Here is a 54504-nt window from a genome sequence, read left to right on the forward strand (position 1 = left end):
ATTTGCGCATCCGTAAGCCAGAAGAGATCAGACATGTTCACCGCTCGTTTTTGAACCGTGAATCACGCCGCAAAACGGAAATCAATGGGTCCTGACCCTAAGCCGACATTAGCGCCCCCCTCCGACTGGGCAATGTGCTCAGAAAAAGCACGCGCCCAACAAAGGCGATCCGACCAATCCTTGAAGCCACGGCATTGATCCCCATCTTAACCCGCGACCGTGCGCCCTCTGGTACTTTCTGCACAAGCAGCGTAAAAAGGGTGCTGCGCGAAATATTTGGAGCCTCGCATCGATGAAAGAGCATCGTGGCCGTCTGACCAAGGACGGTATCCGTATCTATGAACAGGGTGACTTTGCCGGCATGCAGGCGGCAGGGGCTTTGGCTGCGCGGATATTGGATGATATTGCCGATCATGTGTTCGTCGGCCAGACCACTGGCGCGATTGACGGGCTCATAACGCAGATGGTCGAGGATGCAGGCGCAACTTCGGCCACGATTGGATATAAGGGCTATCAGCATGCCAGCTGTATCAGCGTCAATCATGTGGTCTGCCACGGCATTCCCGGCGACAAAAAGCTGAAGGATGGCGATATCCTGAATATCGACGTGACCGTTATTGTCGACGGCTGGTTCGGGGATACCTCGCGCATGTATGTAGCGGGAAAGCTGCCGCGCAAAGCCGAACGGTTGATCCAGATCACTCATGATGCCCTGTTCAAGGGCATCGAGATGGTCAAACCCGGCAACACGTTCGGCGATATCGGCCACGCGATTCAATCATTTGTCGAGGCACACCGGATGAGCGTAGTCCGCGATTTTTGCGGCCACGGGCTGGGCCGGGTCTTCCATGCACCGCCAAACGTTCTGCACTATGGCCGTCCGGGCACTGGTGCGGTTCTGGAAGAGGGCATGTTCTTTACCATCGAACCGATGGTCAATCTGGGCCGCCCCGAGACCAAGACGCTGGCCGATGACTGGACCGCCGTGACGCGCGACAAATCACTGTCGGCACAGTTTGAACACTCGGTCGGTGTAACGGCAGATGGGGTCGAGATCTTTACCCTGTCGCCAGGCGGTAAGTACCACCCGACTTATTCTTCCTGATCCGCGGCCTGTTCCCATAGCAGCTTTAGCAGCAAGGTTTCCGGCCCCCATGGCGTGACCGCATCATGGATGAAAACCGGCGCGCGCAGAGGTGTGCGCTGGGGATCGGTTGCGGTGTCAGCCTCTTGCGGAAGTGACCAATTCGACGGGGTCAGTGCACGGTCCATGCCCCGCAGGGTAACATGACAGGGTCAAATCCCCAAAAGCGCCGGGACCTGCGTCATGTCAGAGAAGACTTCGCCCCCCGCAGCGGCCAGTTTTTCACCGCCACCATGCGGCGCATAGGCCAAACAGCGCATATGTGCCCTGCTTGCTGCGGTCAGGCCGCTGAGGCTGTCCTCGATCACCACGGGCTTTACGGCGTTGAAACGCTCAGCCGCTGTCAGAAACAATGTCGGGTCCGGCTTGGCCGTTCCCAGGACATGGGCCGAAAAGGCGACATCGCGAAACCGATCCCATAACCCGTTCTGACCCAAAGTGATCTGCATCTTGTCCGGGCTGCCGTTCGAGGCGACACAGAAAGGCAACCCGTTTGCTTCGAGAACCGCCAACAGGTCCGCCACGCCGGGCATCAGCTGAACGCCAAGGCGGAGCCGGTCATAGGTTTCCGCATAGACCTCATCAACCCAGCCTGTGGGCAGCTCCGCGCCCAGCGCCCTTGCCTTGTCCCGCACCCCGGTCATGGTGCCCCCAACGAACAGCTTCATACTGTCTTCGATTGTCAGGTTCAGGCCATAACGGGCAAGATTGTCGACCAGTACCTGATTGGACAGCGGCTCACTGTCGACCAGGACTCCGTCGCAATCGAAGATCACCAGATCATGCATCCGGATCGCCATTCCACATCAGGGTGATATGCGTATCGCCATATTTGCGGCTGTTTTGCAGGACGAATCCTTCGGGCGGCTGCATGGGCGCGTTTTCCTCCCAGACCACAAGGGCGCCTTGTGCGAACCAGTCCTCTGACAGGGCAGCAATCGCCTTTTGCCCAAGGGATTTACCATAGGGCGGGTCCAGAAAGATCAGGTCATAAGGCGCTGCAGGATTGGCCCCCAACCGCGTGGCGTCGCGACGGATCAGCTCGGTACAGTCAGAACTACGGGTCAGGTCGATATTCTTGCGGATCAGGCCCTGTGACACGCGGCCATCATCGACAAAGCTCACATGTGCCGCACCGCGCGACAAGGCCTCAAGCCCCAGCGCACCGGTGCCTGCGAACAGGTCCAACACGCGCAGTCCGTCAAAATCAATCTGATGGGCCAGTACGTTGAACAGGCTTTCGCGCACCCGGTCTGTGGTCGGGCGCAGATGCGCGCCGGCGTCCCCCTTGCCGACCGAGGCCAAAGCTCGGCCTCGGAAGGCTCCGGCGATGATCCTCACGCTCTGAGCAGCGGTTTCAGGTCCGCATCCGGGTCGGCCACAATAGCAGGATCAGCTGTTTTTCCGCTTTCAATCAGACGCTTACCAACCATATAGGCACGCGGATCGTTCATCGCGTCGACCGCGATCAGCTGATCGCCCTTATAGTACCAGAAGGACACGGTCTGCCCGTCACCATTGCGGGTCACCACCCGGTCATACCCGGTGTTCAGGCCCGCGATCTGCAGTTTGACGTCATACTGATCCGACCAGAACCACGGGGTCGCAGTATAATCCTTTGCCGCGCCCAACATGTTCTGGGCAACAATCTCGGCCTGATCAATCGCGTTTGGCACGCTTTCCAGACGGATACGCCCGCCAGCATGCGGGAATGAGGCGCAATCGCCCGCCGCCCAGATCGACGGATCAGAGGTGCGCCCATGCGCATCGGTCTTGATGCCATTGTCCAGCTCAAGCCCGGCCATCTCGGCCAGTTGGGTTGCAGGAGCGATGCCAACGCCGACAACAACGAAATCGACCGCCAGTTCTGTTCCATCGGTCAGCACCGCGCCAGTGACCTTGCCGTTTTCACCCAGCAAACGGTCCAACCCGACGCCTTCGCGGATATCGGCGCCATATTCGGAATGCAGCGTTCTGAAATAGTCACTGGTTTCAGGGGCGGCGACCCGTTGCAGAATGCGGTCGGCCATTTCAACCAGGGTCACCTTGACCCCGCGCTTGGCGCAAACGGCTGCGGCCTCAAGCCCGATGTATCCCCCACCCACGATCAAAGCGCGCGCACCTTCAGAGACGAAGGGTTCCATTTCGTCCACATGGGCCAGATCGCGCACCACATGCACGCCGTCCAGATCGCCGCCAATAGCAGCGGGAAGGCGGCGCGGGTCCGATCCGGTGGTCAGGGCCAGCTCATCATAGGCAACAACCTGATCGCCCAGCGTTACTGTCTTGGCCTGCGGGTCGATGTCGGTCACGCGCTGACCAAGGCGCAGGGTGATATTGTTATCGGTATAGAAGTTTTCGGGGCGCAGGAACAGGCGCTCTAGCCCCATCTCACCCAGAAGATAGGCCTTGGACAAAGGTGGTCTCTGATAGGGCAAATGCGGCTCCACGCCGATCAGAGTAATCTCGCCGTCGAACCCATCTTTGCGCAGCCGGGCGACAAGCGAAGCACCTGCCTGGCCGGCGCCAATCACGACAATATGGCTCATATTCCCCTCACCCTGTCGAATTCCCGTGGTCACTTTTGTTAGCTCACCTATATTGCGGCTAGGCCCGACTCTGCAAATCCAAATGACAGGAGCGAAAAAATGATTTCAACAGGTGACACTCTGCCCGACGCCACATTGACCCAAATGGGGGCAAATGGCCCTGAAGAGGTCCGCGTTTCGGACAAGACCAAAGGGCGCAAGGTTGTCATTTTCGCCGTGCCCGGCGCCTATACCGGCACGTGCACAACGGCGCATGTTCCAAGCTTTATGCGTACCAAAGACCAGTTCGATGCAAAAGGCGTGGAAGAAATCATCTGCATCTCGGTCAACGATCCCTTTGTCATGAGCGCCTGGGGCGAGTCCACCGGCGCAACTGCGACTGGCCTAACCATGTTGGCCGATGCGGCGTCTGAATTCACCAAAGCCATCGGGATGGATTTCGACGCCCCGCCCGTTGGTCTGATCGGCAGGTCCAAGCGCTATGCGATGCTGGTCGAAGACGGCAAAGTGGTCGCCATGAACCTGGAGGAAAATCCCGGCGTCTGCGAGATATCCGCAGGTGAAGGGCTGTTAGAGGTTATCTGACCTGATCTGGCCCCAGTGCCGCTGGGGCCATTTTCGCAATTTAACTTGCGGCACTCTCATGATGGGCGAATACTTGGTACATATTCATCAGGGAGTTTGTTTATGAACCTAAAGACATTTACCTTTCTTTTAGGTCTGACCGGCGCACTTGGCGCTTGTGGACCAGCCCCTACCCCGCAGCAACAGGCCGCACGACAGCATGAGATCGCCTGCCTGAGCGGCACAGTGGGTGGTGCCTTGCTGGGCGGCGTCATCGGCAATCAGTTTGGCGGCGGTTCCGGGAAAACCATCCTGACGGCAGCGGGTGCTGCGGTCGGCGGCGTTGAAGGTCAGAGGTTCGCATGTTGAGAGGGATGAAGATGAAAACCGCAATCGTCCTGTCGATGTTGTCCCTGGCGGGTGCCGCAACGGCCGAAACCGTGGCAGAGCTGCATGAGAATGAGCTTAAGGCCATCGACACCAATAATGACGGCTTCCTGTCGAAAGATGAGTTCGACGCCTTTTCCGACTATGCGTTCCAGACGATGGATGAGGACAAGAACGGCACATTGGGCCTGGATGAAGCCAAGCCGTTTCTGGATATAAAGCAATTCCAAAAGGTTGACCGGGACCGGGATAGTAATATTTCAAGAACGGAATACGATCAGCATATGACCGAAGATTTTATTTCTGCCGATCAGAACAGCAACGGTCAACTGGATTAGGCTCTGCGGCCCTGGACCAGACAGGAGTATGCAATGACCAAATGGAGCGCTCTTTTTGCGCTGGGGTTGCTTGCGGCATGTGATGTGCCGCAGGCCCCTGTTGTGACCGGCCCTGATGGCCAATCGAGGATTGAGATCAGCGCCACTGGCCTGACCTGCTATGACCGGCGTTGTCTCGACATCAACCCCGCAGCACGGTCCGTGCGCATGATCGGCAACAGAACTACCCGGATACCTGCCGAAATCGACGTTAGTGACAACCTGGTCACCCCAGCCGAGTTCAGGCGGCTGGGTCAGGTTGCCAGCCTTGCCGGTGGTGTCGGATCACGCGGTGACAGCGGCTAGACCAGGCTGTCCATCTTGCGGGCCAGTTTGGCGTCAAGCGCCGAAAGCCCGCCGACATCATGGGTGGACAGCGTCACCTCGACCGTGCGGTAGACATTGAACCATTCGGGATGATGGTTCCATTTCTCGGCAAACATGGACACTTGGGTCATCCAGCCAAAGGCGTGGACGAAATCTTCGAAGGTAAAGGTCTTGGTGATCGCATCCCGGTCCTTGACCATGGTCCAGCCGCTTTTGAACAGCGGGTCCAGCAAGGGGCCACGGGTCTCGGTCGACAGAAGTTCAGTCATTGGTGTTCCTCCGGGTTCGACTTTCTGAACGGGCCATAATCAGTCAGAATCTCGATTTCTTCTCCCACTGCTTGGGCCTCGGCGTCCAGATATTTTTTGATCGCATCGGCAAAGCTGGGGTCATTGACCCAGTGCAGGCTGTGCGTGCGCGTGGGAAGATAGCCGCGCGCCAGCTTGTGTTCGCCCTGCGCCCCAGCCTCGACCCGAGCCAGGCCTTGCGCAATGGCAAAGTCGATTGCCCTATAATAGCACAGTTCGAAATGCAGGCAGGCATGATGTTCGACGCAGCCCCAGTAACGGCCATAAAGCGTTTCGCGCCCGATAAAGTTCAGCGCCCCCGCAATCGGATACCCGCCGCGCTCGGCCAGCACCAATGCCATGTCATCCGCCATGGTTTCTTGCGCAATATCAAAGAACTGCCGCGTCAGATAGGGCACGCCCCATTTCCGAGCGCCGGTATCCTGATAGAACTCCCAGAACGCGTCCCAATGTTCGGGGCGCAGGTCATCACCGGTCAACGCGCGGATTTCGCCGCCAAAGGCGCAGGCCTGCGCGCGTTCCTTGCGGATGTTCTTGCGTTTGCGCGAGGACAAAGCGGCCAGAAATCCATCGAAATCCGCATACCCGTCGTTTAGCCAGTGAAATTGCTGGGAATGGCGCAGCATCAGGCCCATCTGTTCGCCCGCCAACGCCTCATCTTCAGTGCAAAAGGTCGTATGGACCGACGATACCTGATTATCCGCGGCCAGCTGCACCGCCCCCTGTACCAAGGCGGACATGCCCACCGCCTGATATCCCGGCCGCAGCAGAAAGCGGCGCCCGGTGGCCGGGGTGAACGGCACGGCAATCTGCAGTTTGGGATAATACCGCCCGCCGGCGTTTTCATAGGCATGCGCCCAGTTGTGGTCGAAAATATATTCGCCCTGACTATGCGATTTGGCGTACATCGGGGCGGCCCCGATCAACATTCCGTCCAGATAAACCGTCAGGTATTGCGGCTGCCAACCGGTACCCGGCCCGACCGACCCGCTTTCCTCCAAAGCCAAAAGAAAGCGATGAGTGGTAAAGGGATCAAGCGGACGGCCCCCATCCGCAGCCTCGGGGCAGGCACAGCTGTCCCACTCTGCCGCAGTAATCTGCGAGAGCGATCCAAGTACCCGAACCTCGATTTGTGCCTGATCCATGTGCCCTCTGCGTTTGATCTTTATCTGTGACGTAAGGGGCGCGGTTCAACCCGGATGCGCGGCTAAGTACCCTTCGAAAGTCACATTATCGGCAATCTTGCGAGCCTCGGCCTCTTGCGCGGCCGAGCGAACGGTCCAGCACAGGACCGGAACACCCTGCGCCTTCAGCTCGGCAACCCTTGGGCGGGACAAGTCTTCGGCTTCGTGGCTGATGAAACTGGCCCCGACCCTTGCGAAATCCGGGATGTCCCGCAGGTAATCGCACACCGCCGCAGGCAAAAGTTCGACTCTGGGCTGATACGAACAGGTCGTGATCCCCCTGGGCAAATGCGGCGCCAACCGCGCCAGTTCAGCCACCGAATTGGGGTTGAACGACATCAGCGCCACCGGACCTTCATAACCCTCAAGGGCTCGTACAGTATCGCGCTCGAGCGGGCCCACATTCGGGCCCATCACACCGTCCTGATCCTTAAGCTCGATCAGCAGGGGCACCTTGCCCGCCACGATTTCCAGCACATCATCCAGTGTCGGAATACCGTCATCAGCGTGCAACAGCTGTGTCTCGGACGCTACCTGCGCCGAAATCTGCCGAACTGGCCCCGGTCGCCCGGTCAGTCGCCCCAGGTCATAGTCGTGAAAGACCAAAGCCCGGTTGTCGGCGCTCAACTGCAGATCAATCTCAATCCCGTAACCGGCCTTAACAGCGGCACGAACCGCCGCCCGGCTGTTTTCCGGGCGGTTGTCCAATTTGTCGTGCAGGGCCCGATGCGTGATCGGGGCCTGTAGGAACGTAGCGGGCAGTACCGGGGTCATGCGATCTCGAAGATGCCTTCGATCTCAACCGCGACGCCCAAAGGCAACGACGCTGCACTCACGGCCGAGCGCGAATGGCGACCAGCCTCGCCCAGCGCCTCGACCAGAAAGTCCGACGCACCATTGATCACCTGCGGCTGGTCGGTGAAATCGGCGGTTGAATTCACGAACCCTGTCAGTTTGATCACACGCACCAGCTTTTCTATATCGCCACCGCAAGCAGCCTTGACCTGCGCCAGAAGATTGATCGCGCAGACCTTGGCGGCCGCAGCACCCGCTGCAACATCCATGTTATCACCCAGCTTGCCGGTGATCAGTTCCGCATCCTTGGAAATCTGTCCTGAAACGTAGACGATATTGCCGACCCGCACGAAAGGCACATAGTTGGCGGCGGGCGCCGGCCCGTCCGGCAGACTGATTCCCAGGCTTTCCAGTTTTGCTGCGATACTCATCGGTTGATCCTCACCTGATATAGACTCGGCCGGACGCTATCCGGGATCGTTCGGCTGGAAAAGTGTGAAACCAGTAAAACTGCGGTCAGTGGCGTATTAAGCGTAACTTCTCTTATCCCGAGGTGTTGAACTTGTGTCACTTTACCTGATGCAGTCGGCCGGGTTAAACGCGAACTGTTTCAAAATGGGCCCAAAACCTTTATGTGACGACAGATTGAGCCGCAAAATGGCCGCAGGCATTATTGATTGAGCGTCCAGCCCCACTCACAAAACGGCTGGCGCGTTTGGAGTTGAAATACCGTGTTGAGCAAGATCAGATTCAAGCCCCTGATTGTCGTGACCCTGATGACCGTTCTTGGCGCTTGCGCGTCCCAACCCGCCGATCAGGCCGCGCGCGGCGATACTTTCGATCCCTACGAGAATACAAACCGCGGCATTCACAAGTTCAATCTGGGCGTCGACCGGTTCCTGTTCCGTCCGGCCTCGAAGGGCTATGTGAAGATCGTGCCCGATCCGATGGTGACCAGTTTCAACCATTTTGCCGAAAACCTGACTATGCCGGGTCAGGCTCTGGATTATCTGCTGCAGGGCAATCTGAAGCAGTCGGGCAATGCCCTACTGCGGTTCCTCATCAATACGACCGTTGGTGGCGCGGGTCTGTCTGACCCGGCCAGCGAATTGAACCTGCCGCCCGTGGATACCGATTTCGGTGAAACCCTGCACGTCTGGGGTTTTGGCGAAGGCGCCTATGTGGAATTGCCCTTCTATGGCCCCTCAACATCCAGGGATGCGGTCGGCGTCGTCGTCAACCTGTTTTCGAACCCGATCAACTTCACACCAGTGCGCCCGGTTGAGAATATCGGCGTCTACGCCGAAATCGTAAGGCGGATGGGCGACCGTGGACGGTTCTCGGACACAGTCGATTCCATCCTCTATGAAAGTGCTGACAGCTATAAGCAGGCACAAACAATTTACCTGCAAAATCGACGTTTCGAACTGGCACGCGATGATGAGGACGCCTATCTGGGATTGTATGACGATCCCTATGCAGATATCGGGACCGACCCTGTCAGAGACCCCTACCTTGACCCCTACGAGGATCCATATGCCGAGTAATTATTTGAAGAGAAGAGAGTTTATTGCATCTGGCATCGCCGGCCTGGCGCTAGCCACCCTCCCTTTGCCAAGCTTTGCACAGACAGAGGCCAGTGCAAAAGCGTTGGTCGTTAGCGTTGTGGATGACATCAACCGCGTCATCAGTTCGGGAAAATCCGAAAAGAGCATGATCCGCGATTTTGAAAAGATCTTCGTGCAATATGCCGACGTTCCGATCATGGCCCGCTATGTGCTGGGGGCCGATGGCCGCTCGGCCAGTGCGTCACAGATAAAGCAGTTCACCGACGCGTTTCAGGGCTATATCTCGAACAAATACGGACGTCGCTTTCGCGAGTTCATTGGCGGCGAGGTGACCGTTCGAAATGCGCGCAAGATCAAAGCCGGATACGAGGTGCGTACCTCGGTCAAGCTGCAGGGCTCCTCGCCCTTTGAGGTGACCTTCCTGGTGTCCGACAAATCCGGCCGCGACAAATTCTTCAACATGTTTATCGAAGGCGTGAACATGCTGCTGACCGAACGTACCGAGATTGGCGCCATGCTGGACGCGCGCGGCGGTGATCTGAACCGTCTGATCAAGGATATGAAGCGAACCGGGTGAATTCACAGCGATTTGCTGCAGTCAAAACTTTCAAATCCGATCGTAGTTTCGACCAGTTCGGCCTCATAGTGTGCGATCATTGGCATTGCAATGGGTTCGATCTGGTCATTCCAGACCGCCTCACCATAGAAGCTGTCCTTTATCCTGTCGCGTTCTTCCAACGAAGAAAACGCGCGCATCCAATGCACTTTGTCAGGATTTTCCAGGTCTCTGAGCGGCCCAAACACAAGCATTCCTGCATCCCGCAACGCAGCGCGATTGTGTTTCTCAAAGAATTCTATGAACGCTTCTCGGCGGCCCGGTTTTAGTGTGTAATGTCGAATTTCCAGTATCATCATATACCCCGGGCAATCTCGTTGGCCTGACATGGCGTCAGTACTTGGCGAAATTGCCCGAGTTTAGCAAGAACAAGTCCTGCGCAGTGCGCTAGTTCAACCGCTCGCCGGTTTCCTTGGCAAAATAGGACACTTTGCTCATGTCAAAGGCCAGGTTCAGCTCTTGTCCGGCCTGGGCGCTGGTTTCCGCGTGCAGGCGCGCAGTGACCTGTTTGCCGCCCAGTTCGGACACTACATAGGTGTCAGCTCCGGCAGGTTCGACCATGTCGACCATGCAAACCGCTTCCTGCACGCCGTCCCCGGCGCGGAAACCGGCTTCGGCGATATCCTCGGGGCGCAGGCCCAGAATGACATCCTGCGGCAGTGACAGATCACGGGCATCCTTCAGGACTAGCGTTTCACCCGATGACCGCTCGATGGCAATTTCGGTGCCTGTGCCGTTCTTGGTTGCCTTTGCAGGGATCAGGTTCATCGCAGGTGAGCCCATGAAATCAGCCACGAACAGGTTGGCAGGGTTGTTATAGATCTCGGCCGGGCTGCCGATCTGCTGCACGATCCCGCCTTTCAGAACCACAATCTTGGTGGCCAGCGTCATCGCCTCGATCTGGTCGTGGGTCACATAAACGATAGAGGCATCCAGAGTCTGGTGCAGCTTCTTGATTTCTGTCCGCATCTCGACCCGCAGCTTGGCGTCGAGATTCGACAGCGGCTCGTCAAACAGGAACAGTTTGGGGTCGCGCACCAGCGCCCGTCCCATCGCCACCCGCTGACGTTGACCACCGGACAGCTGGCTGGGACGGCGGTTCAGCAGCGGTTCGATTTGCAGCAGCGCGGCCACGTCCTTTAGCTTAGCGTCCATCGTAGCCTGATCCACGCCGCGCACTTTCATGCCAAAGGTAATGTTCTTGGCCACCGACATGGTTGGGTACAGGGCGTAGGACTGAAACACCATGGCGATGTCCCGGTCCTTAGGGCTGACATGGGTCATGTCTTTGCCACCAATGGCCAGCGTACCGCCGGTGATCGGTTCCAGCCCGGCAATACAGTTCAGCAGGGTGGATTTACCACAGCCCGATGGGCCGACCAGCACCAGAAAGTCGCCCGGTTCGATCGAGATGTTGATATCCTTCAGGATCTCGGTTGCGCCGTAGTTCTTGTACAGCTTGTTGATATCAAGGATGGGAGCCATCATTCTATCCCTTCACAGAGCCAGCGGTCAGGCCGCGGATGAAATACTTACCGGCAACGACATAGACGAGCAGCGTCGGCAGACCCGCGATGATCGCGGCGGCCATGTCGACATTGTATTCTTTGACGCCGGTGGTGGAGTTTACGATGTTGTTAAGCGCCACGGTCACAGGCTGTGTGCCCGCCTGGCTGAACGACACGCCGAACAAGAAATCATTCCAGATCTGCGTGAATTGCCAGATCACGGTTACAACGATGATCGGCAGTGACAGTGGCAGGAAGATCGACCAGAAAATCCGCAGGAACCCGGCCCCATCGACGCGGGCGGCCTTGGTCAGCTCGGCCGGGATAGAGACATAATAGTTGCGGAAAAACAGCGTGGTAAAGCCAAGCCCGTAGATAACGTGGACAAAGATCAGGCCCGGAATGGTTCCGGCAATGCCCATCATGCCCAGCAGGCGCGCCATCGGCAGCAGCACGACCTGAAACGGGATGAAGCAGCCAAACAGCATCAGCGAAAAGATGATGTTCGCCCCTTTGAACCGCCACTGCGCGACAACATAACCATTCAGCGCGCCCAGCAGGGTCGAGATGGCCACCGCAGGCACCGCAATCAGGACCGAGTTCCAGAAGTAAGGCCGCAGACCTTCGCATTGGATACCCGTGCAGGCGCCCGACCAAGCGGTTTTCCAGGCCTCGAAACTCACCTCACGCGGTAACGATATCAGGCTACCGGTACGGATTTCCTCAAGACTTTTGAGCGATGTCGTCAACATCACAAATAATGGCATCAGGTAATACAGCGCGAACAGGCACAGCACCACGTAAAGCAGCCAGCGCAGGGCGATTTTGCTCATGTTACTTTGGCTGCGGGTTTGGGTGTGGGGCATCGACAGATCAGTCATTTTTAGCCCTCAATTCTGAGTAGAGATAAGGAACCACGATGGCAAAGACGACCAGCATCATGATCATCGCGGAAGATGCCGCCTGGCCGATATCGCCGCGCGAAAAGGCCATCGCATACATGTAGGTGGCGGGCAGATCGGTCGCATAGCCCGGACCGCCTCCGGTCAGGGCGATGACAAGGTCAAAGCTTTTGATTGCCAGATGCGCCAACACGATGAAAGCGGACAGGAAAATCGGGGCCATCGACGGGATGATGATCGCGGTATAGATACGCCATGTTGGAATACCATCGACCTGTGCGGCCTTGATGATCTCGCCATCGACCGAGCGCAGACCGGCCAGAAACAGCGCCATCACAAAGCCCGAGCTCTGCCAGAGTGCAGCGATCACAATAGTGTAGATCGCGTAATCGGGGTTCACCAGCCAATCGAATTCGAAGTTGGGAAAGCCCCAACCCTGCACCATGGACTCAATCCCCAGACCGGGGTTCAGGATCCACTTCCACGCCGTGCCCGTGACGATCATCGACAGCGCCATGGGGTAGAGATAGATTGTTCGGATCGCTCCTTCGACGCGGATTTTCTGATCCAGCAGGATGGCCAGCAGCAGGCCCAGCAGCATCGCGATCACGATGAACAGAGTACCAAAGATATACAGGTTGCCAATCGCCGTATCCCAGCGAGGAGAGTCGAACAGGCGCTCATACTGGATGAAGCCATGGATCTCGTATTTCGGCAGCAGTTTTGAGCGTGTAAGCGACACCCATGCGGTCCATCCGATAAATCCGTAGACAAAGATCAATACGGCGATGAACGACGGTGCCAGCACCACCTTGGGCAGGTGGTTTTCCAGCCATTCGGACATGTTTTCCTCCGGGGAAAGATGCTCTGCCCCACATCTTGGGGGCAGAGCGTATTGGATCAGTAGCTGTTGGCCACCGCGTCCGCCAGTTGCTGAACCGCGTCAGCCGAGGACATATCCGAGTTGAAATGCGCGGTCACAACATCTGTGATCGCACCAGCCTGCGACCCGCGCAGCGCCATGCCATGGGCATAAGACGGCAGCAGTGAACCACCTGCCGAGGTCGAGCCCATGTCTTCGGCCGAGATTTGCGCGCAGATGTCAAAGGCATCCAGCGACACATCGGTCCGGGCCGGGATCGAACCTTTGTTCAGGTTGAACACTTCCTGAAAGTTCGGTGCAACAATCAGCTTGGCCAGCAATTCCTGACCGGCGCGATTGTCGTCGCCCTCAACCTCGAACATGGCAAAACTGTCGACGTTATACAGATATCCATCGCCGGGGGTCGAGGCGCAGAGGAAATCCTCACCAGGCTTCTTGCCCGCTGCCAGGAATTCGCCCTTGGCCCAGTCACCCATGATCTGAAAGGCCGCTTCGCCGTTCATCACCATCGCGGTGGCAAGGTTCCAGTCGCGACCCGAGAAATTCTCGTCCACATAACCACGCAGGGTGCGCATTTGGTCAAAGACCTGGATCATTGTGTCCGAGGTCAACGCCTCGGGGTCCAGATCGACCAGGGCTTTCTGATAGAATTCCGGTCCGCCAAGACCCAGCGCGACGGCTTCGAAAACCGTAGCGTCCTGCCAGGCCTGACCGCCATGCGCCAGCGGGATCACACCGGCGGCCTGCAGTTTTTCGGCTGCGGCGTTGAACTCGTCCCATGTGGTCGGCATCTCAATTCCGTTTGCGGCCAGCACATCGGCATTGGCCCAAATCCAGTCGATGCGGTGAACGTTCACCGGCGCCGCGCACCAAGTGCCTTCGCACATCATGTGACCGGCGATCGACGCGGGTAGAACCTCGGCCCAGCCCTCGGCGGCGGCCACGTTCGAGATATCGGCCAGTACGCCCTCTTCATACCATTCCTGAATCGCCGGGCCTTTCAGCTGAACCGCTGTCGGCGCGTTGCCTGCCAGAACCCGCGCCCGCAGCGCTGTCATGGCCGCATCACCGCCGCCGCCTGCGACAGGCATATCGGTCCATGTGCCCCCGTTCGAGGCAAACTCTTCCTGAAGCACGGCCACCGATTTGGCCTCGCCACCGGATGTCCACCAATGCAAGACCTCCGCCTGTGGTTCGGCCACCACAGATGATCCGGCTGCGACGGCCAATGCGGACACAGTCGCAAAAGAAAATCGTTTCATGTTTTCTCCTCCCTGAGAATTCGGTGCCAGTCAAAATGGCAATGCCGCAATACTGTGTCCCTATCTGAGTCTGACAACGCTAAATCCGGGCCAATACCCGGGAATGGCGCAAATTTTCACCGCTTTTGTTACAGCGTGTTACGTTAGCATTGAATCTGTTTCCGTTCGTTACAATGGACGAAGTTTGGGGCCAGAGAACAGGAGGACGAACACTGTGAGCATTCCGCGGCTGTTGGTGGTGGATGACGACCCTGAAATGCGGTCGATGATGACCCAGTTCCTGCAACAGAATGGCTTCATTGCGCTGCCCGCCAGTTCCGAAAGCGAAATCCGCGCCCATCTCAAGTCGGGTCGGATCGACCTGATTCTGTTGGATGTGATGCTGGGGGATGAAAACGGCGTTGATATCTGTGCCCGCCTGCGGGCCGAACAGGACGTGCCGATCATTCTGGTCTCGGCCTTGTCCGCCGATCATCAACGCATGGCCGGGTATGAGGTGGGCGCCGACGATTACATCGCCAAGCCTTTTAATCCGCAACTGATGCTGGCTCGCGTACGCGCCGTCATGCAACGGGCGCGTCGTACACCTTCGCTTGCCTATCGCCGCCGCACCCGCTCCTTTAGGTTTGACGGCTGGCTCTATGACGGCAAACGGGACGAAGTGCATTCGCCCGACGGATATCTGGTATCCCTGTCGCAGCGAGAAACAGCAATGCTCAAGGTTTTTCTGGCCAACCCGCATATTCCCCTGACCCGGGATGAAATCGCCGCGGCCCTGGATGTAACAGGCGCTAATGACAAGAGCGAAGGCCAGGGACGCGCCATCGACATGCTGGTCGGGCGGCTGCGATCCAAGATCGAAGCCAACCCCAAAGACCCGCAAATGCTGAAGACCGAACGCGGTGTGGGCTATATCTTTGCCGCAGAGGTGTCTGTGGACGAAACCGCATGACCGTCCGCGCCACGCGCCTGCGCAGCCTGGGCTGGATCTGGACCTGCGCCGCTTTTACCTCGGGGTTGCTGGCCGCAGGCCTTTGGTTCGCCTCGGCCCGGGCATGGCAGGAATTCCAGACCCGTGCATATGTTGCCGGGTTCGCTATTTACGAGGATTTGCGCATCGGTAAATCCCCACCGCCAGGCATCTCCATCGTACCATTGCCGCCCAAAGCAGCCAGCCTGGCGGATGCCGGGCAGTTTGAGCAACTTCCCGGGTTTTCGGATCGCAGCTTTGTCACCAACCTGTCGATCCTGACTGACAGCTCAGCACCCGTTTCAGGCCGAGAGCTGACGCTGGCTGTGATGTCAGACCGGCTGGTTTACCCGGTGTCCGACATCCTCTCCGGCATCGACCAGACCGGCCCTGAGAAAATGGGCAACCTGACCCGGCTTTTGGCGACCTATTGCAGCGAACCGATACTGATCGCCCGCTATGGGCGCGGCGCATGGCAACAGGTGGACGGGACAGATATCTGGGGATGCCGTGCAGCCCCAACCGACCTGCGTCTGCCTACGATTCTGGTCGCTATTGTCGCGCTGGCGGTGATCCTGACCTCGGTGGGCAATGTATCAGACAGTTTCACCCGCTTTTCTACTGCCTTGCGCGACCGCAAAAGGCGGGGTGGGCCGAACAGTTATGAGGCCGATGGCCCGGCCGAACTGCGCGACATCGTCTCTGCCGTGAACGAGCATCTGGACGCAGAGCGCATGCAACTGGAAAAGCGCGCCACTGTTTTATCGGGTGTCAGCCACGATCTGGGCACCCCGGCCACCCGCGTCCGGCTGCGTGCCGCATTGATCCCAGATGCCGAGCTGCGCGAAAAACTTGAGGCCGATGTCGATCAGATGACCGGCATGATCGAAAGCGTTCTGACCTACACACGGTCCGAGCTGAGCATCGAAGAACCGCGGCAGATTTCACTGACGTCGCTGGTCGAGGCTCTGGTCGCGGACTATCAGGATATGGGACTGCCGGTGACCCTGAAAAAGCTGGCCCCAGTGGCGGTACAGGGCGGCACGTCCGTTTTCATGTCGCGCCGAGGGCATGGATCCCTGCCCGAGACCCGGCGGATACTGGTCGTTGGCAGGCCAATTTCGCTAAAGCGCGCCCTGACCAACCTGATCGACAATGCGCTGAAATATGGGCGCCATGCCGAGGTTCAGCTGGAAACCGATGCCAAAATAGCAACCATCACCGTCGAGGACAAAGGGGCCGATCTGTCCGTCTCGGATATCGAAGCCCTGATGGCCCCGTTCCGGCGCGGGTCAAACTCCGGGTCTTCGGATGGGTTTGGTCTGGGACTGACAATCGCGGCGACAATCGCGGAACAGCATGGCGGCACCCTCAGCTTCGAAGCAGGAGAGCAAGGCCTGCGCGCACGTCTGCAGATCACCAGGCAGTGACGATTCATGTCATATAGCTACGCACCAGCGCGCTTGCGATCAGCGACCAGCCGTCGGCGATGACAAAGAAGGCTAGTTTGAACGGCAGCGACACTGTTGCAGGCGGAACCATCATCATCCCCATCGACATCAGCACAGCGGCCACCACAAGATCAATGATCAGAAACGGCAGGAAGATCAGAAACCCGATCTGAAAGGCCCGCGCTATCTCAGAGAGCATGAAAGACGGCATCAAGATCGACAAGGGTGCCTCGGCCGACAAGGACACAGTATCACCCCCAGGGCGTAGGGCCGCAATGGCATGGAAGGTATCGGGATCAACTCGCCCTGCCATAAAGGCACGAAACGGCTGCAACGCGCGCTCCAACGCTGGTTCTACCTCCATCGCTTCTTCGACCATGGGGCGAATGCCTGTGGCCCAGGATTCGGAAAAGACCGGCTCCATGATGAAATAGGTCAGAAACAGTGCGAGGCTGACGATCAGCATGTTGGGGGGGGATTGCTGCAATCCGATCCCTTGCCGCAAGATGGCCAGAACGGTGATCAGGAACGGGAAACAGGTAATCATGATCGCCAGCCCAGGCGCAAGGCTGAGCACGGTAATCAGCAAAATCAACTGAATGGTGCGCGCGGAAATCGACCCGCCTTCGCCCAGTGACAGCGACACCTCTTGCGCGGCGGCCAGAGACGGCGTCAGCGTCAGCAGCACCGCCACCCAATACAGGAAACGCATTACCCGATCCCGTTCTGCAGATCCGCGATTTCGGTTAGGCGCACGGCCAGTTGCCCGGCTTGATCACCCTCCATCTCTTCCAGCAGACCGCGCGCCACCAGTTGATCGCCAACATATAGGTCCACAGGATCTTCGATCCGTTTGTCCAGGATGAGAACAGCGTTTTCCCCCATATTCAGCAGATCCCGGATGAGCGGGCGCGCCCGACCGACTGACACGGTTACCTCGATCGGAATGGAATCAAACGGGCTGGCTTTTTCGGGTTTGGGGGATTGCGGGTCACTCATTGTTCAATGCCTCTTTTGCCTCATACACGTAAGCGTCAAATGCTGAACGGATTGTCTCTAGCAAGGCGCTGCTATCCACCTCTCGCTGCGAAGTACCAACCTGCAGACGCGCCTGACCGGCCCCAAGAGACGGGTCCTCGACAACGCGGGTCGGGGTGGCCAATTCGGGGGGCAACAGCCCTTCGACAACACTCACGAACCCCGAAGGCACAAAGATTTGCATCGGTTGGCCAATCTGTTCACCGGCCATTTCTGTAAGCTGTTCGACCAGCCGCGTGGCCTGCCCCCGATCCAGGGTGTTCGGCAACACCAGATTGACGAGGCTCTGGAACATGGGCTCTAACGACATTGTCATCCGGCTCGTCGCCTCATGATAAGTAAAGGACATATCCTCGAGCGCGCGGGCAAGGTTGTCTGATACCTTTCCACGACCCTGTTCCTGGGCCTGAAGGGCATCGTCCCATCCGGCGCTATAGCCGTGTTCGAAGGCACCAAGCCGCTGTTCTTCCAGCGCCTCTTCGTCCAATAAATGAACTTTGCCGCCGCCTGCCTGTACAGTGAAATCCTCAAGAAGATGAGCTATCGACATCACGCACGCTCCTCACTTTCTTCAAGCCAGCTGCGCAGGATTTCCACGGTCTCCTCCTGCTTGTCGCCGATCATGGCCCGCAGCCGATCAACCGGATCAGCGCCCGGATTTGCCGCCAGCGCGGGTACATCCCCCGGGGTATGTCCCGGAATAGCGGCGAATTGCCCGCCCTCTTCGGTCGCGATCTCACCGGTCAGAACCGCCTCGGGCTCTGGCGGTGTTCCCGCCGGCAAAAGGGCGGGGGCAAGGGCCGGTTTCATCAGGATCGGGCGGATCACGAACAATCCCAGAACCAGCATCACGATCGCCAGAACGGCCATTTGGACCAGTGACATCGCGTCAAAATGAACCTGCTGCCAGATCGAGGACGAAACCACAGTTCCGCCAGGCTCTACTGCGGGCAGATCCAGCGATTTCAGTGTGATGACGTCGCCACGTTCGGCATCGAACCCAACGGCCGAGGCCACAAGCTCAGCCAGCGCATCAAGCTCTGTCTGAGGCAACGGCACAAAGCTTTCAGCACCAGAGGCATCCACAGAACGCGTTCCATTCACCAGAACCGCAACGGTCAGGCGCTTGATCGCACCGGGTGCGGTGTGAACCTCTAACTCAGTCTCGGATACCTCATAGTTGACCCGTTCCCGTGTCTGTGTGGCATTCGAATTGGATGCATCCCCGCCCGCGCCGTCGCCATCGGGCAGGTTCGACGCAACCGTGACATCGGACGATTGGTTCCGGGCGCTGTCAGACCGTTCCTCGACATCGGTGCTGATGGCCACGCGCCCCTTAGGATCAAAGCGCCTTTCACGGATGGATTCGGTTTTAGTGACCGTATCAACACTGACCTCAACGACTGCATTTCCGGCCCCCACTCGGGCCTCAATCAGACGCAGGACCCGTTCGCGCAGCTGGCGCGACTTGTCATCCGCAGAATCTGCTGCCACCGCAGTCTCTTTTGCGCCAATGACCGCACCATTGGAATCAATCACCGCCACATTCTCGGGTGCGAGGCCGCTGACGGCAGAAGAGACCAGAAAACGGATCGCCTTGGCCTGATCCGAAGTGATATCCGCACCCGAGGACACCAGATAGACCGAAGCCGTCGGCGCGACGCTGCGCTGAAACGGGTTCGTTGACCCGTTGGCAATATGCACGCGCGCCTGACTTATGTGAGGGCTGCCGACAATCGTGCGCGCGAGCTCACCCTCTTTCGCACGCCAATAGGCCGCATCGAACATTTGCGAGGTGGTGCCAAAGCCGCTGAGTGAATCCAAAAGCTCATACCCGCGGTTTCCGTTCGCAGGCAGGCCTTCGCTGGCCAGAGTCATGCGCAATTCGTCCCGCTGCGAGCCGGGCACGTAAATCGAACCGCCTCGAATCTCATACTGTACGCCGCGCTGATCCAGTGATCGAACGATATCCCCCGCCGCGCCGCTTTCCAGCCCGGCATAGAGTAGGGTCATCGACGGCGCCGTCGCCAACCGCGACATCGCAAGGACCCCCAAAAACACCAGCACGACTGCACCGGCGACAATGATTTGCTTTCGCCTGTCCAAACTTGCCCAGACAGTTCCGATCTGCTGCACGCTCACCTCCGACTCGCCGACATTCTGCCCGGCGCATCCCCTGTTTGGACGATTGCCCTTAACAATCGGTTAGTCCCTGCCGGGTTATGACATCCCCAGACTGAATGAATGAGGACGTCATGACTGACGCGACTGCAGAACAGGCAGAAGCCCCGGAAAAATTGGGGAAAAAAGGAATGATCATCGGGGTGATTCTGGCCGTTGCCGGGGCTGCGGGCGGGTATTTCCTGACCACTTCGGGACTGCTGCCATTTGGCGGCCAACCAGCCGCGGAAGACGCCAAGGAAAAAGACAAAGGGGCCGAGGTTAAGGCCCTGCCCGAGGTTGGTTTTATCGACCTGCCGGCGGTGATCGTCTCGGTCAATGCCGGCGATTCGCGGCATCTGAAGTTCCACGCCCAGCTTGAGGTGAACAGCGGCTACGTCTCGGATGTCGAGAAGATGAAGCCTCGAATCATGGATGTGCTGAACGGGTACCTGCGGGCGGTCGAAGTGTCGGATCTGGAGGATTCGCTCGCACTGATGCGCATCCGCGGCCATCTTTTGCGTCGCATTGAAATCGTCGTCGGCGAAGGGCGCGTGCGCGATGTCCTCGTGATGGAATTCGTATTGAATTAGGAGGCCGAGATGGAGCTGATTGCAGATATTTTGCTGGTCGCAGGTGCGCTGGGCGCGGGTCTTTACTGTTTTGTGCTGTCCCGTCGGTTAAAGCGGTTCACTAATCTGGAACAGGGGGTCGGTGGCGCGGTTGCTGTCCTGTCATCCCAGGCGGATGAGCTGAAGAAGTCGCTTGATTCGGCGCGGACGGCCTCGGACCAATCGGGCCTTGTGCTTGAAGCTCTGACCCAAAGGGCGGAATCGGTTGCTCAGCGGCTCGAACTGATGATGGCTTCGATGCATGATGTCATTCCGGCCGAAGAACCCGCCAATGACATCAAGGTTGAAGATCCCAAGCCGCAAGAACCCAAGGCCGCGGAACCAACGACGGATCCTGTGCCTGAAGAGGTTCCAATCGAGGCGGTGGAAAAGCCAGAGGATCCTGCTGCGCCCAAATTTGAGGACACTCAGGAAAAGCGCCCGGGCGGGCTGATGTTTTTCCGCCACGACCGCAATAGCGGAGAGGCCGCGACATGAGCGGACACGTTGTAGAGAAACGACCAAGAAGCGGTGTCCTGACAGTTATTTCACTGTTGATGCTTGGGTCAGCCGCGATTCGGCTGGGGTTTGAGGCTGCACCAGCCCTGGCAAAAGGGGCCGAGCAGGCAGAAGCAATTCCGAAAGAGACCCAAGCAGAGCTGCCCGGAGCCCGGATATTGCTGACCGAATTGCTGCGGCGCGAAGAGGCGTTGAAAAAGCGCGAAGCCACCGCCATTGATCGGGAAAAGGCGCTGGCCATTGCCGATCAGGCCATCGAGGCCCGCCTGGCCGCCCTGCAGCAGGCAGAAGAGGCGCTGCGTGAGACGCTGGCCATTGCAGAAAAAGCGGCTGAGACAGACCTGACGCGCCTGACGGATGTCTATCAGAACATGAAGCCGAAAGACGCGGCCGCCCTGTTTGAAACGATGGACCCGACCTTTGCCGCCGGATTCCTGTCACGGATGCCGCCCGATGCCGCAGCCGGTGTTTTGGCAGGCCTGAACCCCGAGGCTGCCTATACAATCAGCGTGATTATGGCCGGGCGAAACGCTTCGGCTCCGCAGGAGTAGCCCCCATGATTTTCAACCCTGCATCGGAATTCACCGGAGACCTCTTATGATCGGAATTGTCGGAATTGTCATTATTTTCGTCATGGTGTTCGGCGGCTATTTGGCGGCTGGTGGGAAAATGACCATCATCATGAAATCCCTGCCGTTCGAGATGATGATGATCGGTGGCGCCGCGGTCGGCGCATTTATGATCAGCAATGACCTGAGCGCCGTGAAGCACACGATCAGGGATATGGCAAAAGTATTCAAAGGGCCGAAGTGGAAGCCCAATGACTACCGTGATCTACTGTGCCTGTTGTTTTCGCTGATCCGGATCGCCAAGGCCAACCCGGTCGAGGTTGAACAGCATATCGAAGACCCCGAAAACTCGCCTCTGTTTTCGACTTATCCGAAAATTCAGGCCGACAAAGAAGCCGTCGACTTGATCTGCGACACGATGCGGGCTGCCTCTTTGAATTATGACGATCCCCACCAGGTCGAAGAGGTGCTGGAAAAGCGGATGGAGGCGAATTTTCACCACGCGATGCACTCTAGCCACGCGCTACAGACTGTTGCTGACGGCCTGCCCGCACTTGGAATTGTTGCGGCAGTTCTGGGCGTTATCAAAACGATGGGATCGATTGATCAACCCCCAGAAGTGTTGGGAAAGCTGATCGGTGGCGCTTTGGTCGGGACGTTCCTGGGGGTCTTTCTGGCTTATGGGCTGGTCGGCCCATTTGCAGGAAAACTCAAATCCGTGGTGGAGGAAGACAATCATTTCTATCAGTTGATCAAAGAGGTTCTGGTTGCCAACCTGCACAACCACAACCCTGCCATGTGCATCGAAGTCGGACGGCAGAACACTCCCACCCATAACAGGCCGGGTTTCTCAGAACTTGAAGAGGCCTTGAAAGAGCTAAAGCAGGCAGCGGCATGATCCGATACGCCCTAATGGTTTCAGCGGCGCTTACGGCCGCTGGACAGGCTGGCGCGCGCGACATTTCTGTGCGATCGGGCGAGCATGACGGATATACGCGTCTTGTTGTGCAGGTGCCCCCGGGTACGGAATGGGGTCTGAAGCAAACGAAGAATGGCGCAAGACTCAACGTGGCGCTTCCTGATGCCGAATTTCAAACCGGAGCGGTATTTCAGCGGCTGTCGCAGAACCGTCTGTCTGCGATCTCACAGACCAACCCGGGTGATGCGTTAGAGATGGAATTCGGCTGCGACTGCTTTGCCACCGCATTTCTGCATCAAAACACGATGATCGTTGTGGATATTGCGCCGGGGGCAGCCCTTCCACCGATCAGCAGCGACATTCCACCCCCAACGCTGCCCAAAGCCGCTGTGGTAAACGCCCCGCTGCCCGGGCCACAGGCGCTTGATCCTCTGGTATTGCCGCTTTTGAATCTCAATGCGCAGGTGTTTGAGGACCAGCTATCGACGCGATTTTTGCAGGGCGCTGACCGAGATCTGGTTGATCTTGAACTATCTCAGATTGGGCCCAGGAACTCGAATGGCAATCAATCGCTCGACATGCCACCGCGTATGGACCTGAACATCGCAGTTACGTCGGTACTGGACGATCTGGATGGCTTGCTGGGACCATCCATTCCACAACTGGAGAAGAAACCAGCCTGCATTTCCAGCGCCGAGCTAGGTTTTGACAGCTGGTCCGATGAGCGCCTGTTCCCCGAACAGGTGGCAGAGCTGCGCACTGGCCTTTTTCAGGAGTTTGATCACCTTGACAAAGAACGAGCTATGAAGCTTGCCAAGCTCTATGCGTATTTCGGCTTCGGTGCCGAGGCGGTTCGCAGCCTTGACTGGATGGGTGAAGAGACGCCGGAAACGAACCGGATTTCTGCGATTGCCGCTGTTCTGGACGACCGGCCACTGAAAGGGTCAAATCCATTCCGCGACCTACAGCGTTGCGAAAGTGACGCCGCAATCTGGGCCGCTCTGACCGAGGGTAAGCTCGCCGAAGATGCCCAGATAAGGGTTATGGAACATTCCTTTGCGCGACTACCGGATCATCTGCGCCGGCAAGTCGGACCTATGCTGTCCGACATTTTCGTTGCAGCCCAAAAACTTGAAGCCGCGCGGCGCGTCTTGCGGGCTGTTAATCGCATCGAAACCAAACCCAGCCCCGGCGCGATTCAGGCCGAGGCCGGTGTTGCAAAGGCCGAAGGCGATCAGGAGAAATCCGAAACCTTGCTGAAAGACGTGGTGGGCAGCTCGGAAGCAGGGCTCGAAGCGCCTCTGGCGCTGGCGCGACTGATTGAACAGCGGTGGGCGGAACGCGGGTCAGCCTCCGCCCGGGAGCTCGAACTTGCCGCATCTTATACGGTCGAATTGCGCCGATCTGAGAGCGGCCCACTTATGCAACGGACATATGCGCTGGCGCTGAGTTTGGGCCAAGAGTTCGACCAGTCTTTTGATCTGTTAGAAGATATTCCGAATTCAGCTGAAACGCTGGACCGGGCCGTTCAAGTACTGACTGCGCGCGCCGACGACGATACCTTTTTGCGGCGCATCTTCAACCTGCCCGAACCGATGGCACAATCGCTGACAACCGAAACCGCAATCTCCATTGCCGAAAGGTTGGCATCGCTGGGGTTTGCCCGTCCAACGTTATTTTGGTCCAACCGACCTCAGGACACTATCAGGCGAAAGGACCGAGCCCTTTTGCGCGCGCAGGCCGCATTGTTGTCCGGCCAGCCACACAAAGCCTTGCTGGAGTTAGGGGATGACCCCTCGGACAAGGCCATGTCACTGCGGGCGCAGGCCGATCTGGATATAGGTGAGTTTGAAAATGCAGGGCGGGTATTGTTGCAGTTTGACAGGGTGAACGAAGCAGAAAGATTGTTCTGGCTTTCTGATATGGAAGACGTCCCGCAGCCTGAGGCCGACCAAAAATTTGGACAGGTCAGGCGGGCGACTCTGGCATTGGCAGAACCTGTAACCAGGATTGAAGAACGACCATTGGCGGATGCAACTGCCCTGCTTGAAAACAGCACCAACGCCCGAGAGAAAATCGCTCAGCTTCTCGCACTTGTGAGGGCAGACTGAAACGTCTGGGCAAAACTCAGGGTGGCCACCCAGTCAGGGCTGATCTCCTGACGAACCGCGGCATCCAATGCTCTGTTCCAGAGGGAAAACCCCATGAACAGAGCCTGAATTGGTGGGTTTAGTCAGTAAGGTGCCTCGACGTCATTCATCGAGACATAAACCGTTTTCATCTCGCTGAAATGATTGATTGCCAATTTCGAGTTTTCCCGCCCGACCCCAGACATTTTTGACCCGCCAAACGGGGCTTCAACCGGTGCGAGGTTGTAAGTGTTGATATAGCAGGTGCCCGCCTCGAACGCGGCCGCGATACGATGGGCTCGGGTCAGATCTTTGGTGAACACACCGGCTGCCAGACCGAATTCGGTGTTATTGGCGCGGGCCATCACCTCTTCCTCGGTTTCGAAATCCAACACTGACATAACCGGGCCGAAGATTTCCTCGCGCGCGATGGCCATTTCATCGGTCACATCGGCAAAGACGGCGGGCTGAATGTAGAACCCGTCGCCTTCGATACGCGCACCGCCATAGACCAAACGGGCACCTTCTGCCTTGCCTTTTTCAACATAACCCAGAGCGATATTCATCTGGTTTTCGCTAACCATCGGACCGAAATTAACCTCTTCATCCATCGGGTCGCCGATTTTCACATTCGCCAGACGCTGGGACAGGCGATCGAGGAAGGCTTCTTTGATGCCTTTGTGTACAAAAACGCGGGTGCCGTTGGAACAGACCTGACCCGAGGAGTAGAAATTCCCCAAAATGGCGCCAGACACGGCGTTTTCGATATCTGCATCGTCGAACACGATTATGGGGGACTTGCCGCCCAGTTCCATCGTGACATGCTTCATGCCATCGGCTGCTGCGGCATAAACCTTGCGCCCTGTCGGTACCGATCCGGTCAGCGAGACCTTGGCAACACGGGTGTCCGTCACAAGTGATGCGCCCACATCGCCATAACCCTGAATTACGTTATAGACACCCTTTGGTGCCCCGGCCTCGACCAGGATTTCGGCCACTTGCAGAGCAGACAAGGGCGTGGTCTCGGAAGGCTTGAATACCATCGTGTTGCCGCAGGCCAAAGCAGGCGCGCCTTTCCAGCAGGCAATCTGGGTTGGATAGTTCCACGCGCCGATTCCGACGCAAACCCCAAGCGCCTCACGGATCGTATAGACGAAATCCCCACCACCCAGCGGGATATGCTCGCCGGTCAGCGAGGCCGCCAAACCTCCGAAATACTCCAACGCATCGGCCCCGCTAGTAGCGTCGGCAACCAAAGTTTCCTGCAGCGGTTTTCCAGTATCGTGGGTTTCGATGATCGACAGATCACGATTGCGTTCGCGCATGATGTCCGCGGCGCGGCGCAGAACACGGCCCCTTTCGGTCCCAGACATCGCGGCCCAGTCTGCCTGTGCCGATTTTGCACTGTTTAGAGCCTGATCTATGATCTGCGGAGTAGCAGAATGCAGCCGTGCGATCACTTCCCCTGTTGCGGGGTAGATCACGTCTATGGGTGCTCCGGTCGTGTCGTCGACATATTCACCGTTGATGAAATGGCTCGCCTTGGGCTGAAATCTCATTGTGGGGATTCCCTGATCAGAAGCTGTTTCCTCCGCGTTTATATTTTATTGACTCAGCAGTCAATAAAACTGATCCAGAGCGATTTCCTGCCAATTCCAACAGGCCACGGCTTGAAATTTTCGGTTAATGTTCTATTTATGTTCTACATAGTCAGAGGATCAACCGATGGCCCATTCATTGCGAAACGCCGCCCCGCACGGCCCGACAAACGACTATCACCTGCTGCCCGCCACCGATCGGCAGATACGCTATGCCCGCGCCATCGCGGAGCAAACTGCTCTTGAGATTCCGGTCGAGGCGCAGCGCGACCGTCAGTCCATGTCTGCCTGGATTTCCAAACACAAACCTGATGATCCCTCACCATTTGCAAATTACCCGACCGGCAAGCAGGTTGCCTTTGCCGAACGTATCTCGCGCAGCAAACGCCGCCCAATCCCGTCGGAGTGCTTTCGCGACAAACAGATGATGTCGCGTTGGATAGATCAAAACAAATAGACGAAATCAGAGCCTAATCCGGACTATGATTGCGGGCATACAACGCCACCGCCGCCGCGACGAACAGGCCCAGTAGGATATAGCCGGTCACCGCCTCGGCCACGGCCAGGGCGCGGCACAGCCCGGTTGGGGACATATCGCCGTACCCAACGGTGGTGAATGTAACATAAGAAAAATACAGGATATCAGCGGGCCCTTGCGCCCCGATGACGCAATTATCCTGGTACCCGAATGCGCCATAGGCAGCGGCGAACAGGAACGGAACGACCTGAATAAAGGACACACCCATCAAAAACAGAATGCGGCGCGGTGATTTCACCTGAGTCATATAGAACCAGGATTGAGACACCATCCACACAACCAGCCCCACAGAGGCGATCGTACCGATCGTGTCACCTGCAGTGCCCTCGCTCAGACGGGACAGACCGAACCATGCGAGGAAACTGGCAACCACCATTGCGGCTGCCGCCAGCAGCGTTGATTTCCATTCTTCCAAAGTCGTGGGTTTTCGGGACATGGAACCTCCAACGCGCTGAAATCTCCGGGATTATCCGGTGGACTGTCCTGCGTGGCAACCAGAATTCAGCAAATCAGTCTGCGCCCAGATGCTCCTGTCCCCGCTGACGTGCCAGCAGGATCTGTTTTTGACGTTCCCGGAACCGGGTTTTGTCGACCTCAGAGGTTTCCTCTATGCATTGATGGCAGGACACGCCGTGTTCGTATTCGGCACGTTTCACATCCTCGGGAAGGATCGGGCGACGGCAGCCATGGCACAGGTTGTGCGGCCCTTCGACCAGCCCATGCCCAACAGATACGCGGTTGTCGAACACAAAGCATTCGCCCTGCCAGGTGCTGTTCTCGACGGGCATTTCCTCGAGGTATCGCAAGATGCCACCTTTCAGGTGATAGACATCCTCGACCCCCTGACCCAACAGGTAATTGGTGGATTTCTCACACCGGATGCCACCCGTGCAAAACATCGCCACACGCTTATTGTGGAACCGGTCCTTGTTTTCTTCCCACCAAGTGGGGAATTCACGAAAACTGCTTGTTTCAGGGTCTAACGCGCCCTCAAACGTACCGATTGCCACCTCGTAATCATTTCGGGTGTCGATCACCACCACATCATCCGAGCGGATCAGATCATTCCAGTCTTCGGGCTCGACATAATTGCCGACACGGGCGCGCGGATCGATATCCGGTTGGCCCATGGTCACGATCTCTTTTTTCAGGCGTACCTTGATCTTGCCAAATGGCGGTTGGTCAGACGTGGCCTCTTTCCACTCCAGATCAGCACAGCCGGGCAGCGCACGGATATGGGCCAAAACCGCGTCAATGCCAGCGCGGGGTCCGGCAATAGTGCCATTGATCCCTTCCTGTGCCAGCAAGAGCGTCCCTTTGACCGATTGCGCGTGGCACAGCTCAAGCAAGGGCGCACGAAGGGCTTCGTGGTTGGCGAAACGGGTGAAATGATAGAGAGCAGCGATCGTATACATGCGCGCGGTCTAAACCCGCGCGGACAGAGTCGCAAGAGACCGGATTGACGCCCCTTGTCGCGCCCACTACCGATAACGCAACCCAAGGAGGTCCCCATGACCCATGCCCTTATTGTGATCGATGTTCAGAACGATTTCTGTCCCGGCGGTGCGTTGGCGGTTCCCGGCGGGGATGAGATCGTGGCTCCGATCAACGCGATGATGCCAGATTTTGACACGGTGATCCTGACTCAAGACTGGCACCCTGCGGGGCATTCGTCCTTTGCCAGCAGCCATGCGAGCAAAAACCCCTATGACATGACCGAGATGCCTTATGGGCCTCAGGTTTTGTGGCCAGATCACTGTGTGCAGGGAACAAATGGGGCAGCATTTCATGCGAACCTGCGTACGGATGGCGATCTGATCCTGCGCAAAGGGTTCCGCAGCAACATCGATAGCTATTCGGCGTTCTTTGAGAACGACCAGACCACGCCCACCGGGTTGGAAGGGTATCTGCGCACCCGTGAAATCGAGAGACTGACACTCGTCGGGCTGGCCACGGATTTCTGCGTCTACTACTCTGCGGTTGACGCAGCGCGGCTGGGTTTCGACGTGTCAGTTCAGATGAGAGCCTGCCGGGCAATTAACCTGGATGGGTCATTGGCCTCGGCAGAGACCGCGATGAAAGATGCTGGCGTTCGGCTGATTTAAGGGGTTGCCCCCGCAGCCGCCAGATACTTGAGCAGCGCAAAGATAATCACCGCCAACCCCAAAGCAAACCCAACCCGGCCTGGTACAGTTCGGCGCTTTGGTCCGACCGATTCCGCCTGCTGTGGCCTGGGTTTCCACATCGGAACCTCTTTGGGCAACCCGGCGCGCGGCTTGGCGGCTTTTACATCGTTCATGAACTTCAGGAAATCAAACTCGCCGCAATATTCGCCTTTGACTCCCGTCGTCCGGATATTGTGAAACAAGGCTCGCAGAATGCGATCCCTGTCCGCCGTATCCTGTGGACGGTAATATCCATGGGTAATCTCGCTGCGCGTCGAATCCAGACCAAAACCGGCATCATGAAAAATTTTGCGTATTTTGGGTGACGCTGCCCGCAATGCATCGGCTGTTTTCACATTCCGAAACAGCGCACGCACCTTGCGTCCGTTTTGCGCCCCTGACGGGGTCGTCTCCGGATCGTTTTCCCCCGAAGCGATCGTTACAATATCAAAGTCGTACTCGAGAACCATTCACTAACTAAACCTCGACTATCCATCCCCCTCTTTCCACTAACCGGTGAAAAGACCCCACAATATGCTCGCATTGTGACTTGACCTTGTCATTGTCATCAATTTAGCGACTCTTGCCATTCCACGCACCTATTGATCTAACAACGGAAATCGCAGGAGTTCCCAATGGTCGATATTGCGACGCGAGTATACAATCACAAATGGAAGATTGACCCGATTGTCCGGTCTTTAATCGACACAGACTTCTACAAACTGCTGATGTGCCAGTCAGTGTTTCGAAATAAGCCCCAAACGGATGTGGTGTTTTCACTTATTAACCGGTCGAATCACATTCCATTGGCTGAATTGATTGATGAGGGAGAGCTGCGCGAACAGCTGGACCACATTCGGTCACTCAGCCTGAGCCGGGGGGAAAGCACTTGGCTGCGCGGCAATACCTTTTATGGCAAACGTCAGATGTTCCGTTCGGATTTCATGGGGTGGTTCGAGAACCTGCGACTGCCGCCCTACCACCTTGAACGCAAAGGTGATCAGTACGAATTGACCTTTGAAGGCAAATGGCACGAGGTCATGCTGTGGGAAATTCCCGCATTGGCAGTCCTGATGGAGCTGCGATCCCGCTCGGTGCTGAATGCGATGCGGCGGTTCGAGCTACAAATTCTCTATGCTCGTGCGATGACCCGTGTATGGGAGAAAATCGAACACTTACGAGGGATTCAGGGGCTGGGCATCGCCGATTTCGGCACTAGGCGGCGGCATTCCTTTCTATGGCAGGACTGGTGCGTCCAAGCCATGATCGAAGGTCTGGGCCCTGCATTTACCGGCACCTCGAACTGCCTGATCGCCATGCGGCGCGAGGTCGAGGCCATCGGCACCAATGCCCACGAGTTGCCCATGGTTTACTCTGCGCTGGCTGATACTGATGAGAAACTGGCGCAGGCACCCTATGATGTGCTTAGCGATTGGCACGAGGAACATGACGGCAACCTACGGATCATCCTGCCTGATACCTATGGCACCAAGGGTTTTCTGGACGACGCGCCAGATTGGTTGGCGGGATGGACCGGCATCAGAATCGACAGCGGTGATCCGGCAACCGGTGCAGAAACTGCGATCAAATGGTGGCAATCGCGCGGTGAGGATCCCAAACAGAAACGCGTGATCTTTTCTGACGGTCTGGATGTCGGCAAAATCCGCGAACTGCAAAGTCAGTTTGCAGGCCGCACCAAAGTATCCTTCGGCTGGGGCACGCTGCTGACCAATGATTTCAGAGGGCTGGTTCCCGATGACGCGCTGGCACCCTTCTCGTTGGTCTGCAAGGCGGTTTCGGCCAATGGTCGCCCGACGGTCAAACTGTCGGACAACCCGGAAAAAGCGATGGGTCCGGCAGATCAGATTGAGCGCTACAAACGTGTCTTCGGCGTCGGGGTGCAACAGCCAATCGAGGTCATCGTTTAGGCCCTAACCATGGAACGCAGCTACCGTTTTCACCTGTGAGAACCCGTACAACGCTTCGAACCCTTTTTCGCGACCATGGCCAGATTTCCCGACACCGCCAAAGGGCAGCTCCACACCGCCGCCAGCGCCGTAATTGTTGATAAACACCTGCCCCGACCGCAACTTCTTTGCCAGCCGCATCTGCCGCGCGCCATCGCGTGTCCAAATGCTGGCAACCAGCCCGTAATCGGTGGAGTTGGCGATCTGCAGGGCCTCTTCCTCGGTCTCAAAGGGGATCAGCACTTGGACTGGGCCGAAAATCTCATCCTGTGCCAAAACATGATCAGGGGGTACGTCGGCAAACAGGGTCGGTTGCACATAGGCGCCAGACTCGGGTGCGTGGCCAACAATCGGCCCCTGGCCCACGATATTCAGATCTGCGCCTTTGTCGATAAATCCAGTCACGATGTCCTTCTGGCGCGCTGAAATCAGGGGCCCCAGGCGCAAATCTTCGGACGCGGGCCCAACGGTCAACTCGGAATAGGCCGAGGCCATGCGCGATTTGACCTGCTCATACACTCCGCGTTGCACCAGAACGCGGGAGGAGGCCGAACAGGTCTGCCCTGCGTTCTGAACGCCCGCATTCACCAGAAATGGCAGGGCCGCATCCAGATCTGCATCGTCGAACACCAGCTGCGGGGATTTCCCGCCCAGCTCCAGCGTCACTGGCACCACGTTATGCCCAGCGGCCTGTTGCACCAACGCGCCGGTGGCAACGGAGCCGGTGAAGGACACATGCTGAATCCCCGGATGCGCCGACAGCGCCGCCCCGGCCTCGGCCCCCAGCCCCGGAACCACGTTCAAAGCGCCTGCCGGCAACCCAGCCTGCTGCGCCAGATGGGCAAAGGCAAGCGCGGTCAAACAGGCCTCTTCCGCTGGTTTCAGCACACAGGCATTGCCCATTGCCAAAGCCGCCCCGACAGAACGGCCGATGATCTGCATAGGATAATTCCACGGCACAATGTGGCCCGTCACACCATGCGGTTCGCGCAGCGTGTAGACGGTATAGCCATCCAGATAAGGGATTGTCTCGCCCATCACCTTATCCGCCGCGCCTCCGTAAAACTCACAATACCGCGCCAGTGCCACCGCATCGGCGCGCGCCTGTGTCAGGGGTTTGCCGACATCCATCGCCTCCAACGCGGCCAGATCATCGACACGCTCCAGCACCATCTGACCCAACCGGGTCAGAATGCGCCCGCGCTCTAACGCGGATTTGCGGCCCCAGTCCCCATCCAACGCTTTTTGGGCCGCGGCCACGGCTGCGTCGATGTCACCGGCATCTCCGCGCGCGATCCGGCAAAGTTCAGATCCGTCCGAGGGGTTGATCAGCGGCAGATCGGCCTGCGAGGCAGGGCGCTGCCATGCACCGCCAATCAGGCACAAGCTGGGATCGAACCACAGGGGATTGGTCATGTCAGGCTCCATTTCGTCTCTAACATTGAAGTTTACGCCACATCCTGACCGATATCCGACAGGATAGGTGCAGCGGCAATCAGGGTTTGGGTATAAACGTGCTGCGGGTTGGAAAAGACCTGTTCGGTCTCACCCTGTTCGACAATCTGCCCCGCCTGCATCACCAAAACCCGGTCGGTAATGGTGCGCACGACGCTTAGATCGTGGCTGATGAACAGATAAGTCAGGTCATAGGCGGCGCAGAGCTCGGCCAGCAGATCAAGGATCTGCGCTCGGACAGAAACATCAAGGGCCGAGACCGCCTCGTCAAACAAGATCAGTTCGGGCCGGATGATCAGGGCACGGGCGATGGCGATACGCTGCCTCTGCCCGCCCGAGAATTCGTGAATGTACCGACCCGCGTCATCGGGGCTGAGACCTACGGCTGTCAGAATCTCGACGATCCGATCCTGCCGCTCGGACCCGGTTGGGGGATGTTCGAGCAGGTGAAACGGCTCGGTGATCAGGCGCGTGACCCGGTGTCGGGGGTTGAAGCTGCCATAGGGGTCCTGGAACACAACCTGCATCTTACGCCGGACGGCCAGATTGGGATTGTGCCCGGTGAATACTGGTTGCCCGTCCAGCAGAATCTGGCCGCTCTGCACCTCTTCCAGCCCCAGGATAGCCCGTGTTAGGGTCGATTTTCCGCACCCGGACTCTCCGACCAGGCCCAAGCGCTCGCCTTTGTTCAGTGTAAAACTGACCCCAGCCACAGCCCTGTGGTGTCGCGGCGCATCAAACAAGCCCTTTCGGGGCAAACGGTAATCCCGGACCACCTGTGCAACCTCAAGCAAAGGCTGTGCCGGTTTGAGTTCCGGCAGGTCGACCTGATGGCCCGAAGCCCGGAACAGCATGCGTGTATAGGGGTGCTGCATGTTCCGCAGCAAGGGTTCGGTGGCGCCGGCCTCGACGACTTCGCCATAGCGCATGACGATGATCCGGTCGGCCATATCGGCCACAACCGCCAGATCATGGGTGATCATTAGCAATCCCATGTCGTATTCGCGCACCAACCCCGTGAGCAGGTCTAGAATCTGCGCCTGCGTAGTGACGTCCAGCGCCGTCGTAGGTTCGTCCGCGATCAACAACCTTGGGCGCAACGCGATGGCCATGGCGATCACCACGCGCTGACGCTGACCACCGGACAGCTCATGCGGGTACCGGGACAGAGGGAACCTTTCGGGCGGAAGGCCGACGCGCGTCAGCACTTCTTCGGCACGGGACCGGGCCTGTGCAGTAGGCATGGCTTTGTGGATCAGGATTGTCTCCATCACCTGATCCCCGATGGTTTTGACCGGGTTGAGCGCGGTCATGGGTTCCTGAAACACCATCCCGACCGAGGCGCCACGCAGGGCGCACATCTCATCCTCGGAACAGTTCAGCAGGTCCAGCCCGTCCAACCGGATCGCGCCCGCGGCATCCGCACCGTTTGGCAGCAGTTGCATCACCGCCAACGCCGTCATGGACTTGCCCGAACCGCTTTCACCGGTGACGGCGACGATCTCACCCGACGCAACAGACAGGCTAACCTGTTTGAGGATCTCCATGCCATGAATCGACAGGTTGAGATTTTCAATTTCCAGCAGGTTCATGCGCGCGCCACCCGTATTCGGGGGTCCAGCCAATCCCGCAAACCGTCGCCCAGCAGGTTCAGCCCCAAAACAGTGACAATGATTGCAAGCCCCGGAATCAGAGCCAAATGCGGGGCAAAACTGACCATCGTCTGCGCATCTGCCAACATCCGGCCCCAACTGGGCGTAGGCGGTTGCGCACCCAACCCGACATAGGACAGGCCTGCCTCGGCAAGAATGCCAAGGCTGAACTGGATGGTGCCCTGTACGATCAGCAAGTTCGCCACATTCGGCAGGATGTGTTCCGCCGATATCCGCGCCGCGCCCTTGCCCGAGACCCGGGCGGCCAGGATGAACTCTCGCTCCCACAGGGACAGTGCAGCGCCACGGGTGATACGGGCAAAGACCGGAATGTTGAAGATACCGATGGCAATGATGGCGTTGACCGCCCCAGCACCGAAAACGGCAGTGATCAGGATGGCGATGACCAACGACGGGAAAGCAAAAACCAGATCGTTGCCGCGCATGATCACCTCATCCAGCCACGTGCCTTTGCGCGCCGCTGCCGCCAGACCAAGTGGCACGCCCAATGTCATGCCGATCCCCACCGCCACCAAGGCCACAGCGATTGAAGTGCGCGCACCCACCATGATCATTGAGAACATGTCCCGCCCAAAATGATCGGTGCCAAACCAGTGCTGCGCGTTGGGTGGTTGCAGCTTGGCGGGAATATTCAGCGCGGCGTGCGCATAGGGCGTCCAGACAAAGGAAAGTGCCGCCGCCAAGACCACCAGCGAGGAGAGTACTGCACCAAGGATGAGGTTGCGGCTCATGTCCTGCTCCTCAGACGGGGGTCAACGGCGGCGTAGGCGAGATCAACTAGAAAATTCACCGTGATCACTGCAAAAACCAGCAGCATGACCACCGATTCCACCACGATCAGATCGCGGGCCGAGATTGCCTGAAACACCAACCGCCCGAGGCCGGGCAGGTAAAACACCTGTTCGATAATGATGGACCCGGCCAGAAGAAAGGAAAACTGCAGCCCTATGATAGTCAGCACCGGGATCAGCGCATTGCGCACCCCGTGACGCCACAGCGCCTGTCGGCGGGACAGGCCCTTGGCCCGTGCGGTGCGCATGAAATCCTCACCCAGAATATCCAGCAGGGCCGACCGCATGACCCTTGCAAGAATCGCCGCCTGTGGCAGGGCCAGCGCTATGGCTGGCAGGGTCAGCGAGTGTAGACCGGTCCAAAACCCGTCGTCCCAGCCTCCGAACCCTCCAGCGTTGAACCAGCGCAGATTGATGGCAAAGACCAGCACCAGCATCATTGCAAACCAGAAATTTGGCACGGCGATGCCGAGCTGTGTGGCCCCCATGACCGCCACATCGCCGGGCCGCCCTCGGCGCGCAGCAGCGTAAATCCCTGCGGGAAAGGCGATCAGGGTTGAAAGGGTCAGCGCATAAAGCGCCAGCGGCAGCGACACCCAAAGTCGGTCCGCAATCATCTGCGACACCGGCGTGCGATAGGTGTATGAGGTGCCGAAATCCCCGACCAGCATTCCGCTGACCCAGTTGAAATAGCGCTGCGGTTTGGACACATCCAACCCCAGCTCGGCCCGCAGCGCGGCCAGCGTGTCGGCCTGCGCGTTGACGCCAAGCATGAAGGATGCCGGATCGCCCGGCGCGACCTCGATCACTGCAAAAATGACCACCGAGGCGATAGCCAGGCTGATCACCAGCGAAATCAGACGTTTGAGGGCATAGCGTAGCATTACAAACAGGTTACGGGTGCGAGCCGCGCCTACGCAACAGCTACTTGTAGGACTGCTGCTCTTGCCGGACCAAATCGGTCGCGCAGGTCGAAAGCTTCGCCGAGGGTGCGCTGTCCACCAGCGTTTCCAGATTTGTCTCGGTCCGGGCCAGTGCCGCCCGACGAAGGACCATCAGGCGCGCGCGAGGACTGTCCAGAAACTGCTCCTGCGGGATGAGCGTTTCCAGCGGGCTGTCGATGCGGATGACCTCGAAATAGCCGCCAAACAGGGCAAGGAAGGCAAAGGCGCAGTTTGGTGCCTCGGCCCCGCATTGGTCAGAACAGAGCTGCGCGATGGGGCGGGTCGACTGGGATGTCATCAACCAGTTTTCCACCGCCGGGCGCCAGCTATTGTCCACAGACAGATCGCCATATCCCAGCCCCAGGGCCAGCAACCCCGCCATGCCCAGCGCCTGATCGGAATTCATGTCAACTGGATCAGGCTGAATGTGGCGCAGCGCTGCCAGACCGTCGCCGCGCGGCTCGGGATCGACCGTCAGATAACTCAGATAAGGTTTGAGGTCCTGCATCAGCTGCCCATCCGCCAACAGATCGCCGCGCATTTCTGGATCGCCATAGAGCGCCACAATTCGCGTCGGGTAGTCCGTAGCTTGATGTTCTCCCAACGCATTGAGCTGTGCAATCAGCTTCGGGTCTGGTGTGGGGCGTTTGGCATCCAACAGCGCTTGGGCAAGCTCATTTCCACCTTTCGCCTCGACCAACAGCCAGGATCGGCCAAAGGCCGTCAGGTCTTTTTGACGAAACAGCTTGCGCGAACCCTTTCGGCCCAGCGATTGGCGGAACGGAGATGGTCCAAGATCGGCGGTTTCAATTCGCCCCAACAGCAGACGAGCCTGCGCGTTGCCATCAGCCGCCAGATCCGCCAGCAGTGGCAGAGCGCGTTCATCATCGCCCTCCAGCCACAGTATCACCGCCTGTTCAAGCGGCGTATCCCCTTTGGCGACCGGCGCAATCACGGCTAAAACCGCAATCATCAACGCAACGAGGGTTGATCTTCTCATGCGCCGGTCTCCTCTCTGGAACTGGTCTTATTCCGCCCAACTGATGGCGGTCAGGTCGATGGCCGCTGTGGGTGCGTTTTCCCAAAGTCCCTGAACGCCAGCCTTGGCAACGCCAAGCTTGGCCAGCTGGAACAGATACCCGTTGACGTAATCATTTGCGATCAGACGCTGCGCTTCGCCCAACAGGCGGGTACGCTCATCAGGGTCGGTGGTGGCGTTCAACGTCTCCATCAGCGTCTGAAAGTCGATGCTGTCATACTGGAAATAATAGTCGGGCCGCGCATAGATGCCGATATCCATCGGCTCGGTATGGCTGACGATAGTCAGACCAAAATCCTTGCCCTTGAACACCGATTCCAGCCACTGCGCCCATTCGACATTGATGATTTCAGCCTCAATCCCGACCTCGGCCAGTTGTGCGGCGATGATCTCGCCTCCGCGGCGAGCGTAAGAAGGCGGCGGCAGGTGCAGAGTGGTCTTGAACCCTTCGGCATAGCCCGCATCGGCCAGCAACTGCGCGGCCTTCTTGGGGTCATACGCCGAATTGCCGGTCAGATCGACATAGGCGGGGTTGTGCGGGGCAAAATGCGTTCCGATGGGCGTGCCATAGCCGAACATCGCGCCGTCAATAATTGCCTGACGGTCGATGGCATGGGCCAGCGCCTGCCGCACCCGGATGTCGTCAAAGGGCGGCTGCTTGTTGTTGGTGGACAGAATCGTCTCACCCTCGGTCGAGCCGACAAGCACCTGAAAGCGCGGATCAGCCTCGAACTGCGGCATGTTCTCAGGCGCCGGGAAAATGTCGAACACATCAACATCCTCGGCCATCATGGCGGCAAAGGCGGCGGTCGGGTCCGAGATGAACTTGAATGTAGCAGACTCTAACGCGGGCTGATCACCCCAATAGTCGGGGTTTCGCGTCAGCGTGATGCTGTCCCCCTGCACCCAGTCCCCAAAGGCAAACGCGCCGGTGCCGACCGGGTTGGTCTTGATCGTCTCTATGCTTTCGGGGGCGACAATCACCGCATCCCCCCAGGCCATATTGAACAGGAAATTCCCGTTTGGTCCTGACAGGGTGACCCTGACGGTCAGCGGATCCACGACCTCTACGCTTTCGATCCCGGCAAACAGGGCTTTTTGTGCATTGGCGCTGTCTTCAGCGCGGGCCCGGTCAAGGCTGAATTTGACGTCCTCGGCATCCATGGTGGTGCCATCGTGGAAGGTCACACCATCGCGTAGCTTAAAGGTATAGACGGTGCCGTCGTCTGATATCTCCCAGCTTTCCGCCAGCCCGGGCACGACCGATCCGTCGCCCATGAACCGGGTCAGACCTTCGAAGATATTGGTATAGACAACCGAATCGATGGCCTGTGCCGCAGCGCTGGTCGGGTCCAGATGCGGCGGCTCAAGCTGCATTGCGATGGTGATGTCGGATTTGGCCAGGGCTTGGGTGGCTATCAAACTGGCTCCAATCGCCAGCGCCGATGCAAAAGACCGAAACATCTGCTTTGTCATATCGTTGTCTCCCCACTGAAACTGTGTGGTCCTGCATGTCGCGGACCGGTCTGCGGACCAATGTCCCTTTAAACCTTAGGTCAATCAAGGAAATGTTCGCGCAACCGGGCTATCTTTGGCCCGGTCCAATCTGCTATGCCGCACCGCAACATGAACCGCGAGGAGCGAGCATGAGCGCCACCGCCCGCAAAAGAGCCCCGAATGCCGTGGATATTCGCTCCCGAAAAGGTGGCGAGCCACTGGTCAGTCTGACCGCATATACAACTCCGATGGCCCGACTGATGGATGATCATTGCGACTTTGTTCTGGTCGGTGACAGTGTCGGCATGGTGCTACACGGGTTGGAATCCACCCTTGGCGTGACGATGGAGATGATGATCCTGCATGGTCAGGCTGTTGCTCGCGGGCTGGACAAGGCGATGATGGTCATCGACATGCCCTTTGCCAGTTACGAGGAAAGCCCCTCACAGGCGTTCCGCAATGCCGCCCGCCTGATGGCGGAAACCGGTGCCGGTGCGATCAAGCTAGAGGGCGGGGTCGAAATGGCCGAAACCATCCGCTTTCTGGTCAAGCGCGGCATCCCGGTGATGGCGCATATCGGCCTGACCCCGCAGTCGATCAACACGCTGGGCGGCTACAAGGTGCAGGGCCGTGATGATCAGGCACAGACGGTACTGGCCGATGCCCATGCCGTGGCTGATGCAGGCGCCTTTTCCCTTGTGTTAGAGAAGGTCCCGCAGAGTCTAGCCAACCAAATCACTGCCGAGGTCGCCATCCCTACTATCGGCATTGGCGCGTCCGCCGGATGTGACGGGCAAATACTGGTGGTGGACGACATGGTCGGCTTTTTCACCGCTTTCAAACCGAAATTCGTCAAACGATATGCCGAGCTGGGGCCACTGGCCGAGGCCGCCATCGCCGAGTACGCCGCCGAAGTGCGCGCACGCGCTTTCCCCGCCGATGAACATGTCTTTGCCAATCAGGCTCCGTCACAGGGCACAGTTAAATGACCGCTCCGATCCTGCGTCGCCTCTCCGATCTGCGCGCCTTGACCGCCAACTGGCGCAAGAATGGTGAGGCAATCGGCGTCGTCCCAACTATGGGCGCGTTGCATCCGGGGCATCTGTCTCTGGTTGAGGCGGCCAAAAATGGCACCGACCGAGTTATCGTGACGATTTTCGTGAACCCAACGCAGTTTAACAACCCCGAGGATCTGGCCAATTATCCGCGCACCGAAATCGAAGATGCTCAGAAACTGGCGCCCTATGGCGTTGATGCGATTTATGTGCCGGACCCGGACGAGATCTACCCGCAAGGCTTTGCCACCACCGTATCTGTAACTGGCCTGACAAATGTGATGGAGGGCGAATTCCGCCCCGGTCATTTCGATGGCGTCGCCACTGTGGTCGCCAAACTGTTCCTGCAAACCCAGGCAGACAGAGCCTATTTTGGGGAAAAAGACTATCAACAGCTGCTTGTCGTGCACCGCATGGCGCGTGATCTGGATATCCCGATCGAGGTGATCGGCTGCCCCACGGTGCGTGAACCTTCGGGTCTGGCCATGTCCTCACGCAATCAGCGCCTCTCGCCCGAGGGAATGGAGATTGCAGCGCACAAACACCGCATCATGCTGGATCTTGCCAACGCGCTAAAGAACGGCGCCCCGTTCGACACACTGGCAGCACAGGCCAGTACCGATCTTTTGGCCGCAGGTTTTACACAAGTGGAATATATCCAACTGCGCTGTGCGGAATCTCTGAACCCGCTGACACATGCCGACCGACCCGCCCGCCTGTTTGCAGCGGCCTGGGCGGATGGAGTGCGTCTAATCGACAATATTCCCGTCTGAACACTCTGGTACGCAACCGACTGTTTGCGCTAAAGTCTCGCAAAACCAAATGCGAAGGGGGGCGCAGGCGTGACCTATATTCTTGCCATTGATCAGGGCACCACATCATCACGGGCCATTCTGTTCGACGCGGACATGCAACGGGCAGGCACCGCGCAGCATGAATTCACGCAGCATTTCCCACAAGAAGGCTGGGTCGAACACGATCCCGAGGAAATCTGGGACAGCGTCCTACGTGTCTGCCGCGAGGTGATGCAGAGCGTTGGCGCAACCCCCGATCAGATTGCCAGTATCGGCATCACCAACCAGCGTGAAACAACCGTGGTCTGGGACAAGCAGACCGGCAAGCCGATTTACAATGCTATCGTCTGGCAGGATCGCCGCACCGCCGATATCTGCGCCCGCTACAAGCAGGCCGGTTGCGAGGATGACGTAACCCAGCAGACCGGGCTTTTGCTGGACCCGTATTTTTCGGGCACCAAAGTCAAATGGCTACTGGATAATGTCCCCGGCGCCCGCGACCGCGCCGAGGCAGGCGAGCTACTGTTCGGTACCATCGACAGTTTCCTGATCTGGCGCCTGACCGAAGGCCGCAACCATGTGACAGACGCCACCAACGCTGCCCGCACACTGCTGTTCGACATCCACAAAGGCTGTTGGAGCACCGAGATCTGCGATCTGTTGGATGTGCCCATGTCCATGCTGCCCGAGGTGCAGGATTGCGCCTCGGATTTCGGAAAAACGACTCTGATTGGGGGAAATATCCCGATTCTGGGTGTTGCAGGCGATCAGCAGGCCGCGACCATCGGGCAGGCCTGTTTCCAGCCCGGCATGATGAAATCGACCTATGGGACGGGGTGTTTTGCGCTGTTGAATACCGGGCCTCAGCCGGTCGCCTCGAAGAACCGCCTGCTGACAACGATTGCCTATCAGTTGGACGGACAAAGAACCTATGCCCTTGAGGGTTCGATCTTTGTCGCAGGCGCAGCAGTCCAATGGCTGCGCGATGCGCTGCAGATCATCGAAACCGCCCCGGAAAGTGGCGAGCTGGCGCAACAGGCCGACCCCAACCAGCATGTTGTGCTGGTGCCCGCGTTTACCGGATTGGGCGCGCCCTATTGGAAACCAGATTGTCGGGGCGCGGTCTTTGGCCTGACCCGCAATTCCGGGCGGGCAGAATTTGCCAAGGCAACACTGGAAAGCATCGCCTATCAGACCCGAGACCTTTGGCACGCCATGCAAGGCGACTGGGGCGCAGATACCGATGTCATCTTACGCGTCGACGGCGGTGCCAGCGCATCCGATTGGGCGATGCAAGGCCTGTCGGATTACCTCGGCGCCGAGGTCGACCGACCCGTGATGCAGGAAACCACCGCTCTGGGCGCGGCCTGGCTGGCCGGTATGCGCGCGGGCATCTACCCTGATCAACAGGAATTCGCGGAAACCTGGGCGCTGGATCGCCGGTTTGAACCCAAACTATCCGCAGAGGAACGCGACGCCGCCTATGACCGCTGGCAACGCGCTGTTCAGGCGGCCATGGCGTTCTGATCGGTGCCGCATTTGGGCTCTGCTTTGTTCAAGGTTGGGTTTTTTGGGGCCACCTGTGCGAACGGTGAATTTCTACGGCAAGTCAGTGCTGCGAGTTAGGCTGATGGTCAATGTCGGTAGAGCGGACAAACCAGCCGTTCGCTTCAGCGCCTGGATAGCATCGGTGCTCTGTTGTCTGATACCCTGTATTGGAGAGTCTCGCAATGAATGATGACGCAACAACTGTTCTCGAATGGACCTTCGAACCGAAGGACCTCTTCGAAGAGATTATTGATGTCGAGATACTGTCCGGTAGTGTACATATCGAACAAGGAGTTGCTCGCGGGCATTTCCTACCGTCTGAGTATGAACGAGGCATCGAGTTTCGAGATGAGGCTCATCGGAAGTTAGAGCCTAACTTCTTGGGCCAAGCCGTCGTTACAGGTAAGCAGTTCGTTCTGAACTCCGCACGATTGACCCGTGAATACCCCGACGGGCGTTCCGACCTAACCATCATCGCGGAAGTGGGCCACTTAAATCTGTCAACGTTCCCAACAAACGTAGACGTCATCATCCGTGGCAAGGACGGCAATGTCACTTTCGACACCCAAGCGGAGCGCTTCGCAGAACAGGCTCGGTTTCGAGCCAAGTTCGCCGACGCCTTACCACGTTTCCCCGAGATCAGGGCAATGGCCGAAAGCTTGAACAGGTCCTTCGAAGATGAGGCGAACTGCTTCGTTCATCTTTACGAAGTTCGGGATCGCATTCAGACCATTTTTGGTAATGCTAGGAAAGTGATGAGGGAGTTAAATGCCGAAGATGAATGGAAAACAATCGGCGAGCTATCCAATAATCCGAATAATGCTCTGGGCAGGCACCGTGGCAAGGGCACAGACCATAAGAAGCCTGATCAAGATGACTTGCGGAAAGGTCGGGATGCGACCAGGCGGTTGATTGTCGCCTACGTCGATCATATCAGCCGAAGCTAGAAACGCCCAAATGCGGGAGCATTGCACCCGCTGCAGCCGATTTACGCAGCATCGGCAGCTCGGGGCTCTAACCGGACATCTGCCGTACCTGTAGCCCCGGTAGCCTGATTGAGAACGCGAGGATCAAATCCATCTGACAACCGATAGTCGAGCGCCTTTAGCTGTGATCTTTCAGCAAGCGTTGCTTTTGCCGTGACCAGTCGCGCTTGGCCTGGGTTTCGCGTTTGTCGTGGTTTTTCTTACCCTTGGCGATGCCGATCTTAATCTTGGCCAGGCCCTTGTGGTTGAAATACAGGACCAACGGCACAAGCGTCATGCCTTTGCGTTGGGTCGCGTTCCACAGATTTGACAGCTCTTTGCGCGACACCAATAGCTTACGGCGACGACGTTCTTCGTGCTTAAAGACCTTGGCCTGTTCGTAGGGGGCGACATAGCTGTTGACCAACCACAGCTCTCCGTCGTCAACCGTGGCATAGCTTTCGGCGATGTTCGACCCGCCTGCCCGCAGGGATTTGACCTCGGACCCGTGCAGCATGATGCCGCACTCGATATCCTCTTCGATCGCGTAATCGAAACGGGCGCGCCGGTTTTCGGCGATGACTTTGTAATTCGGGTCTGTCTTCTGCTTGGCCATGACGGGTTGATTTATGCCCCTTGGGCGGACCTTGCAAGCAGGTGCATCAGGATTTGGCCGAGATAATCAGATCGGGGCCGAAAATCGTGTCGGCGTGGTTGTGCAGATAGATTTTCAGCCAAGGCGTAAACCGGTCAGGATGGCGCTGCACCTCGGCCAGCAGATCGTGGTAGTCGATCCAGCGGATATCCATCACTTCCTCGGGGTTCGGCTCGATCTTCAGTGGTCCTCGAACATGGGCCAGGAATACGTCTACCACCTCATGCTCGATCAGCGAATTGCCGACATCGGCGTGATATTCCAAACGGTGACGATATTCGGGATACAGCCCAGTGATCCCCAGTTCCTCTTGCAGGCGACGCACCGCACAGACCGAGGGCATCTCACCCCAGTCAGGATGGGTGCAGCAGGTATTCGCCCACAGGCCGGGCGTGTGGTATTTGCCCATCGCCCGGCGCTGCAGCAAAATCTCGGTGCCGCGCACAACAAAGACCGACACCGCTTTGTGCCGCAGACCCTTTTCATGGGCTTCAAGCTTTTCAACGGGGGTCAATTCACCATCAACCCAGGCCGGGATCATGATTCCCATTTGTCGTCTCCTGCTGCCGATCCGCCTGTGCGACCGGGAATTCCGGAATAGCTTTGGCCTGATAGGCTTGGCTGTGGTGCAAAGCGGGCAATGCACCACGCGATTCCAAACTGGCGTCTATTGATCCGGTTATCAACCGCACGAAAGGCCGCAGGGGCTGCGGCCTTTTCTGGTCTTACCGATTGCGTGGTTTCCCAGGTTATTCGCCCGAAACACTGACGATATAGGCGTAAACGTCCTCAGCACCCTTTTTCAGCTTGAAGGTCATTTTGGACTTGGCCGAGGTCTGATCCAGATAGGATTGCAGGAAGGCTTTGGGGTCCTGGGCATATTCGACAAAGGTTGCCTCGTCCCAGACCAAGCCGTTTTCACCGGCTTCGACAATGCTGTCACCGTATTTGAACCCTTCGACCGTCCCAGCAGTACGGCCTGCAACCCCATAGAGGTTCGGGCCGGTTTTTCCGCCCTTTACGATCACCTCGCCATCGGGATCAGCAATCAGATGGCAGGATTTGCATTTGTTGAAGGCTTTCTTGCCAGCTTCGGTGTCACCTTCAGCATAGACTGGAAGGGCCAGTAGGCCGGCAATTGCGGTCGCGAGGATACGATTCATAACTTTTGCTCCGATACGAATTGGCTGCACAGAAAGGACCTCTGGCGCGGCAGAGAGTCAACGCGCAGATTGCCGCGCGATGGCACTGTGTCACAGCCGGGATCGGGTCGTCCTTAACTTAAGTCATGTACGTCTGCCCAACAGGGCAGAAGATCGCCTGCACTGGGTGACGCCAGATAAATCGCACGGGCGATCGCCCGCGACAGGCAAACCGAGGCTGCATGCGCGATCATAGGCAGCACGCTTGGGTCAACAGCTTGACCGGAAGTGCTGATGCCGAAAACCAGATCACCATCTTGTGAAGTATGCGCAGGCACAATCGCGCGAGCGATGCCATCATGAGCTGTCACCGCCAGGCGGTGGCACTGTGTCTTGGTTAACGCGGCATCAGTTGCGACAATTGCAATGGCCGTGTTGGCCCGGTCTGGGTCAACCTGCCCCATAGCTAGAGCTTTGCGGCTTTGCTGAATCTGTGCTTGACCCGATGAGAGGTCTGGCCCCAGGCCGCCAAATTCGTTGTCGATCTCGAATGGCGCCGCCCAGAAGTGGCGATCCCCAGGTGTCGTGACGCTGCCAACCGGATTGGCTGCCACAAGCGCGCCTACAGTGATGCCGTCGTCCAGAACCAACGATGCAGAACCCAGGCCACCTTTTTGCATAGCCGCCAATGCGCCGGTTCCTGCCCCGACTGAACCGAGCGCAAAACGTTCTGCGGCAGCGTGGTAGGCTGCCTTTCCGAGAGCGCGGTATGGATTCTCGGACCAAGTTTTATCGCCGCCATTGAGTAAATCGAACAGAATTGCTCCCGGCACGATGGGCACAATCGCATTCCCGACAGCAAAGCCGCGCCCGTCGCCCCGCAAACCATCCGTAACCCCTGAGCAGGCGTCCAACCCGAAAGCCGAGCCACCAGACAGCGCGATCGCATCGATTTGATCAACGGTTTTGTCCGGTGCCAACAAGTCAGTTTCACGCGTGCCCGGCGCGCCCCCCATTACATGGACAGAAGCAACAAAGGGTTTGTCCGCCGTCAGAACAGTTGTGCCCGATTTCAACGCCTCGTCCTGCGCGTTGCCGACCTTCAGCCCTGGGACATCGGTGATCAGGTTTTTGGATCCGGGAGTCATCGAAACCTCTGACGTTGGGCAGGGAAGCGCGCCTCGGCGCGCTGCCTCTGGTGGAGATATTTTGAGCCAAATGAAGTCCGGATCAAATGCATCGGCCCCCGTCCACTTCGAGCGTGGTGCCCGTAATCATACTGGCTTCATCCGAGCACAGAAAGCAGGCGGCGTTGGCCATGTCTTCGGGAGTCGAGAAGCGACCCAATGGGATGGTCGACAGGAATTTGGCGCGAATCTCGGGGGTGTCTTCGCCCATGAAGGATTTCAGCAGCGGCGTTTCCCCAGCCACAGGGCAGATCGCGTTGACACGCACGCCGGACGGAGCAAGTTCTACCGCCATGGTCTTGGTTGCGGTGATCATCCAACCCTTGGACGCGTTATACCAGTTCAGGTTGGGGCGTGGGGACAGCCCGGCGGTTGAGGCGACGTTCAGGATCGCCCCGGTTCCGCGTGCCTTCATCATCGGCACAAAGGCGCGGGCAGTCAGATAGACGGATTTCATGTTCACGTTGAAGACACGGTCGAAATCCTCTTCGGAGACGTCCTCCAGCGGGGTCGGCAGATGGGTCACTCCGGCATTGTTGACCAGGATGTCGAGCCCGCCAAAGGCGTCGTGGGCGGTGCCCGCCATTTCCTGAACCGATGCCCTGCTGGCCACATCAACCTGCTGCGCGATGGCCTGCGCGCCCAGCGTTTCTGCCATTTCGCGGGCCGCAGCGCCGTTGATATCCGCGATCATAACGCGTGCGCCCTCTGCAATGAACTTCTGTGCGATACCGGCCCCGAACCCGGACGCGCCGCCGGTTACGATTGCGGTTTTTCCCTCCAACCTCATGGCTTTGCCTCCTTGTCGCCTGTCAGGGCAGAGTAGCAAGGCGCAAAGAAGTTACCAGATCAATCTTCGTCGACCCTGCCGCGCAGAGATTTGACATCCGAACGGGCCTTTTTGGCGGCCAATCGACGTTTGACCGAGCCATAGGTGGGCTTGGTGGCGATACGCCGTTTGGGTTTGACCAGCGCGCGGGTGATCAGTTCAGCCAATCGCACCCGCGCAATCTCGCGGTTGCGGGCCTGGCTACGCGTTTCCTCGCACTGGATGATGATCGCGCCCTCTTTGGTCCAGCGCCGCCCAGCCAACCGTTTCAGCCGCGCCTTGACCGGATCAGGCAGTGAGGGCGAGCGCGCCGCTTCGAACCGCAACTCGACTGCGGTCGAAACCTTGTTCACGTTCTGCCCGCCAGGGCCGGAAGAGCGCACAAAGCTTTCGGTCATTTCCCAGTCTTGCAGGGTGATATCGTCATTGATCCGCAACATGGGGCGGACCTTACAAGTGCTGTGCGGAAACAAAAAGGGCCGCCCTAGCAGGACGGCCCTTCGAAAGTTCAGGAGGTTGGGTCGGTTAGATCAATCGACCAGCCGGAGCGAGCGCTCCACCAAGGGCTGCCCTAACGGGCGATCCCCCCGGTTGTTCCAACACCTCTCTCCAATCTCTTTCTCGACACTGGATCACCTCCTTTTCTATCTGTTGCGGTTAACTAGGATGGTGACACAAGCTGTGCCATTCTCAAAGCGTTTTTTACACGGGCTGCGCGGTCAGGCGCGCAACGATCACCTTGAAGGGGATCAGCGCCACCAGCGCCAACGACAACTTTACCAGCCAGTCGGCAAAGGCCAGCGTGACCCACAGGGGTGCCATCGGGCCAGACAGCATGAAGGGAACAGGCTCCCACGCCCAGCTGATCGCAGCGTCGGCATTGGCGCCGAAGATCGCGATCGAGGCAGAAAAGGCGATAGTGAAGAACAATGCTGTATCCAGCGCCGAACCCACTAGGGTCGAGACCAGCGGTGCGCGCCACCAGCGACCCCCGCGCATTGCATTGAACACGGTGACATCGGTCAGCTGGGCGATCAGGAAAGCAGTGCCAGAGGCAACAGCGATCCGCAGCGGCACAGCGGCATAGGTGAACCCGTCGCCCTGCAGCATGATCTGGCTGCCGATCAGCGAGCAGACGATGCCGGTGACGAACCCGGCAAACACGACCTTGCGGGCGGTGGCCACGCCATAGACGCGGTTCATGATGTCGGTGACCAGAAAGGCCAGTGGATAGGTGAAAGCACCCCAAGTCAACAGCCCGTCAAGGATCAGGAACTGGACCAGAATGTTCGAAGCCACAACGATGGTGGCCATGGCAAGAATGCCGGGAATAAAAGCGCGTTGCATGTTTTGATGCCCGTTTTGACAAGGTAGCGGCGACTTGGCCAAGGGACCGTCCCAAGGCAAGCCGTGCGTTTAGACCTTTGTTTCGAGCCTGTCAATCGGGCAGCAGATATTCCACCAGTTCCGTCCGCTGAAGGGCCAGAAAATTGTCATCCGAAATCATCGTAACCCGCAACCTTCCCTGATCGTCACGCCAGACCGACAGGCCTTCGAGGTTGTCATGCGTCCCGCGCGCGGTTTGCAGCAAGATCTCTTCGGATTGCGGAGTGTCACCATTCAGTTCCCAACGCCTGAGCTGCGACCGAAAGCCTGTCAGGGACACCGATCGTTCCAGCACATAGAACCGCCCGTCGGGGCCGAAATCCGCGGCTACTGGCAGGAACTTGCCCCGTTGCGGCAGGACAAAAGGTGTCGACCACGACAGACCATCCCAACGATATACCGGTATGTCCCCCGATACGGTACGGCTCTTTTCGGTCAGGGTGTACAGCCGCCCAAGCCTGTCAATGGCCAGTGCCTCGAACGAGCCGTTATGGTCAAGAACCTCAAAGGCTTTGGGGCGTGGCAGAACCTGCGCCGGGCCGGTTGGATCGGAATAATAAGCCACCCGGTGCACACCCTCGAATGAGATATAGACCCCACCGTCAGGGGCGATTGCCAGGCCTTCGGAATCGCCCGCGGTGCCCACCAGAACCTTGCCGGTGCTGGACAGGATGGGCCAGTGCCGCTGGATCTCGATGCCAGTAATCTCATCTTCGTTTCGATCAATACGAGCGTCCAACATCGTTGCACGATCACTCAGCGCGATCATGCGGGTGCCACCGTCAAAGATGTGAATTCCGGAATATCCGCCGAACCAATCCGCCTGATGTCGCCATGCAAAATTGTTCAGCAAAGCGGCAGGCTTTACCCCCTCCGCCCAGACCATACCTGTAAGCAGCAGCGCCGCGATCAGTTGGATTGCAAGACGTTTGTGCATTGCTTGGGCAGATCGGCCAGCCGGTATTCGCGTCGCTTCTTGGGTGCAGGCGCGTTTGGATCGGGCGGTGGCGGGTTGAGGATGTTGTTCACCCATTGCTGTGCTTCGGCGCAACCATCACCCTTGGGCGGCGGATCCTGGTTCACGCAGCCGCTTGATCCTCTGGGGCAGGCCAACCGCACGTGGAAATGATAGTGATGGCCCCACCACGGCCGGATTTTACGCAGGTAAGCTCGGTTTCCCTTTTCGTCATTGCACATCTGCACCTTGGCACCGGGAAAGACGAATATCCGCGCCACGCGCTTGTCTTTTGCCGCTGCACGCAGCACTGCGTGATGCTGTTTGGTCCAGCTGCCGTTGACGAAGGCACCGTTCGAGCGGCGCAGGGAAATCGAAGAGATATTCTCGCGCGTCTTGCGGGAAAGACGCATGTTGTCACCGGGCAGCATCCAGATATCGATGTCCAGACCCAGCTGGTGGCTGCGGTGGCCCGATGTCATCGGCCCGCCGCGCGGCTGGCTGATATCGCCTATATAGAGACCATTCCATCCTGACTGCTTGGCCGCAAACCGGCTCAGATCCTGGACATAGTCGATCGCCTGCGGATGGCCCCAGTTGCGGTTGCGTGACAGGCGCATGGCCTGCCATGTGGGTCCGGTTTCGGGCAGTTGTACCGCCCCCGCCGCACAGCCGCGCGAATAACTGCCGAAAGCGGCCGGTTTTTGTTGTGAACTTTGCTTTTGGCCTCCGAATAACTGCTTGGCCAGCGGCTCGGAACCTGCGGTACCGGCGAATGTGATTGCGGCAATGACCGCGAAAAAACGTAATAAAATCATCTGCTCTGATCCCCTTCCGGTTTCACCCAGCGCATTAGGAACAGTCCCAGAATAAACAACAGAACTATGGGTGACACCCCCAGTCGCGCACTACCGGTCAGGGTTGTGGCAATCCCGATCAACAACGGGGCCGCAAATGCGGTGGCGCGGCCGGACAAGCCATACAGGCCAAAGCTCTCGACCGGGGCAACGGGATCGGTGTGGCGCACCATCAGAGAACGGCTGGCCGATTGCAGGATGCCCCCCATGCCGCCGATCAGAACACCGCAACCAAAGAACACCAGATCCGGCAGGCCCGACCCTTCGGGCAGGGTGATGCCGTAGATCTGGGTCCGGTCCATCATCACGACGGTGATACAGACAAAGATCAGTACCCAGATCGCAACCAGAATGACAGGTTTGGGGCCGTATTTCTTGTCCAGCTTGCCGCCAAGCCAGGCAAAGGCTGCCGCAGCCAGAACGCTGACAATCCCGAATACGCCGATCTTGATCAGATCCCATTCCAGCACCAGCCGCGCATAAACGCCGCCAAATGTATACAGCCCGTTCAACGCGTCACGATAGAACATGGACGAGCCCAGATAGCTGGCGAGGCTAACGCGATTGCGCAGGTTAGAGACTGATTTGACCAGCAGCTGCAGCGCCTCTTTGACGCTGCCTTTCTTTTCGACATCTGGATCGTCGCGCACCCACAGGAAATAGGGGATCATGAACAGAATGAACCACACGGCGGTGAACGGCCCGACAAAACGCGTGCCTTCGCGTGCTGCGGCGTCCAGACCAAAAACAGGGTCCACGCCGATCAGGGTCTTGCCATTACCCTGCTCAACAAACAGGGCCAGCATGATCGCCAGCGAGATAAGCCCGCCGAAATAGCCAAAGGCAAAACCCGAACCCGATATCTCGCCCACCTCACTGTCATCACCCAGATCGGGCAGCTGAGAATTGGCGAAGATCAGCGCGTATTCCGCCCCGACAAAACCCAGGCCAAAGGCCGACAGCATCAGCCACATGTTTGACCCGTCCGGCAACGTGTACCACAGCGCAGCAGAGCCCACCGCGTACATGATCGAAAAGCCGAATATCCACGGAATCCGACGGCCCGAAACATCTGCCATCGCCCCCATCAGCGGGGCACCGAAGGCGATGATCAGCCCCACGATGGTCATGCAGTTCGCCCACACCGTCTGCGCCCGTGCGTCTGCGGCATCGGAACCCAGCCCGGCGTTCAGATAATACTCGGCGGCTACTCCGGCAAAATAGGGCCCAAAAACAAAGGTCACCAACAGCGTGTGATAGGGCTGACTTGCCCAGTCGAAGAACCACCAGCCCCAGATACGTTTGCGCTTGGAAATCTCTGCCATACCTGCCCCGTTTTTTATTGTTGGCGTCATAAGACGGGGCTTTGGCCCATTTCGCAAGCGTTCTGTTGGCGCGGACTTGCTCTTTTGTGCAGGGGCGCTTAGGTCTCAGCAGATGTGAAATCCGGAGGCCCCATGCTGTCATTGATCCAAATTCTGCTGCTGATTCTGGACATTGTCTGGTTCATCATTCTGGCCCATGTCATCATGAGCTGGCTGATCAATTTCCAGGTGCTGAACCTGCATCAACAGTTGGTAGCGCAGATCTGGTACGGGCTGAACCGCCTGTTAGAGCCGATTTACGGCCCGATCCGACGCGTTCTGCCTGCAATGGGCGGACTTGACCTGACGCCCCTGGTGGTTCTGATCGGTGTCTATGCGCTGCGTATTGTCCTGATCAACAATATGGTCTATTTTGTCTGACCTCTTGTTCAGTGAATCTTAGTATGTGATTGTCCTGTCTTAAGAGCAGATAACCTTAAAACAGGGCACCCCCGCACATGTTTGACGCCGCGCCTTTGCTGCGAGATGTCTTTGGATTCGACGACTTCCGCCCCGGTCAGGAAGAGATCGTCGATGCCGTGACCGCAGGCGAAAACGTGCTGGCCATCATGCCGACGGGCGGTGGTAAATCCCTGTGTTTCCAACTGCCTGCGCTGATGCGTGATGGGGTCACAGTGGTGATCTCTCCGCTGATTGCCCTGATGCGCGATCAGGTGCGCGGCTTGCAGGAAGCAGGCGTCGAGGCCGGCGCGCTGACCTCCGGCAATACCCCCGAAGAAACCGATGCCGTGTGGGAGGCGTTGGAGGCCGGACGGCTCAAGCTGCTGTACATGGCTCCCGAACGTCTGGCCGCCGGATCGGCGCTGGGCATGTTGCGGCGGATCAATGTCAGCCTGATTGCGGTGGACGAGGCTCATTGCGTCAGTCAATGGGGCCATGATTTCCGCCCCGACTACCTTCGGATCGGAGAGCTGCGACGTGCGCTGGATGTGCCTTTGGCCGCTTTCACCGCCACAGCAGATGCGGAAACGCAGGACGAGATTGTCGAAAAGCTGTTTGACGGTACGGCCCCGCGCAAATTTCTGCGCGGGTTCGACCGGCCCAACATCCACCTGGCCTTTGCCGCCAAGGATGGGCCCCGCAAACAGGTCCTGGATTTTGCCGCCGCGCGCAAAACCCAATCCGGCATTGTCTATTGCGGCACCCGTAACAAGACCGAGGTTCTGGCACAGGCCCTGCGTGCCGAAGGCCACACCGCCTGTCACTATCACGGCGGCATGGATCCCGAGGATCGCCGCATCGTCGAGACCCGCTTTGCGCGCGAGGATGGTCTGATCGTGGTGGCCACGGTTGCCTTTGGCATGGGCATAGACAAGCCCGATATCCGCTGGGTCGCCCATGCGGACCTGCCCAAATCCATCGAAGCTTATTATCAGGAAATCGGCCGCGCCGGGCGTGATGGCGCCCCGGCAGAAACCCTGACCCTGTTTGGGGCAGATGACATTCGCCTGCGCCGGTCACAGATAGACGAGGGGCTTGCCCCCTCTGACCGGCGGATGGCCGATCACGCACGGTTGAACGCCCTGCTTGGCTTGGCCGAGGCGCTGGCCTGCCGCCGTCAGACTTTGCTGGGTTATTTCAGTGAACAGACCGAACCCTGTGGCAAATGCGATCTGTGTGACAGCCCGCCGGAAGTGTTCGATGGCACCACCCCGGTTCGTATGGCCCTGTCAGCGATCCTGCGCACCGAGGAATGGTTCGGCGCAGGCCATCTGATCGACATCCTGCTGGGCAACGAGACCGACAAGATCCGCGCCCGCCGCCATGATGCGCTGTCCACCTACGGTATCGGCAAGGACTGGTCGCGGCCCCAGTGGCAAGCGATTTTCCGGCAGATGATGGGCCATGATCTGGTCCGTCCTGATCCCGACCGCCACGGTGCGCTGCGCATGACTGAGGCCGCCAAGCCGATCCTGAAAGGCGAGGCGCAGATCAACCTGCGTAAGGACACGATCCGCAAAGCAACCCGTCGGCCTGCGGTCAAAGAGATGGTATCCGAAGAAGACGCACCGCTGCTGAGCGCACTCAAGGCGAAACGCCGTGCGCTGGCCGAATCCGCGCGGGTCCCGGCCTATGTTATTTTTCCCGATCGCACGCTGATCGAAATGGCGGAAACCCGCCCTGCAACGCTGGATGATATGGCCCGGATCAGCGGGATCGGTGCTAAAAAGTTGGAACGATACGGGGCCACGTTTCTGGAGGTTCTGACCGGCGCGGTCGAAGAACTGCACCCGGCCCGCCGCAAACTGGCCGGGCGCGATCAGGGTGAGATTTACGACCGCCTGCTCGAAGTTCAGTCGCAACTGTCGCGCGGCCCTGATGGAATCGACAAGCCGCTGACCTGTACCGCCTCGCAACTGGCAAAGGTGGCGCAGTTGCGATCAGACGACCCGCGCGCCATCGAACAGGTTCTGGGTGACCGCCGTCACGAAAGGTTTGGAGCCGCCTTTCTGGACGTGCTGCGTATGGCAATCTAGATACCCACCAACAGGCAAGAAACGAGGGCGACTATGCTGGTAGTGATTTCCCCGGCCAAACGGCTGGATTGGGCAGAACGGAATGTTGAGGTCACGCAACCCGACTTTCAGGATGACGCGATCCGCCTGTCGAAAACCGCCCGCAATCTGACGCTGGGCGACCTGAAAAAGCTGATGGATCTGAGCGATGATCTGGCCCGCCTGAACCGCGACCGTTATCGCGCCTTTTCGGACGCCCCCGATGCTGTGGCGACACGCCCGGCCGCACTGGCCTTTGCCGGAGACACCTATCAGGGGCTCGAAGCGACTTCGCTGGATGTGGAAGAGATGGCCTGGGCCCAGGATCACCTGCGCATCCTGTCCGGACTGTATGGCATATTGCGTCCGCTGGACGCCATTCAGCCCTATCGGCTTGAGATGGGCAGTAGGCTGAAGACCCGGCGCGGCAAGAACCTGTACGATTATTGGCGCGACCAACTAAGCAAGGCGCTGAACGCTCAGGCAGCCGGGACCGGTAGCGATGTGCTGTTGAATTGCGCCAGTCAGGAATATTTCGGTGCAGTAGACCCCAAAGCGCTGAAATTACGGGTCATCACGCCGGTCTTCATGGAAGACAAGGGCGGCACACCAAAGATCGTCAGCTTCTTTGCCAAAAAGGCACGCGGGGCGATGGCACGCTATGTCATTCAACACCGTCTGTCCGATCCCGCCAGCCTGACAGAGTTCGACTCGGGCGGCTATGAATACCGCCCCGACCTGTCAGAGAACGACAAGCCGGTCTTTATCCGGCCCTATCAGGCCTCAGCCAGCATCGACGGGTCGTAAGAGACCAGTTCAACTGTGTTGCCTTCCGGGTCTTCGG

General features: G+C 58.3%; 62 protein-coding genes (1 of these 62 only partly in view). 24 read left to right on the plus strand and 38 right to left on the minus strand.

Features of this window, described 5'->3' with window-relative positions:
- Positions 1–292: 292 nt before the first annotated feature.
- Complete coding sequence (gene map / locus AC2FH8_RS16215) at positions 293–1105, plus strand: type I methionyl aminopeptidase (RefSeq protein WP_271952408.1); 813 nt, start codon at positions 293–295, stop codon at positions 1103–1105.
- On the opposite strand, the gene AC2FH8_RS16220 is transcribed toward map, so the two are convergent.
- Genes AC2FH8_RS16220 through AC2FH8_RS16235 form a run of 4 tightly spaced genes read right to left on the minus strand, consistent with a single transcriptional unit; the run spans position 1093 to position 3693 of the window.
- Entirely contained in the window at positions 1093–1272 is a 180-nt protein-coding gene (locus AC2FH8_RS16220) for a hypothetical protein (protein ID WP_496690245.1), read from the minus strand. The two genes, map and AC2FH8_RS16220, sit on opposite strands and share 13 nt — an antisense overlap.
- 24 nt (positions 1273–1296) lie before the next feature.
- On the minus strand, positions 1297–1944 hold the full coding sequence (locus AC2FH8_RS16225) for an HAD family hydrolase (RefSeq protein ID WP_496690246.1): 648 nt from the start codon (positions 1942–1944) through the stop codon (positions 1297–1299).
- On the minus strand, positions 1925–2485 hold the full coding sequence (rsmD, locus tag AC2FH8_RS16230; protein ID WP_496690247.1) for a 16S rRNA (guanine(966)-N(2))-methyltransferase RsmD: 561 nt from the start codon (positions 2483–2485) through the stop codon (positions 1925–1927). The genes AC2FH8_RS16225 and rsmD overlap by 20 nt, the downstream gene beginning before the upstream one ends.
- Positions 2482–3693 (minus strand): NAD(P)/FAD-dependent oxidoreductase, encoded by a 1212-nt coding sequence (locus AC2FH8_RS16235; protein WP_496690248.1) that lies wholly within the window; start codon positions 3691–3693, stop codon positions 2482–2484. The genes rsmD and AC2FH8_RS16235 overlap by 4 nt, the downstream gene beginning before the upstream one ends.
- A 99-nt stretch (positions 3694–3792) precedes the next feature.
- Between AC2FH8_RS16235 and AC2FH8_RS16240 the strand changes: the two genes are divergently transcribed.
- The 4 genes from AC2FH8_RS16240 (at position 3793) to AC2FH8_RS16255 (ending at position 5327) form a co-directional block, all read left to right on the plus strand.
- Entirely contained in the window at positions 3793–4278 is a 486-nt protein-coding gene (locus tag AC2FH8_RS16240) for a peroxiredoxin (RefSeq protein WP_142638675.1), read from the plus strand.
- Between the two features lie 102 nt (positions 4279–4380).
- On the plus strand, positions 4381–4626 hold the full coding sequence (locus tag AC2FH8_RS16245; RefSeq protein WP_271952399.1) for a glycine zipper 2TM domain-containing protein: 246 nt from the start codon (positions 4381–4383) through the stop codon (positions 4624–4626).
- 11 nt (positions 4627–4637) lie between these two features.
- Positions 4638–4982, plus strand: a complete 345-nt coding sequence (locus AC2FH8_RS16250) for an EF-hand domain-containing protein (protein WP_142638671.1) — start codon at positions 4638–4640, stop codon at positions 4980–4982.
- Between the two features lie 33 nt (positions 4983–5015).
- The gene (locus AC2FH8_RS16255) at positions 5016–5327 is read left to right on the plus strand and encodes a hypothetical protein (RefSeq protein WP_142638669.1); all 312 of its coding nucleotides are present in this window, start codon (positions 5016–5018) and stop codon (positions 5325–5327) included.
- Here the strand turns inward: AC2FH8_RS16255 and AC2FH8_RS16260 are convergent.
- The 4 genes from AC2FH8_RS16260 to AC2FH8_RS16275 are packed head-to-tail and all read right to left on the minus strand — an operon-like array spanning position 5324 to position 8066.
- A complete protein-coding gene (locus AC2FH8_RS16260; protein ID WP_496690249.1) occupies positions 5324–5617 on the minus strand; it encodes a 4a-hydroxytetrahydrobiopterin dehydratase in 294 nt (97 codons plus the stop codon). The genes AC2FH8_RS16255 and AC2FH8_RS16260 overlap by 4 nt on opposite strands.
- Positions 5614–6801 carry a GNAT family N-acetyltransferase gene (locus tag AC2FH8_RS16265; protein ID WP_496690250.1) on the minus strand — a complete coding sequence of 396 codons (1188 nt, stop codon included), beginning with the start codon at positions 6799–6801 and terminating at the stop codon, positions 5614–5616. The genes AC2FH8_RS16260 and AC2FH8_RS16265 overlap by 4 nt, the downstream gene beginning before the upstream one ends.
- Before the next feature lie 45 nt (positions 6802–6846).
- Positions 6847–7614, minus strand: coding sequence for a glycerophosphodiester phosphodiesterase family protein (locus AC2FH8_RS16270; RefSeq protein ID WP_282027653.1), 768 nt, complete (start codon positions 7612–7614; stop codon positions 6847–6849).
- Positions 7611–8066 (minus strand): RidA family protein, encoded by a 456-nt coding sequence (locus AC2FH8_RS16275; protein WP_142638661.1) that lies wholly within the window; start codon positions 8064–8066, stop codon positions 7611–7613. The genes AC2FH8_RS16270 and AC2FH8_RS16275 overlap by 4 nt, the downstream gene beginning before the upstream one ends.
- Before the next feature lie 345 nt (positions 8067–8411).
- Between AC2FH8_RS16275 and AC2FH8_RS16280 the strand changes: the two genes are divergently transcribed.
- Together AC2FH8_RS16280 and AC2FH8_RS16285 are read left to right on the plus strand one after the other, a co-directional pair.
- A complete protein-coding gene (locus AC2FH8_RS16280) occupies positions 8412–9182 on the plus strand; it encodes an MlaA family lipoprotein (RefSeq protein WP_142638706.1) in 771 nt (256 codons plus the stop codon).
- Positions 9172–9780 carry an MlaC/ttg2D family ABC transporter substrate-binding protein gene (locus AC2FH8_RS16285; protein WP_142638660.1) on the plus strand — a complete coding sequence of 203 codons (609 nt, stop codon included), beginning with the start codon at positions 9172–9174 and terminating at the stop codon, positions 9778–9780. The genes AC2FH8_RS16280 and AC2FH8_RS16285 overlap by 11 nt, the downstream gene beginning before the upstream one ends.
- Before the next feature lie 2 nt (positions 9781–9782).
- Here AC2FH8_RS16285 and AC2FH8_RS16290 read toward each other — a convergent pair whose 3' ends face one another.
- The 5 genes from AC2FH8_RS16290 to AC2FH8_RS16310 all read right to left on the minus strand — a co-directional run bounded on the left by AC2FH8_RS16290 (position 9783) and on the right by AC2FH8_RS16310 (position 14374).
- Entirely contained in the window at positions 9783–10115 is a 333-nt protein-coding gene (locus tag AC2FH8_RS16290) for a putative quinol monooxygenase (protein WP_281973291.1), read from the minus strand.
- A gap of 91 nt (positions 10116–10206) precedes the next feature.
- Complete coding sequence (locus tag AC2FH8_RS16295) at positions 10207–11304, minus strand: ABC transporter ATP-binding protein (RefSeq protein WP_142638656.1); 1098 nt, start codon at positions 11302–11304, stop codon at positions 10207–10209.
- Between the two features lie 4 nt (positions 11305–11308).
- The gene (locus tag AC2FH8_RS16300; protein ID WP_271952391.1) at positions 11309–12208 is read right to left on the minus strand and encodes a carbohydrate ABC transporter permease; all 900 of its coding nucleotides are present in this window, start codon (positions 12206–12208) and stop codon (positions 11309–11311) included.
- Positions 12201–13073 (minus strand): carbohydrate ABC transporter permease, encoded by an 873-nt coding sequence (locus AC2FH8_RS16305; RefSeq protein ID WP_142638652.1) that lies wholly within the window; start codon positions 13071–13073, stop codon positions 12201–12203. Before AC2FH8_RS16305 ends, AC2FH8_RS16300 begins: the two co-directional genes overlap by 8 nt.
- A gap of 56 nt (positions 13074–13129) precedes the next feature.
- Positions 13130–14374: an ABC transporter substrate-binding protein gene (locus AC2FH8_RS16310; protein WP_271952389.1), complete on the minus strand. Its 1245-nt coding sequence runs from the start codon at positions 14372–14374 to the stop codon at positions 13130–13132.
- Between the two features lie 214 nt (positions 14375–14588).
- On the opposite strand from AC2FH8_RS16310, the gene AC2FH8_RS16315 reads away from it, so the two are divergent.
- Positions 14589–15326 carry a response regulator transcription factor gene (locus tag AC2FH8_RS16315; RefSeq protein WP_142638648.1) on the plus strand — a complete coding sequence of 246 codons (738 nt, stop codon included), beginning with the start codon at positions 14589–14591 and terminating at the stop codon, positions 15324–15326.
- A complete protein-coding gene (locus AC2FH8_RS16320; protein WP_142638646.1) occupies positions 15323–16774 on the plus strand; it encodes a sensor histidine kinase in 1452 nt (483 codons plus the stop codon). Before AC2FH8_RS16315 ends, AC2FH8_RS16320 begins: the two co-directional genes overlap by 4 nt.
- Before the next feature lie 4 nt (positions 16775–16778).
- Here AC2FH8_RS16320 and fliP read toward each other — a convergent pair whose 3' ends face one another.
- From fliP to fliF, 4 genes are read right to left on the minus strand one after another with little or no spacing between them, the layout of a single operon-like run.
- Positions 16779–17507 carry a flagellar type III secretion system pore protein FliP gene (gene fliP / locus AC2FH8_RS16325; protein WP_496690251.1) on the minus strand — a complete coding sequence of 243 codons (729 nt, stop codon included), beginning with the start codon at positions 17505–17507 and terminating at the stop codon, positions 16779–16781.
- The gene (locus AC2FH8_RS16330; protein WP_281995694.1) at positions 17507–17794 is read right to left on the minus strand and encodes a FliM/FliN family flagellar motor switch protein; all 288 of its coding nucleotides are present in this window, start codon (positions 17792–17794) and stop codon (positions 17507–17509) included. The genes fliP and AC2FH8_RS16330 overlap by 1 nt, the downstream gene beginning before the upstream one ends.
- Positions 17787–18383 carry a FliH/SctL family protein gene (locus AC2FH8_RS16335; protein WP_281995695.1) on the minus strand — a complete coding sequence of 199 codons (597 nt, stop codon included), beginning with the start codon at positions 18381–18383 and terminating at the stop codon, positions 17787–17789. Before AC2FH8_RS16335 ends, AC2FH8_RS16330 begins: the two co-directional genes overlap by 8 nt.
- A complete protein-coding gene (gene fliF / locus AC2FH8_RS16340; RefSeq protein ID WP_281995696.1) occupies positions 18383–19969 on the minus strand; it encodes a flagellar basal-body MS-ring/collar protein FliF in 1587 nt (528 codons plus the stop codon). The genes AC2FH8_RS16335 and fliF overlap by 1 nt, the downstream gene beginning before the upstream one ends.
- A gap of 119 nt (positions 19970–20088) precedes the next feature.
- Between fliF and AC2FH8_RS16345 the strand changes: the two genes are divergently transcribed.
- From AC2FH8_RS16345 to AC2FH8_RS16365, 5 genes are read left to right on the plus strand one after another with little or no spacing between them, the layout of a single operon-like run.
- On the plus strand, positions 20089–20586 hold the full coding sequence (locus AC2FH8_RS16345) for a flagellar basal body-associated FliL family protein (RefSeq protein WP_281995697.1): 498 nt from the start codon (positions 20089–20091) through the stop codon (positions 20584–20586).
- Positions 20587–20595: 9 nt separating this feature from the next.
- A complete protein-coding gene (locus AC2FH8_RS16350) occupies positions 20596–21102 on the plus strand; it encodes a hypothetical protein (RefSeq protein WP_496690252.1) in 507 nt (168 codons plus the stop codon).
- Positions 21099–21674, plus strand: a complete 576-nt coding sequence (locus AC2FH8_RS16355) for a MotE family protein (protein WP_496690253.1) — start codon at positions 21099–21101, stop codon at positions 21672–21674. Before AC2FH8_RS16350 ends, AC2FH8_RS16355 begins: the two co-directional genes overlap by 4 nt.
- Positions 21675–21720: 46 nt before the next feature.
- Positions 21721–22590 (plus strand): flagellar motor stator protein MotA, encoded by an 870-nt coding sequence (gene motA / locus AC2FH8_RS16360; protein ID WP_496690254.1) that lies wholly within the window; start codon positions 21721–21723, stop codon positions 22588–22590.
- Complete coding sequence (locus AC2FH8_RS16365; protein WP_496690255.1) at positions 22587–24722, plus strand: hypothetical protein; 2136 nt, start codon at positions 22587–22589, stop codon at positions 24720–24722. The genes motA and AC2FH8_RS16365 overlap by 4 nt, the downstream gene beginning before the upstream one ends.
- 122 nt (positions 24723–24844) lie before the next feature.
- On the opposite strand, the gene betB is transcribed toward AC2FH8_RS16365, so the two are convergent.
- The gene (betB, locus tag AC2FH8_RS16370) at positions 24845–26299 is read right to left on the minus strand and encodes a betaine-aldehyde dehydrogenase (protein WP_496690256.1); all 1455 of its coding nucleotides are present in this window, start codon (positions 26297–26299) and stop codon (positions 24845–24847) included.
- Positions 26300–26465: 166 nt separating this feature from the next.
- On the opposite strand from betB, the gene AC2FH8_RS16375 reads away from it, so the two are divergent.
- On the plus strand, positions 26466–26795 hold the full coding sequence (locus AC2FH8_RS16375; protein ID WP_496690257.1) for a hypothetical protein: 330 nt from the start codon (positions 26466–26468) through the stop codon (positions 26793–26795).
- 13 nt (positions 26796–26808) lie between these two features.
- Here the strand turns inward: AC2FH8_RS16375 and AC2FH8_RS16380 are convergent, their stop codons facing one another.
- Complete coding sequence (locus tag AC2FH8_RS16380; protein ID WP_281973307.1) at positions 26809–27312, minus strand: potassium channel family protein; 504 nt, start codon at positions 27310–27312, stop codon at positions 26809–26811.
- A 73-nt stretch (positions 27313–27385) separates the two neighbouring features.
- Positions 27386–28291 carry an oxygen-dependent tRNA uridine(34) hydroxylase TrhO gene (gene trhO / locus AC2FH8_RS16385; protein ID WP_496690258.1) on the minus strand — a complete coding sequence of 302 codons (906 nt, stop codon included), beginning with the start codon at positions 28289–28291 and terminating at the stop codon, positions 27386–27388.
- A 96-nt stretch (positions 28292–28387) separates the two neighbouring features.
- On the opposite strand from trhO, the gene pncA reads away from it, so the two are divergent.
- Positions 28388–28981, plus strand: a complete 594-nt coding sequence (gene pncA, locus AC2FH8_RS16390; protein WP_496690259.1) for a bifunctional nicotinamidase/pyrazinamidase — start codon at positions 28388–28390, stop codon at positions 28979–28981.
- Here the strand turns inward: pncA and AC2FH8_RS16395 are convergent.
- Positions 28978–29511 carry a hypothetical protein gene (locus AC2FH8_RS16395; RefSeq protein ID WP_282022091.1) on the minus strand — a complete coding sequence of 178 codons (534 nt, stop codon included), beginning with the start codon at positions 29509–29511 and terminating at the stop codon, positions 28978–28980. The genes pncA and AC2FH8_RS16395 overlap by 4 nt on opposite strands.
- 165 nt (positions 29512–29676) lie before the next feature.
- Here AC2FH8_RS16395 and pncB point away from each other — a divergent pair, with 165 nt between their 5' ends.
- The gene (gene pncB / locus AC2FH8_RS16400; RefSeq protein ID WP_142638615.1) at positions 29677–30969 is read left to right on the plus strand and encodes a nicotinate phosphoribosyltransferase; all 1293 of its coding nucleotides are present in this window, start codon (positions 29677–29679) and stop codon (positions 30967–30969) included.
- Between the two features lie 3 nt (positions 30970–30972).
- On the opposite strand, the gene AC2FH8_RS16405 is transcribed toward pncB, so the two are convergent.
- The 6 genes from AC2FH8_RS16405 to AC2FH8_RS16430 are packed head-to-tail and all read right to left on the minus strand — an operon-like array spanning position 30973 to position 38386.
- Entirely contained in the window at positions 30973–32424 is a 1452-nt protein-coding gene (locus tag AC2FH8_RS16405) for an aldehyde dehydrogenase family protein (protein ID WP_142638614.1), read from the minus strand.
- Positions 32425–32456: 32 nt separating this feature from the next.
- Positions 32457–34055, minus strand: a complete 1599-nt coding sequence (locus AC2FH8_RS16410; protein WP_496690301.1) for an ABC transporter ATP-binding protein — start codon at positions 34053–34055, stop codon at positions 32457–32459.
- Positions 34052–34867 (minus strand): ABC transporter permease, encoded by an 816-nt coding sequence (locus AC2FH8_RS16415; protein ID WP_496690260.1) that lies wholly within the window; start codon positions 34865–34867, stop codon positions 34052–34054. The genes AC2FH8_RS16410 and AC2FH8_RS16415 overlap by 4 nt, the downstream gene beginning before the upstream one ends.
- Positions 34864–35811 carry an ABC transporter permease gene (locus tag AC2FH8_RS16420; protein ID WP_496690261.1) on the minus strand — a complete coding sequence of 316 codons (948 nt, stop codon included), beginning with the start codon at positions 35809–35811 and terminating at the stop codon, positions 34864–34866. The genes AC2FH8_RS16415 and AC2FH8_RS16420 overlap by 4 nt, the downstream gene beginning before the upstream one ends.
- Positions 35812–35851: 40 nt before the next feature.
- On the minus strand, positions 35852–36871 hold the full coding sequence (locus AC2FH8_RS16425) for a hypothetical protein (protein ID WP_496690262.1): 1020 nt from the start codon (positions 36869–36871) through the stop codon (positions 35852–35854).
- Positions 36872–36898: 27 nt separating this feature from the next.
- Entirely contained in the window at positions 36899–38386 is a 1488-nt protein-coding gene (locus tag AC2FH8_RS16430) for an ABC transporter substrate-binding protein (protein WP_496690263.1), read from the minus strand.
- A 170-nt stretch (positions 38387–38556) separates the two neighbouring features.
- On the opposite strand from AC2FH8_RS16430, the gene panB reads away from it, so the two are divergent.
- From panB to AC2FH8_RS16450, 4 genes are all read left to right on the plus strand, one after another.
- A complete protein-coding gene (panB, locus tag AC2FH8_RS16435; RefSeq protein WP_496690264.1) occupies positions 38557–39396 on the plus strand; it encodes a 3-methyl-2-oxobutanoate hydroxymethyltransferase in 840 nt (279 codons plus the stop codon).
- Positions 39393–40235: a pantoate--beta-alanine ligase gene (panC, locus tag AC2FH8_RS16440; RefSeq protein WP_496690265.1), complete on the plus strand. Its 843-nt coding sequence runs from the start codon at positions 39393–39395 to the stop codon at positions 40233–40235. The genes panB and panC overlap by 4 nt, the downstream gene beginning before the upstream one ends.
- 69 nt (positions 40236–40304) lie before the next feature.
- Complete coding sequence (gene glpK, locus AC2FH8_RS16445; protein WP_496690266.1) at positions 40305–41783, plus strand: glycerol kinase GlpK; 1479 nt, start codon at positions 40305–40307, stop codon at positions 41781–41783.
- Positions 41784–41986: 203 nt separating this feature from the next.
- Entirely contained in the window at positions 41987–42751 is a 765-nt protein-coding gene (locus AC2FH8_RS16450; protein WP_496690267.1) for a hypothetical protein, read from the plus strand.
- A gap of 157 nt (positions 42752–42908) precedes the next feature.
- Here AC2FH8_RS16450 and smpB read toward each other — a convergent pair whose 3' ends face one another.
- From smpB to AC2FH8_RS16500, 10 genes are all read right to left on the minus strand, one after another.
- Positions 42909–43385 carry an SsrA-binding protein SmpB gene (gene smpB / locus AC2FH8_RS16455; RefSeq protein ID WP_142638585.1) on the minus strand — a complete coding sequence of 159 codons (477 nt, stop codon included), beginning with the start codon at positions 43383–43385 and terminating at the stop codon, positions 42909–42911.
- A 46-nt stretch (positions 43386–43431) separates the two neighbouring features.
- Positions 43432–43974, minus strand: coding sequence for an isopentenyl-diphosphate Delta-isomerase (idi, locus tag AC2FH8_RS16460; protein WP_271951847.1), 543 nt, complete (start codon positions 43972–43974; stop codon positions 43432–43434).
- Positions 43975–44173: 199 nt separating this feature from the next.
- A complete protein-coding gene (locus tag AC2FH8_RS16465; RefSeq protein ID WP_142638581.1) occupies positions 44174–44587 on the minus strand; it encodes a c-type cytochrome in 414 nt (137 codons plus the stop codon).
- 113 nt (positions 44588–44700) lie between these two features.
- Positions 44701–45714: a P1 family peptidase gene (locus tag AC2FH8_RS16470; protein ID WP_142638579.1), complete on the minus strand. Its 1014-nt coding sequence runs from the start codon at positions 45712–45714 to the stop codon at positions 44701–44703.
- 82 nt (positions 45715–45796) lie between these two features.
- Positions 45797–46543: an SDR family oxidoreductase gene (locus AC2FH8_RS16475; RefSeq protein WP_496690268.1), complete on the minus strand. Its 747-nt coding sequence runs from the start codon at positions 46541–46543 to the stop codon at positions 45797–45799.
- A gap of 59 nt (positions 46544–46602) precedes the next feature.
- Positions 46603–47022, minus strand: a complete 420-nt coding sequence (arfB, locus tag AC2FH8_RS16480; protein WP_142638575.1) for an alternative ribosome rescue aminoacyl-tRNA hydrolase ArfB — start codon at positions 47020–47022, stop codon at positions 46603–46605.
- A 262-nt stretch (positions 47023–47284) separates the two neighbouring features.
- Positions 47285–47929 (minus strand): queuosine precursor transporter, encoded by a 645-nt coding sequence (locus AC2FH8_RS16485; RefSeq protein ID WP_142638573.1) that lies wholly within the window; start codon positions 47927–47929, stop codon positions 47285–47287.
- Between the two features lie 91 nt (positions 47930–48020).
- On the minus strand, positions 48021–48905 hold the full coding sequence (locus tag AC2FH8_RS16490) for an esterase-like activity of phytase family protein (protein ID WP_496690269.1): 885 nt from the start codon (positions 48903–48905) through the stop codon (positions 48021–48023).
- On the minus strand, positions 48878–49741 hold the full coding sequence (gene mepA / locus AC2FH8_RS16495; protein WP_496690270.1) for a penicillin-insensitive murein endopeptidase: 864 nt from the start codon (positions 49739–49741) through the stop codon (positions 48878–48880). The genes AC2FH8_RS16490 and mepA overlap by 28 nt, the downstream gene beginning before the upstream one ends.
- Positions 49738–51105, minus strand: a complete 1368-nt coding sequence (locus tag AC2FH8_RS16500) for an MFS transporter (protein WP_271951852.1) — start codon at positions 51103–51105, stop codon at positions 49738–49740. Before AC2FH8_RS16500 ends, mepA begins: the two co-directional genes overlap by 4 nt.
- A gap of 132 nt (positions 51106–51237) precedes the next feature.
- Here AC2FH8_RS16500 and AC2FH8_RS16505 point away from each other — a divergent pair, with 132 nt between their 5' ends.
- The 3 genes from AC2FH8_RS16505 (at position 51238) to yaaA (ending at position 54467) form a co-directional block, all read left to right on the plus strand.
- Positions 51238–51525 carry a YggT family protein gene (locus AC2FH8_RS16505; protein ID WP_496690271.1) on the plus strand — a complete coding sequence of 96 codons (288 nt, stop codon included), beginning with the start codon at positions 51238–51240 and terminating at the stop codon, positions 51523–51525.
- Between the two features lie 77 nt (positions 51526–51602).
- Positions 51603–53642, plus strand: a complete 2040-nt coding sequence (gene recQ, locus AC2FH8_RS16510; RefSeq protein WP_496690272.1) for a DNA helicase RecQ — start codon at positions 51603–51605, stop codon at positions 53640–53642.
- Positions 53643–53675: 33 nt separating this feature from the next.
- Positions 53676–54467, plus strand: coding sequence for a peroxide stress protein YaaA (gene yaaA / locus AC2FH8_RS16515; protein WP_496690273.1), 792 nt, complete (start codon positions 53676–53678; stop codon positions 54465–54467).
- Here the strand turns inward: yaaA and AC2FH8_RS16520 are convergent.
- Positions 54437–54504: the final stretch of a VOC family protein gene (locus tag AC2FH8_RS16520; RefSeq protein WP_496690274.1), read on the minus strand. 394 nt of this gene lie beyond the right edge of the window; only the last 68 of its 462 coding nucleotides appear in the window; its start codon lies beyond the right edge, outside the window; it ends in the stop codon at positions 54437–54439. The genes yaaA and AC2FH8_RS16520 overlap by 31 nt on opposite strands.

It is taken from the genome of Ruegeria sp. CDSC025 (genome assembly GCF_059610805.1).

Excerpts from the sequence above, each read along its gene's own strand:
- map (WP_271952408.1), top strand. The coding sequence starts at position 293 with ATGAAAGAGCATCGTGGCCGTCTGACCAAGGACGGTATCCGTATCTAT.
- AC2FH8_RS16220 (WP_496690245.1), bottom strand. The coding sequence starts at position 1,272 with ATGGACCGTGCACTGACCCCGTCGAATTGGTCACTTCCGCAAGAGGCT.
- AC2FH8_RS16225 (WP_496690246.1), bottom strand. The coding sequence starts at position 1,944 with ATGGCGATCCGGATGCATGATCTGGTGATCTTCGATTGCGACGGAGTC.
- AC2FH8_RS16235 (WP_496690248.1), bottom strand. The coding sequence starts at position 3,693 with ATGAGCCATATTGTCGTGATTGGCGCCGGCCAGGCAGGTGCTTCGCTT.
- AC2FH8_RS16240 (WP_142638675.1), top strand. The coding sequence starts at position 3,793 with ATGATTTCAACAGGTGACACTCTGCCCGACGCCACATTGACCCAAATG.
- AC2FH8_RS16245 (WP_271952399.1), top strand. The coding sequence starts at position 4,381 with ATGAACCTAAAGACATTTACCTTTCTTTTAGGTCTGACCGGCGCACTT.
- AC2FH8_RS16250 (WP_142638671.1), top strand. The coding sequence starts at position 4,638 with ATGAAAACCGCAATCGTCCTGTCGATGTTGTCCCTGGCGGGTGCCGCA.
- AC2FH8_RS16255 (WP_142638669.1), top strand. The coding sequence starts at position 5,016 with ATGACCAAATGGAGCGCTCTTTTTGCGCTGGGGTTGCTTGCGGCATGT.
- AC2FH8_RS16260 (WP_496690249.1), bottom strand. The coding sequence starts at position 5,617 with ATGACTGAACTTCTGTCGACCGAGACCCGTGGCCCCTTGCTGGACCCG.
- AC2FH8_RS16265 (WP_496690250.1), bottom strand. The coding sequence starts at position 6,801 with ATGGATCAGGCACAAATCGAGGTTCGGGTACTTGGATCGCTCTCGCAG.
- AC2FH8_RS16270 (WP_282027653.1), bottom strand. The coding sequence starts at position 7,614 with ATGACCCCGGTACTGCCCGCTACGTTCCTACAGGCCCCGATCACGCAT.
- AC2FH8_RS16275 (WP_142638661.1), bottom strand. The coding sequence starts at position 8,066 with ATGAGTATCGCAGCAAAACTGGAAAGCCTGGGAATCAGTCTGCCGGAC.
- AC2FH8_RS16280 (WP_142638706.1), top strand. The coding sequence starts at position 8,412 with ATGACCGTTCTTGGCGCTTGCGCGTCCCAACCCGCCGATCAGGCCGCG.
- AC2FH8_RS16285 (WP_142638660.1), top strand. The coding sequence starts at position 9,172 with ATGCCGAGTAATTATTTGAAGAGAAGAGAGTTTATTGCATCTGGCATC.
- AC2FH8_RS16290 (WP_281973291.1), bottom strand. The coding sequence starts at position 10,115 with ATGATACTGGAAATTCGACATTACACACTAAAACCGGGCCGCCGAGAA.
- AC2FH8_RS16295 (WP_142638656.1), bottom strand. The coding sequence starts at position 11,304 with ATGGCTCCCATCCTTGATATCAACAAGCTGTACAAGAACTACGGCGCA.
- AC2FH8_RS16300 (WP_271952391.1), bottom strand. The coding sequence starts at position 12,208 with ATGACTGATCTGTCGATGCCCCACACCCAAACCCGCAGCCAAAGTAAC.
- AC2FH8_RS16305 (WP_142638652.1), bottom strand. The coding sequence starts at position 13,073 with ATGTCCGAATGGCTGGAAAACCACCTGCCCAAGGTGGTGCTGGCACCG.
- AC2FH8_RS16310 (WP_271952389.1), bottom strand. The coding sequence starts at position 14,374 with ATGAAACGATTTTCTTTTGCGACTGTGTCCGCATTGGCCGTCGCAGCC.
- AC2FH8_RS16320 (WP_142638646.1), top strand. The coding sequence starts at position 15,323 with ATGACCGTCCGCGCCACGCGCCTGCGCAGCCTGGGCTGGATCTGGACC.
- fliP (WP_496690251.1), bottom strand. The coding sequence starts at position 17,507 with ATGCGTTTCCTGTATTGGGTGGCGGTGCTGCTGACGCTGACGCCGTCT.
- AC2FH8_RS16330 (WP_281995694.1), bottom strand. The coding sequence starts at position 17,794 with ATGAGTGACCCGCAATCCCCCAAACCCGAAAAAGCCAGCCCGTTTGAT.
- AC2FH8_RS16335 (WP_281995695.1), bottom strand. The coding sequence starts at position 18,383 with ATGTCGATAGCTCATCTTCTTGAGGATTTCACTGTACAGGCAGGCGGC.
- AC2FH8_RS16345 (WP_281995697.1), top strand. The coding sequence starts at position 20,089 with ATGACTGACGCGACTGCAGAACAGGCAGAAGCCCCGGAAAAATTGGGG.
- AC2FH8_RS16350 (WP_496690252.1), top strand. The coding sequence starts at position 20,596 with ATGGAGCTGATTGCAGATATTTTGCTGGTCGCAGGTGCGCTGGGCGCG.
- AC2FH8_RS16355 (WP_496690253.1), top strand. The coding sequence starts at position 21,099 with ATGAGCGGACACGTTGTAGAGAAACGACCAAGAAGCGGTGTCCTGACA.
- motA (WP_496690254.1), top strand. The coding sequence starts at position 21,721 with ATGATCGGAATTGTCGGAATTGTCATTATTTTCGTCATGGTGTTCGGC.
- AC2FH8_RS16365 (WP_496690255.1), top strand. The coding sequence starts at position 22,587 with ATGATCCGATACGCCCTAATGGTTTCAGCGGCGCTTACGGCCGCTGGA.
- betB (WP_496690256.1), bottom strand. The coding sequence starts at position 26,299 with ATGAGATTTCAGCCCAAGGCGAGCCATTTCATCAACGGTGAATATGTC.
- AC2FH8_RS16375 (WP_496690257.1), top strand. The coding sequence starts at position 26,466 with ATGGCCCATTCATTGCGAAACGCCGCCCCGCACGGCCCGACAAACGAC.
- AC2FH8_RS16380 (WP_281973307.1), bottom strand. The coding sequence starts at position 27,312 with ATGTCCCGAAAACCCACGACTTTGGAAGAATGGAAATCAACGCTGCTG.
- trhO (WP_496690258.1), bottom strand. The coding sequence starts at position 28,291 with ATGTATACGATCGCTGCTCTCTATCATTTCACCCGTTTCGCCAACCAC.
- pncA (WP_496690259.1), top strand. The coding sequence starts at position 28,388 with ATGACCCATGCCCTTATTGTGATCGATGTTCAGAACGATTTCTGTCCC.
- AC2FH8_RS16395 (WP_282022091.1), bottom strand. The coding sequence starts at position 29,511 with ATGGTTCTCGAGTACGACTTTGATATTGTAACGATCGCTTCGGGGGAA.
- pncB (WP_142638615.1), top strand. The coding sequence starts at position 29,677 with ATGGTCGATATTGCGACGCGAGTATACAATCACAAATGGAAGATTGAC.
- AC2FH8_RS16405 (WP_142638614.1), bottom strand. The coding sequence starts at position 32,424 with ATGACCAATCCCCTGTGGTTCGATCCCAGCTTGTGCCTGATTGGCGGT.
- AC2FH8_RS16410 (WP_496690301.1), bottom strand. The coding sequence starts at position 34,055 with ATGAACCTGCTGGAAATTGAAAATCTCAACCTGTCGATTCATGGCATG.
- AC2FH8_RS16415 (WP_496690260.1), bottom strand. The coding sequence starts at position 34,867 with ATGAGCCGCAACCTCATCCTTGGTGCAGTACTCTCCTCGCTGGTGGTC.
- AC2FH8_RS16420 (WP_496690261.1), bottom strand. The coding sequence starts at position 35,811 with ATGCTACGCTATGCCCTCAAACGTCTGATTTCGCTGGTGATCAGCCTG.
- AC2FH8_RS16425 (WP_496690262.1), bottom strand. The coding sequence starts at position 36,871 with ATGAGAAGATCAACCCTCGTTGCGTTGATGATTGCGGTTTTAGCCGTG.
- AC2FH8_RS16430 (WP_496690263.1), bottom strand. The coding sequence starts at position 38,386 with ATGACAAAGCAGATGTTTCGGTCTTTTGCATCGGCGCTGGCGATTGGA.
- panB (WP_496690264.1), top strand. The coding sequence starts at position 38,557 with ATGAGCGCCACCGCCCGCAAAAGAGCCCCGAATGCCGTGGATATTCGC.
- panC (WP_496690265.1), top strand. The coding sequence starts at position 39,393 with ATGACCGCTCCGATCCTGCGTCGCCTCTCCGATCTGCGCGCCTTGACC.
- AC2FH8_RS16450 (WP_496690267.1), top strand. The coding sequence starts at position 41,987 with ATGAATGATGACGCAACAACTGTTCTCGAATGGACCTTCGAACCGAAG.
- smpB (WP_142638585.1), bottom strand. The coding sequence starts at position 43,385 with ATGGCCAAGCAGAAGACAGACCCGAATTACAAAGTCATCGCCGAAAAC.
- idi (WP_271951847.1), bottom strand. The coding sequence starts at position 43,974 with ATGGGAATCATGATCCCGGCCTGGGTTGATGGTGAATTGACCCCCGTT.
- AC2FH8_RS16465 (WP_142638581.1), bottom strand. The coding sequence starts at position 44,587 with ATGAATCGTATCCTCGCGACCGCAATTGCCGGCCTACTGGCCCTTCCA.
- AC2FH8_RS16470 (WP_142638579.1), bottom strand. The coding sequence starts at position 45,714 with ATGACTCCCGGATCCAAAAACCTGATCACCGATGTCCCAGGGCTGAAG.
- AC2FH8_RS16475 (WP_496690268.1), bottom strand. The coding sequence starts at position 46,543 with ATGAGGTTGGAGGGAAAAACCGCAATCGTAACCGGCGGCGCGTCCGGG.
- arfB (WP_142638575.1), bottom strand. The coding sequence starts at position 47,022 with ATGTTGCGGATCAATGACGATATCACCCTGCAAGACTGGGAAATGACC.
- AC2FH8_RS16485 (WP_142638573.1), bottom strand. The coding sequence starts at position 47,929 with ATGCAACGCGCTTTTATTCCCGGCATTCTTGCCATGGCCACCATCGTT.
- AC2FH8_RS16490 (WP_496690269.1), bottom strand. The coding sequence starts at position 48,905 with ATGCACAAACGTCTTGCAATCCAACTGATCGCGGCGCTGCTGCTTACA.
- mepA (WP_496690270.1), bottom strand. The coding sequence starts at position 49,741 with ATGATTTTATTACGTTTTTTCGCGGTCATTGCCGCAATCACATTCGCC.
- AC2FH8_RS16500 (WP_271951852.1), bottom strand. The coding sequence starts at position 51,105 with ATGGCAGAGATTTCCAAGCGCAAACGTATCTGGGGCTGGTGGTTCTTC.
- AC2FH8_RS16505 (WP_496690271.1), top strand. The coding sequence starts at position 51,238 with ATGCTGTCATTGATCCAAATTCTGCTGCTGATTCTGGACATTGTCTGG.
- recQ (WP_496690272.1), top strand. The coding sequence starts at position 51,603 with ATGTTTGACGCCGCGCCTTTGCTGCGAGATGTCTTTGGATTCGACGAC.
- yaaA (WP_496690273.1), top strand. The coding sequence starts at position 53,676 with ATGCTGGTAGTGATTTCCCCGGCCAAACGGCTGGATTGGGCAGAACGG.